The following is a 55,808-nucleotide window of genomic DNA, read 5'->3' on the forward strand; positions in this document are numbered from 1 at the left end:
GGCGCGAGTGCCGACTGGATTGAGCTGGTATTGCGTGTAGAAGGTGGCGACTTCGAGCCCACGAATATAGGGCATGCCGAGCATGTCGGAGATCGCCTCGATCGCCGCCTTGGTCACCCAGCCTTCCTGCTCCTGCGCCAGCATGAGCAAGGGGATGATCGCGGACTGCTCGCGCCCTTTGGGATATTTCTTGATCCACTGCTTCGCCGCTGCCGCATTCGCCCGGTTGAAGGCGAAGGAGGCTGGCTGGAGGCTGGCTTCTGCGAGACGGCGGACTGACATTTAGCGATCGACCTCACCAAAGACGTATAGGTTCGTCATCTTGCCGCGGCCTCCTTACAAAGTTTCGCCGTACCGTCGAAACATTGGAAAGTCGGCGAATTTGTCATGACAGGCGGGCAAACGCCGGATTTACCAGCCAAGCGAGCAACAAGCCGCGCGAACCCTGTTTTGCCGGAAGCGGCTGCCGATACCTCCGCCTTAGAGAAACTCGCGCCATCCGGCGCTGCGACGCTACACTCGCATGTATCTCTCTTGAAATAGAAAGCATCGACATCGGCGGATTCCGCTGTCGCACTTTCTTGCATGCCAAGCGTGACGTAGCTCAGCTTGAAGTGCTGCTTCACAAGATCGGAAGCATCGATAGACGCTCCGCACTCGATTGCATATGCAGGGTGCATTGCGACAGCAATGACGATTAACGTGAGGCTCAGAATGCGATTCACCGATCGACCTCACCAAACACGATGTCGAGGGAGCCGAGAACGGCGGTGACGTCGGCCAACATGTGGCCGCGGCACAAAAAGTCCATCGCTTGCAGATGCGCAAAGCCGGGGGCGCGCAGCTTGCAGCGGTAGGGCTTGTTGGTGCCGTCGGAGACGAGATAGACACCGAACTCGCCCTTCGGCGCCTCGACCGCGGCATAGACCTCGCCGGCCGGAACGCGGTAGCCTTCGGTGTAGAGCTTGAAGTGATGGATCAGCGCTTCCATCGAGCGCTTCATCGCCGCGCGCTTCGGCGGCACCACCTTGCCGTCGAGGTTAGACACCGGCCCGCTGCCCTCCTTACCGAGCAACAGGTCGACGCACTGGCGCATGATTTTCGCCGACTGCCGCATCTCTTCCATACGCACCAGATAACGGTCGAAGCAGTCGCCGTTCTTGCCGATCGGAATGTCGAAGTCCAGCTCGGCATAGCATTCGTAGGGCTGCGATTTGCGCAGATCCCACGGCGCACCCGAGCCGCGCACCATGACGCCGGAAAAGCCCCAGGCCCAAGCGTCGGCCAGGGAGACGGTAGCGATGTCGACATTGCGCTGCTTGAAGATGCGGTTGCCGGTCAAAAGCGCGTCGAGGTCGTCGACCGACTTCAGGAACGGGTCGATCCACTTGCCGATGTCCTCGATCAGCTTCTGCGGCAGGTCCTGGTGGACGCCGCCCGGCCGGAAATAGGCCGCGTGCATGCGCGAGCCCGAGGCGCGCTCATAGAACACCATCAGCTTTTCGCGCTCGACAAAACCCCAGAGCGGCGGCGTCAGCGCGCCGACATCCATCGCCTGCGTCGTCACATTGAGGATGTGCGACATAATGCGGCCGATCTCGGAGTAGAGAACTCGAATAAGCTGCCCGCGCTTCGGCACCTCGATACCGAGCAGCCGCTCGGCGGCGAGCGCAAAGGCATGCTCCTGGTTCATCGGCGCGCAATAGTCGAGCCGGTCGAGATAGGGCACGGCCTGCAGATAAGTCTTGTGCTCGATCAGCTTTTCCGTGCCGCGATGCAAAAGCCCGATATGCGGATCGACGCGATCGACGACTTCTCCGTCAAGCTCCAGCACAAGGCGCAAAACGCCATGCGCAGCAGGGTGTTGCGGGCCGAAATTGATATTGAAGTTGCGAACGGAGGTTTCAGCCATTTACTGCTTTGCCTTCTCATCTCCCGGAAGCACGTAATCCGTACCTTCCCACGGAGACAGAAAATCGAAATTGCGGAATTCCTGCTTGAGCTCGACCGGCTCGTAGATGACGCGCTTGGCTTCGTCGTCGTAGCGCACCTCGACGAAGCCGGTCAGCGGAAAGTCCTTGCGCAGCGGATGGCCCTCGAAGCCGTAGTCGGTCAGGATCCGGCGCAGATCGGGATGGCCCGAAAACAGCACGCCATAGAGGTCGTAGGTCTCGCGCTCGAACCAGTCCGCGCCGGGATATATGCCGGTGATCGACGGCACCAGCGTCTCTTCGTCGGCCTGGACCTTGATGCGGATGCGGATATTCTGCCTCGGCGACAGCAGGTGATAGACCACGTCGAAGCGCTTTGCCCGCGACGGATAATCTGCGCCGCAAACGTCGATGATCGAAATGAACTGGCATTTCGGGTCGTCGCGCAGGAAGGTCACCACCTCGATCAGGTCGCGCGGCTCGACCGAGATAGTGAGTTCGCCATAGGCGAGCACCGCTTCGCCGATCCGGCCGGTCAGCTTCTCGCCAAGATAGGTCGAGAGGTCATTCAACGCCTGGGTCATGCCGCTCACCGTTCGATCGTGCCGGTGCGGCGGATCTTCTTCTGCAGCAGAAGGATGCCGTAGAGCAGCGCTTCAGCGCTCGGTGGGCAGCCGGGCACGTAGATGTCGACCGGCACGATGCGGTCGCAGCCGCGCACCACCGAATAGGAATAATGATAATAGCCGCCGCCATTGGCACAGGAGCCCATCGAGATGACGTAGCGCGGCTCCGGCATCTGGTCGTAGACCTTGCGCAGCGCCGGCGCCATCTTGTTGGTCAGCGTGCCGGCGACGATCATGATGTCGGACTGGCGCGGAGACGCGCGCGGCGCGACACCGAAACGCTCGCTGTCGTAGCGTGGCATCGAGGTGTGGATCATCTCGACGGCGCAGCAGGCGAGGCCAAAGGTCATGAACATCAACGAGCCGCTGCGCGCCCAGGTGATCAGCGCCTCGGTCGAAGTGACGAGAAAACCCTTGTCGGCGAGTTCGTTGTTGATCTCCAGGAAGAACGGATCATCCTCCCCCACCGGTCTGCCGGTGTTGGGGTCGATGAGGCCCTTGGGCTTCGGCGCGACGAGCGTGCCGGAACTGTCGTTCAATCCCATTCCAGCGCTCCTTTTTTCCATTCATAGGCAAAGCCGATGGTCAGCACCGCCAAAAACACCATCATCGACCAGAAACCGAGCATGCCGATCTGACTGAACGACACTGCCCAAGGAAACAGGAAGGCCACCTCCAGATCGAAGATGATGAACAGGATCGACACCAGGTAGAAGCGGATGTCGAACTTCATGCGGGCGTCGTCGAACGAGTTGAAGCCGCACTCATAGGCGGAAAGCTTTTCCGGATCGGGGTTGCGGTAAGCCACCAGGAACGGTGCGGCGAGCAGCGCCAGGCCGACGACCAGCGCCACGCCGATGAACAGGACGATGGGCAGGTACGAACCTAAAAGTGCGTTCATGCTGCAGTTTTCCGTTGGCGGCCAATCCACTCTGATTACAGCACCGGACCCACTTGCGGAAGCGTGACAGATTAACCACTGAACCGTTTTAAGGGGGCTCTATGCTGCAACGCGGCGAGGGTTAGCGCAGCGCTTTCGGCGAAGCAAGTCAAACCTTGTTCAAATCGCGGTGCTGGACGGCATATCCGGGAAAACTGGTCCGATCCGCTCCTGTTTGATTTCCTTCACTTTTCACTCCACTTTTCTCTCCTGACATAGATGCCGCCAAAACCTTGCTAGCATGGGGCGGAATCGCAGGTCATTTTCTCTGTCTAACATCGTCCGGATACCGCCTTCATGAAGGAAAAAATCTCGCTTGCCCTGGCCCGTCGCATTGCGCTTGCGGCACAGGGATTCAATGACCCGCGCCCCAGCGGCACGCCTGACCGCCGGCATCTGGCCCGGGTGCTTGCCCGTACCGGCCTGCTGCAGATCGATTCCGTCAGCGCCGTGGTTCGCGCCCATTATATGCCGCTCTATTCGCGGCTTGGCCCCTACAAGCTGGCGCTGCTCGACGACGCCGCGGTGACACGCAAGCGCATGGTCTTCGAATATTGGGCGCATGAAGCCTCGTTCCTACCCGTCGAGACCTATCCGCTGATGCGCTGGCGCATGCAGCGGGCCGAGCGCGGCGAGGAAATGTACAGCGGACTGGCAAAATGGGGCCGCGAGCACGCCGCCTACATTGAGGACATCTATCGCGAGGTCGCTGAACGAGGCCCGATCGCGGCGTCGGCTTTCGAAGGCCAGAAGGGCTCGGGCGGCTGGTGGGGCTGGAGCCATGCCAAGCATGCCTTCGAATGGCTGTTCTGGGCGGGCCGCATCACCACGGCGCACCGGCGTGGTTTCGAGCGGTTCTACGATCTGCCGGAGCGCGTGCTGCCGCCAACGGTACTCGCTTTGCCAGTTCCGTCCCCCGCGGACGCCCACCGCGAACTGCTGCGCATCTCCGCCCGCGCCCATGGCGTCGCCACGGCGGGCGATCTGCGCGACTATTTCCGCCTCTCGCCCGCCGACATCAAGGGCCGCATCGAGGAACTGGTCGAGGCTGGCGACCTGTTGCCGGTGAGCGTCGAAGGCTGGAGCAAAACAGCCTATCTCCACAAGGACGCCCGTTTGCCGCGCAGGATCGAGGCGCGCGCCTTGCTTGCGCCGTTCGATCCCGTCGTCTTCGAGCGGTCGCGCACCGAGCGGTTGTTCGACTTCCACTACCGCATCGAGATCTACACGCCGGCCGAAAAGCGCCAGTATGGCTATTATGTGCTGCCGTTCCTGCTCGGCGACAGCATCGTCGGGCGCGTCGACCTCAGGGCCGACCGCCCGGCCGGCGTATTGCGCGTCCATGCCGCCTATTCGGAGCCCGGCGCCCCGCCGCAAACTGCCGCCGCCCTTTTCGAGGAATTGAAGCAGATGCAGGGTTGGCTCGGGCTCGAGCGCATCGAGGTGACGGCTGCCGGCGACCTCGGCCAGCCGCTCGCAGATATCGCCGCGTCATAGACGTGCGTTGACACGACTGCCTCCACAAGCCTAAATCCGTTCCAGACGGTCCCCTGCCCGCAACGGCAAGGGCCAAGAGGGAATGCGGTGCGAAATCTCGATTTCAAATCCGCGGCTGTCCCCGCAACTGTAAGCGACGAGCCAAGGCCGAAAACCACTGGGATATTCCCGGGAAGGCGGCACCCAGGCGATGACCCGCGAGCCAGGAGACCTGCCGTCTAGGACATAAGAATCCGATCGCCTGGCGGGTTTTCCGGGCAAGGAGCCTGATTTGGAACGCGACAGCAGTTTTCCGGCTGAGACAGCGGATTTATTGTCCGGCCATGGTGATTCCCCGGCCGGCGTCACCGTCATCGTCTGCTCGTCCTGCCGTGACGAGACCGGTTCGGACGCTCATCCCCGCGCCGGCGAACTGCTCGCCGAGGACACGCGCCGCGCCGCTTCCAGCGAAAACATTAAAATCCGCACCGTCGAATGCCTCGGCAATTGCAAGCGCCGGCTCAGCGCCGCGATGCTGCGCGACGGCTGCTGGAGCTATGTCTTCGGCGACCTGACCACGACCAGCGGCACCGATCTGGTGACGGGGGCAAAGCTGTTCGCTACTTCGACGGACGGCCTCATTCCGTGGCGCGGCCGTCCCGATTGCCTGAAGCGCGGCTTGGTTGCCCGCATCCCTCCCCTCGACCTTTTGAAGGACTTGATATGACTTCCCCAGATTCGGCCGCCAACGTTTCGCGCGTCCCCTGCACCGTCGTCACCGGCTTTCTCGGCGCCGGCAAGACGACGCTGATCCGCCATTTGCTCGAAAACGCCAAAGGCAAGCGCCTGGCCATCATCGTCAACGAGTTCGGCGATATCGGCATCGACGGCGAGATCCTGAAGGGCTGCGGCATCGACACTTGCCCCGAGGAAAACATCGTCGAGCTGGCCAATGGCTGCATCTGCTGCACTGTCGCCGACGACTTTGTCCCCGCGCTCGACCAGATCCTGTCGCTGACGCCGAAGGTCGACCACATCCTGATCGAGACGTCCGGGCTGGCCCTGCCCAAGCCGCTGGTCCAGGCCTTCCAGTGGCCGTCGGTGAAAAGCCGCGTCACGGTCGATGGCGTCATCGCCGTCGTCGACGGGCCGGCGCTGGCTGATGGCCGCGTTGCCAACGACATGGACGCCCTGCAGGCGCAGCGCGCGCAGGACGAGACGCTCGACCATGACGATCCTGTCGAGGAGGTGTTCGAAGACCAGCTCGCTTGTGCCGACCTGATCATCCTGTCGAAGAGCGACCTGCTGGACGCAGCCGGCGCGGCGCGCGCCAATGCCGTCATCGGCAAGCATGTTGCGCGGGCGGTGAGGATCGTGCCGACCTCGCAAGGCAAGGTCGATCCGTCGGTGCTGCTCGGCCTTGGTCTCACCGTCGAGGACGACATCGAGAACCGCAAGACCCATCACGACGACGAGCTCGACCACGAACATGACGACTTTGACTCGTTCGTCATCGACATTGCGTCGGTGTCCGACCCGGACGAGCTGGCACAACGCGTCGCCACGGCGGCGGAGGAAGAAAACGTATTGCGCGTCAAGGGTTTCGTCGACGTCGGCGGCAAGCCGATGCGGCTCTTGCTGCAGGCCGTCGGTCCGCGCGTCAACCACTATTACGACCGCGCCTGGACCGCTGAAGACGATCGCCGCTCGCGCCTCGTCGTCATCGGCCTGAAAGGGCTGAACCGCCCGGCGATCGAGCGTATCCTCGCCGGCTGATCCCAGGTACGAGCCGCGATGCACATCCTCACCACCACATCCGCCTCGCTCGACGATCTCGCCGAGCCTGTCGATCTCAGGCAAACGCCTGCGGATGTCGTGGCGCTGTCCTTCACCGACAGCGACCTCGCCGGGCTGGCGGCGGCGTGGAAGGCAGATGCGGACCGCCTGCCGTCGATGCGGCTCGCCGCCTTGCGCGACCTGCGCCACCCGATGTCCGTCGACCTCTGGATCGACAGCGTCGCCCGCCACGCCAAGGTCGTCCTGGTCCGCATCCTCGGCGGTTACGACTGGTGGCGCTACGGCTGCGACCAGCTTGCCGTTGTCGCGCGAAATCGCGGTATTAAGCTGGCGCTCCTACCGGGCGAGAGCCACGACGAGGATTTGCGGCTGATCGAAGGCTCGACGCTGCCGCGCCAGGAACTTGATGGTCTGCTCGACTATTTCCGCGAAGGTGGCCCGGCGAATATGACGGCGCTGGTGCAGAGGTTGGCAAGTCTCGCCGGATCGGGTGCGGCGGTCGCTGAACCTGTCAGCGTGCCAAAGGCGGGATTTTACGAGCCGGGACGCGGCGTTATAGAAAGAATGGACTTATCAAGCGTCGGCATTCCTTCGCGCCCCCCTCTGTCCTGCCGGACATCTCCCCCACAAGGGGGGAGATCGGCTGTCACTGACCGTCTCGCGACTTCTGCAACATCGAACATTGACGAAGGCGACGATGACCAGGCGATCTCCCCCCTTGTGGGGGAGATGTCCGGCAGGACAGAGGGGGGCGCGAAGGAACGCAGCCTAAACCTACCGTCCGCCGAACCCGCCCCCATCATCCCCATCCTGTTCTACCGCTCGATGCTGCTCGCCGCCGATGTCGCGCCCATCGACGCGCTTTTCGAAGCGCTGGGCGTACGCGGCATGGTTCCCGTGCCTATTTTCGTCTCCAGCCTCAAGGACCCGGCATCGCTCGCCTTTGTCGAAACCGCGTTTGCCGCGCTGAACCCTGCCGCCATCATCACCGCCACAGCTTTCGCCTCGGGCGCCGAACCCGGCGTCGAGACGCTGTTCGACCGCGCCGGAGTGCCGGTGTTCCAGATCGTCGTCGCGACCACCCGCCGCGACATCTGGCAGAACAACCAGCGCGGCCTGGCGCCCGCCGACCTTGCCATGCATGTCGTCCTGCCCGAGCTCGACGGCCGCATCCTGGCCGGCGCCATTTCCTTCAAGAGCGAAAGCGAGATCGATCCGGCATTGGCCTTCCGCGCCTTCGCCAACCGGCCAGAGCCTGACCGCGTGGCGCAGGTCGCGAACCGTATCGAGGCCTTCGTGCGTCTGCAGCGGACGCCGCGTGCGGAGCGCAAGCTCGCCATCCTGATCCCCGACTATCCGAGCGCGCCCGGCCGCACCGGCTATGCCGTCGGTCTCGACGTGCCGTCCAGCGTGCTGGCGATGCTGCACGACCTGAGCGAACAGGGCTACGCCGTTGAAGGGATTCCGCAAACGCCGCGTCAGTTGCTGGAGGTGCTGGAGCCAGCCGACCAGGGACTGGCTTTGCAGGATTATCTGACCTTCTCGAAGGAATTGCCGCCGGCGGCCATCGCTGCGGTGGAGGCCGCATGGGGGAATACGGATGATGAGACAGGTTCGCGCGAGGCACCCCCCTCTGTGCTGCCGGACATCTCCCCTTCAAGGGGGGAGTTTGCGCTGTTGTCTCTGCTTTCGCCAACTACCAAGGGCGTTAAGGGAGAGCCGGCAGCCGAACTGCCAATCTCCCCCCTTGAAGGGGAGATGTCCGGCAGGGCAGAGGGGGGTGTCCAAGCGCCCACCACCGCAAAATTCCCCTTCCGCGCCGCCACCTTCGGCAATATCACCGTAGCCCTCGCCCCTGATCGCGGGCGCTCAGCCGACCGCCGCGCCGACTATCACGACCCGACACTGCCGCCGCGCCATGCACTGATCGCCTTTGGCTTGTGGCTGCGTAAGTCGCTCGGCATCCATGCAATTATCCATGTCGGCGCCCACGGCACGCTGGAGTGGCTGCCCGGCAAGACCGTGGCGCTCAGCGAAAACTGCTTTCCCGAAATCGTCACCGGCCCCCTGCCCGTCATTTATCCTTTCATCGTCTCCAACCCCGGCGAGGCAGCACAAGCCAAGCGACGCATTGCCGCCGTCACGCTTGGCCATCTGCCGCCGCCGCTGACCGGCGCCGGGCTGGACGAAGAGCAGCATAAACTCGAGCGACTGGTCGACGAATATGCCCAGGCCGACGGGCTCGACCGCCGCCGCCGCGACCGCCTGGCGAAGCTGATCGTCGAGACTGCGGAAAAGACCGGCCTCGCCTCAGAGGCCGGCGTCGCCAGGACCGACGCAGCCGACGAAGCCTTGCGCCGCATCGACGCCTGGCTCTGCGATCTCAAGGATTTCGCCATCAAGGACGGCCTGCATATCTACGGTCGCTCGCCTGAGGGCGAAACCGATCCTTTGCGCGAGCAGAGTGCGGCAGCCGAGAAAGTAGCACTCATCGCGGCCCTCGACGGCCGCCATGTCGCCGCCGGTCCGGCCGGTGCACCGGCGCGTGGCCGGCGCGATGTGCTGCCCACCGGCCGCAATTTGTTTACCGCCGACCCACGCACCATGCCAACGCCGACCGCCTATGATCTGGGCAAGGTGGCAGCGGAAGAAGTCGTCCGCAGCTACATGCAATCGCATGGCGACTGGCCGCGCTCGCTGGTCATCGACCTCTGGGGCTCGGCCTCGCTGCGCACCGGCGGTGAGGAGATCGCGCAAGGCCTGGCGCTGATGGGCTGCCGGCCGCAATGGGATTCCGCCACCGGCCGCATCACCGGCATCGAGGTGCTGCCGCCGGCAACGCTCGGCCGCCCGCGCGTCGACGTCACCTGGCGCATATCCGGCCTGTTCCGCGACATGTTCCCAACCCAGATCGCGCTGATCGATGCCGCCGCCAACGCCGTCGCGACCCGCGACGAGGACGATTCGGAAAACCCGCTGGCGGCGAGAACCCGTGCAGACGGCAAGATCAGCCCGCGCATATTCGGCACCTCGCCCGGCACTTACGGCGCCGGCATCGAGGACTTGCTATCAAGCGGCGACTGGGCCGCGCGCGAAGAGATCGGCCGCGCCTATCTCGCCGCCACCTCGCATGCCTATGGCGGCGCCGAGGGCGAAGGCATTTCGGCGCCCGGCGCTTTTGAGGGCCGCATCGCTGAGGCCGACCTTCTGGTTCATACCGGCGACGATCCCGGCCGCGACATCCTCGAAGGCTCGGCCGACGTCGCCTTTATCGGCGGCTTTTCGGCAGCGCTTGCCGCGCTCGGCAAAAACGCTGACGTGATCGTGCTCGACACCACGGATCCGCAAAAGCCCAAGCCACGCTCGGTTGGTGACGCCGTATCCCGCGTCGTACGGGCACGCGCCGTCAATCCGCGCTTCATTGCCGGCCAGATGCGCCACGGGCCGCGCGGCGCCTCGGAATTCGCCGAGACGGTCGACCGGCTTGTCGGCTTTGCCGAGACCACTCATGCCATATCTGGCGCGCTGATCGAGGCCGTGCACGACGCCTATCTCGGCGACCCCGTTGTCCGCGCCTTCATCCTGCGCGAGAACCCGTCGGCGGCGAAGGTCATGGCCGAACGTTTCATGTCGGCACGACGGCGCGGTCTGTGGCATCCGCTGCGCAATTCGATCGATGACGATCTCGCCGCACTGATTGCCGAAGCCCAGGCGCTTGGGGTGGCGGCATGAACGCTTTCTCCCGACGCGGCGCCTGCCCTGCTTTGTCGGCACCGATGCAAACCGGCGACGGGCTGCTGGTGCGGCTCAATCCGGTCGCTGGAGGACTGTTGCCGAAGTCGTTGATCGGACTCTGCGAATCCGCCCTGCGCCACGGCAACGGCATTATGGAAGTGACCGCCCGCGGCAGCTTGCAGATACGCGGCCTGACGCCCGAAAGCGCCCGGCTGCTGGCGATGGAGGTTGATGCGCTGGGTATTGCCGTTCGCACCGGCGTGCCGGTCGAGACTGGTCCGCTGGCCGGGCTCGACCCGCAGGAAATCGCCGATCCGCGCCCGCTAGCGGAGCGGATTCGGGCGGCAATCGAGGACGCCGGCGTCACGCAGCGTCTTGGCCCGAAGGTCTCGGTGATTGTCGACGGTGGCGGACAGCTGACCTTGGATGCAGTGACGGCCGATGCCAGGCTGGCTGCGGTGCGGACCGATGCGGGGACGCAATGGCAGGTGGCTATCGCCGGCGGCGGTCAGACTGCGACGCTACTCGTCATGGCCGAGGAAGATGCGGCCTGCGACATCGCCGTTGCGATCCTAAGGATGGTTGCCGAAAAGGGGCGCGATGCCCATGCGCGGGATTTGACAGAAAGACAGCTGATATCTCTGGCAAATTGGCGATCCTTGGCGCCCCCCTCTGTCCTGCCGGACATCTCCCCCACTTGGGGGGAGATTGCGCCCTCATCTCAGCTTTCGCCAATCGATAAGCATGCTAAGAGTGAGCCACCGGCGAAGCTGCCGATCTCCCCCCAAGTGGGGGAGATGTCCGGCAGGACAGAGGGGGGCGCGAAGGATCGCCGGCCCATCGGAGTTTTCGACTTGGCTGCAGCCGGAACCGCCCTCGGCATCGGCCTACCCTTCGGCAGCATGCCGGCGAACCAGATCATCGCTCTCGCGCAGAGCGCGCTGGCCCTTGGCGCCACCGAAATCCGCCTGGCGCCGGGCCGCGCGCTGGTTTTCCTCGGCCTCGCGCCAGCGGCCTGCCCGCCGCTCCACCAAGCCGCCGCAACCCTCGGCTTCGTCACCGACGCCGCCGACCCGCGCACCAGGATCGCCGCTTGCCCGGGTGCTCCCGCCTGTGCCTCCGGCCGCATCGCGACGCGCGAAATCGCCGAGACCATCGCCGTGGAAAACCGCGACATCTTCGATTCTTCCTTGACGCTGCACATCTCCGGCTGCGCCAAGGGCTGCGCCCATCCCGGTCCGGCGGCGCTGACATTGGTCGGTAGCGAAAACGGAGCCGGACTTGTCGTGGACGGGACGGCTAAGATGTTTCCTGCCGGATACAGGCCGGGCGATGACGCCTCGCGCGGCATCGGCGGCATTGCAGCGGCAATCCGCAGAAAACGACTTCGAGGCCAGACTGCCGCCGCCTGCCTTGCAAGGCTTGGCACGGCCGGCGTCGTCAAAGCTTACCGACAGGAATGAGCATGCCCGCCCAGAACCCCATCACCTACGACTATATTCATGATGGCACAGCGATCTATGAGCGCTCCTTCGCCATCATCCGCGCCGAGGCCGACCTGTCGCGCTTTTCCGAAGCCGAGGCCGACGTCGCTATCCGCATGATCCATGCATGCGGCCAGGTCGAGGCTGCGCGGCATTTCGTTTTCTCACGCGATTTCGTCGCCGCTGCGCGCACAGCGTTGAGCGCCGGCGCGCCGATCTTCTGCGACGCACAGATGGTCTCGCATGGCGTCACGCGCGCCCGGCTGCCGGCCGGCAACGAAGTGATCTGCACGCTGCGCGATCCGCGGACCGCCGACATCGCGAGAAAAATCGGCAACACCCGCTCGGCCGCGGCGATCGACCTGTGGGGCGAGCGCATGGCCGGTTCGGTCGTCGCCATCGGCAATGCGCCGACCGCCCTCTTTTATCTGCTGGAAAAGCTGCGCGACGGCGCGCCGAAGCCGGCGGCGATCATCGGCATGCCGGTCGGGTTTGTCGGCGCCGCCGAATCGAAGGATGCGCTGGCCGAAAATTCCTATGGCGTGCCCTTCGCCATCGTGCGCGGCCGGCTGGGCGGCAGCGCCATGACCGCCGCCGCGCTCAACGCTTTGGCGAGGCCGGGCCTATGAATGCGATCGCAAAAGGTCGGCTGGTCGGCGTTGGCACCGGTCCTGGCGACCCAGAACTTTTGACGCTGAAGGCAGTGCGCGCGCTGGCTGAGGCCGATGTCGTTGCGCATTTCGCCAAGCGCGGCAACAACAGCAACGCGCGCGCCATTGTCGGAGCCCATTTTCGCGCTGATTTGATAGAGTTGCCGCTGCTCTATCCGGTGACCACCGAGATCGCCAAGGACCACGGCGACTACCGCTCGCAGATCACCGATTTCTACGAGCAGTCGGCCGAAAAGGTTGCCGAGCACCTCAGCGCCGGCAGGATGGTTGCGGTGCTCTCGGAAGGCGACCCGCTTTTCTACGGCTCCTACATGCATCTGCATGTCAGGCTGGCGCATCGCTTTCCGACCGAAGTCATTCCCGGCGTCACCGCCATGTCCGGCTGCTGGTCGGCGACCGGCCTACCGATCGTCCAGGGCGACGACGTGCTGACTGTGTTGCCGGGCACGATGAGCGAATTCGAGCTGACGCGCCGCCTCGCCGACACCGATGCCGCCGTAATCATGAAGGTCGGCCGCAACTTGCCCAAGATCAGGCGGGCGCTGGAGGCAACCGACAAGCTGCCGCGGGCCATCTATGTCGAGCGCGGCACCATGCCGGGCGGCGTCTCGATGCGGCTTGCCGACAAAAAGGACGACCAGGCGCCTTATTTCGCCATCGTGCTGGTCGCCGGCTGGTCGGGGCGGCCAAGCGCATTGGGAGCCGAAGCATGAGCGGCCGCCTGACCGTCATCGGCCTGGGGCCTGGCAACGCCGACCAGGTGACGCCGGAAGCGAACCGGGCCGTCGCCGAGGCGAAATTCTTCTACGGCTACAAGCCTTATCTTGACCGGCTTGATCTGCGTCCCGACCAGATTCGCGTCGCTTCCGACAATCGCGAGGAGCTAGCGCGCTCCAGGGACGCGCTGCTGAAGGCTGCGGAAGGCCACAATGTCGCGGTCGTATCGGGCGGCGATCCCGGCGTCTTCGCCATGGCGGCGGCCGTCTGCGAGGCGATCGAGGCGGGGCCGGTCGAGTGGCGCGCGGTCGACATCGCCATCGTGCCTGGCATCACCGCCATGCTCGCCGTCGCCGCCCGCATCGGCGCGCCGCTCGGCCATGATTTCTGCGCCATCTCGCTGTCAGACAATCTGAAGCCGTGGGATTTGATCGAGCTGCGCCTGCTGGCCGCGGCGGGCGCCGGCTTCGTCATCGCGCTCTACAATCCGATCAGCAAGGCGCGCCCCTGGCAACTCGGCCGCGCCTTCGAATGCCTTGCCGCGATCCTGCCGGGCACCACGCCGGTGATCTTCGGTCGCGCCGCCGGCCGTCCCGACGAGCGCATCGAAGTTTTCTTGCTGGCGGAAGCCGATGCGCAAAATGCCGACATGGCCACCTGCATCATCATCGGTTCACCGGAAACCCGGATCATCAAGCGCGGTGAAAAACCAGCGCTGGTCTACACGCCGCGGTCGGCAGCGGGCCCAAGAACATGACCGACCAGAAAATGATCGACCATCGCGGCAAGAGATTCGACCGTCTCAGCCGACGTGACGTCCGGCAACGCCGGCCTGCGGATCATGACCACCTCGATGCCGAGCGCCCGCGCTGCGGCGATCTTGCCGTAGGTCGCTTCGCCGCCGCTGTTTTTGGAAACGACGACATCGATGCGGTGCTCTTGAAGCAGCGAGTGTTCGTCCGGCTCCTGGAACGGCCCGCGCGCCAAGAGATAGGTCGCGTCGGGCACAGTAAGTCTTGGTTCGACCGGATCGACGCTACGGATGAGATAGTGGTGCTGGGGTGCAGCCTCGAAGGCAGTGATCTCCTGCCGTCCGAGCGCCAGGAACACGCGGCGCTGCGCCGATCCCAGCGCCGTCACCGAGCTGGTAACACCGTCGACCAGCGTCCACTGGTCACCTTCGGCAGGCTCCCAGCCTGGGCGCTTGAGCGCAACGATCGGCACGCCGGATCGGCGCGCTGCTTCCGCCGCATTGGCGGAGATCTGCGCCGCATAGGGATGCGTGGCGTCGATCAGCAGGTCGACGTCCGTCTCGTGGAGATACAACGCCAGCCCGTCGACGCCACCAAAGCCGCCAACCCGCACCGGCACGCCTTGCGCGGCCGGGTTTTCAGTGCGGCCGGCCAGCGACAGCGTAATCGCGAGATCGGAGCGCACCGAGAGTATTCCGGCCACCTGCCGGGCTTCGGTGGTTCCGCCGAGGATCAGAATGCGGTGGGTCATCATGCCTGCTGAAGGTCCGCGCGCCGCCGTGCTCACTCCAAAATGGCTCACGATCATCGGCATCGGCGAGGACGGTGTAGCGGGTCTCGGCGACGAGGCCAAGCAGTTGATCGCGGGTGCCGAATTCGTTTTCGGCGGCAAGCGCCACCTGGCCCTCGTCGCATCGCTCGCCAAAGGTGAAGCGCGCGCCTGGCCGACGCCTTTCGATGCCGAAATGCGCGACGTGCTGGCGCTCTCCGGCAGACGCGTCTGCGTGCTGGCCTCCGGCGATCCCTTCTACCACGGTGTCGGCGTCACCCTCGCCCGCAAGGTCGCGGCGGAGGATATGCGGGTGATCCCCGCGCCCTCGGCCTTCTCGCTGGCCGCCTCACGCTTGGGCTGGGCGCTACAGGACGTCGAGACCATTTCGCTGCATGGCCGCCCGCTCGACCTGATCCGGCCGTTGCTGCATCCTTGCACCCGCATTCTGGCGCTGACCTCGGATAGCGATGCACCGGAAGCGATTGCCCGTCTCATGACCGAACTCGGCTTCGGCGCCTCGCGGTTGACGGTTCTGGAGGCGCTGGGTGGGCAGAACGAAAGGCTGCGCTCGGCGAACGCCGGCGCTTTCGACCTCGAAAAGATCAACCCACTCAACGTGCTCGCAATCGAAGTTGATTCGACCCCGCAAGCACGCGTCCTGCCGCTGACATCGGGCCTTGCCGATCATTTGTTCGAGCACGACGGCCAGATCACCAAGCGCGAAGTGCGCGCCGTCACCCTGTCCGCTCTCGCGCCAAGGCGCGGCGAACTGCTGTGGGACATTGGCGCCGGCTCCGGCTCCGTCGGCGTCGAATGGATGCTCGCGCATCCCTCCATGCGCGCCATCGCCGTCGAAGCCGATCCGGCCCGCGCCGCGCGCATCCGACACAACGCCGCGGCCTGCGGCGTTCCCGGTCTCGCCGTCGTTGAAGGTTCGGCACCGCAAGCTCTTGCCGGACTGGAAACGCCGGCGGCGATCTTCATCGGCGGCGGCAGCGATGCCGGCGTGCTGGAAAGAGCCATCGATGCCTTACCCGCCGGCGGCCGCCTCGTCGCCAACGCGGTGACGCTGGAGATGGAGGCACTGCTGCTTTCCCGTCACGCTGCGCTCGGCGGCGAGCTCACCCGCATCGCCATATCCCGTGCTTCGCCGGTCGGTTCGATGCAGGCTTGGCGGCCGGCTATGCCGGTCACCCAATGGAGCTGGGTGAAGCCATGATGGTCGCGGGCATCGGCAGCCGCAAAGGCGTCAGCGCACGCGACGTGCTTGCTGCGGTAGAAACCGCGCTGGAGGCGCACGGGCTTGCCCTGCCCGCGCTTTCGGCGCTCGCGACCGCGTCTCTCAAGCAGGATGAAGCGGCAATCTTCGCCGCCGGACGCGAACTCCGCCTTCCGGTAATCGTTGTCGAGCAGGACGAACTCAAAGCTGCATCTACAACCAGCCACTCCAACCTATCACAGGAGCACGCCGGCACGCCGTCGGTTTCCGAAGCCTCCGCGCTTGCCGCCGCCGGCAAAGGCGCAAAACTGCTCGGACCACGCACCGTGCTCGGTGCTGTCACCTGCGCCATCGCCATCAGCGGAGATGCGGTATGACCGTCCATTTCATCGGCGCCGGCCCGGGTGCCGCCGATCTGATCACCTTGCGCGGGAGCCGTCTGCTCGGCAGTTGTCCCGTCTGCCTCTATGCCGGATCGATCGTCGCGCCGGAGCTGTTGCAGCACTGCGCGCCCGGAACGATGTTGATCGACACCGCGCCGATGTCACTCGACGAGATCGAGGCCGAATATCTGGCAGCCCACGCGGCCGGCCATGATGTCACCCGCCTCCATTCAGGCGACCTTTCCGTGTGGAGCGCCGTTGCCGAGCAGATCCGCCGGCTGGAAAAGCACGGCATCCCTTACACGCTGACGCCGGGCGTGCCGTCTTTTGCCGCCGCGGCCGCCGCGCTGCGCCGCGAGCTGACCATTCCGGAAGTCGCGCAAAGCCTGGTGCTGACCCGCATCTCCGGCCGCGCCTCGAAAATGCCGCCCGGAGAAACACTGGCCGGCTTCGGCCGCACCGGCGCCACGCTCGCCATCCACCTCGCCATCCACGCTGTCGACCGCGTCGTCGCCGAGCTGACGCCCTACTACGGCGCCGACTGCCCAGTCGCGGTCGTCTTCCGCGCCTCCTGGCCGGACGAGCGGGTGTTGACCGGCACGCTGGCGACCATTGAGGCGCAGCTAGGCGCGGATCCGATGGAACGCACGGCGATCATCTTCGTCGGCCGCTCGCTGGCGGCGGAAGATTTTAGTGAAAGTTCACTTTACGACGCCCACTACCAGCGGCGTTTTCGCGGACGAGACGGATCGTGAGCGGCAGCAATAGAAACACTACTGTCGAGCAGGCGCTCACCCGGCTGAACTTCAAGCCGCGCCAGCTGGAGCCCGGACATGTCTGGCTGGCCGGCGCCGGCCCTGGCGATCCCGGCTGCCTGACGCTGGAAGTGCTGGCCGCCCTCGGACAGTGCGACGCGCTGGTTTATGACGCGCTGGTCTCGCCCGAAGTCGTCGCCGTCGCCGAGGGCGCGGAACTGTTCTATGCCGGCAAGCGCGGTGGCAAACCATCGATGAAGCAGGACGACATCACCGCTCTGCTGGTCCGGCTGGCGCGCGAGGGCCGGCGCGTCGTCAGGCTGAAGGGCGGCGACCCCTATATTTTCGGGCGTGGCGGCGAAGAGGCGCTGGCGCTGGCCGGGGAAACCATCCCGTTCCACATCCTGCCTGGCCTGACGTCCGGCCTCAGCGCGCTGGCCGCCACCGGCATTCCCGGCACCATGCGCGGCATCAACAAGGCGCTGATCCTGGCGACCGGTCACGCCGCCGGCACCGATGACGATCTCGACTGGGCGGCCATCGCCCGTACCGGCCAGCCGGTGGTCATCTATATGGGCATGGCCAATCTGCCGCTGATCGCCGCCTCGCTGCTTGAGGGCGGGCTGGCGCCTTCGACGCCCGCCGCGGTAATTGTCGCTGCGACGACACCGCAGGAACGGATCGTCGTCGCCACGCTCGCCACCATTGCGGAAGAGGCAGCGGCCGCCGGTCTGACCTCGCCGGCGCTGATCGTCGTCGGCGGTATTGTCGCTATGCGCGCGGCACTGGCGGGTGAGCCATGACCCGCGCCATCATCATCGGCGCGCCGCGCTCGGGCTCGGGCAAGACCAGCGTCACCATCGGCATTCTGCGCGCGCTCGCCCGGCGCGGCCTGAAAGTGCGCGGCGCCAAGTCCGGCCCGGACTATATCGATCCCGGCTTCCATACCGCAGCCACCGGCTTGTCCGGCGTCAATCTCGACAGCTGGGCAATGCCGCCCGCCCTGCTCAACGCGCTGGCTGGTGAAGCGAACGAGGATGCCGATTTTATCTTCCTCGAAAGCGCCATGGGCCTGTTCGACGGGATTCCGGCTGCTCCAGGACGGTCCGGCTCGGCTGCCGACCTTGCCCGGCTCTACGGCCTGCCGGTGCTGCTGGTGCTCGATGTCTCCGGCCAATCGACCACGGCAGCGGCCGTCGCCAAGGGTTTTGCCACCTATGACCCGGATGTACGCATGGCCGGGATCGTGCTCAACCGGCTGGGCAGCGAGCGCCACCGCCGGCTTTGTGGCGATGCCATCGAAGCACTTGGCCTGCCTGTCGTCGGCGCTATCCTGCGCGATCCCTCGCTCAACCTGCCCGAGCGCCATCTCGGCCTCGTCCAGGCCGGCGAATATGAGAATCTGATGGCGCATCTCGACCGGCTGGCGGACATGGTCGAGCGCTCGCTCGACCTCGACGCGATTATGGCGCTGGCGGCGCCATTCACGCCCGCGCCGGGCAATTTCGGCAACGCGCTGCCGCCCCCCGGCCAGCGCATCGCACTCGCCGAGGACGCCGCCTTTACCTTCCTCTATCCGCACGTTGCTGCGCATTGGCGCAAGGCCGGCGCCGAGATCGTCCCGTTCTCGCCGCTCGCCGATGAAGCGCCTGGCGACAATTGCGATGTCTGTTGGCTGCCCGGCGGCTATCCCGAGCTTCATGCCGGCCGCCTCGCGGCCGCGGCGAATTTCAGGTCCTGCATGGCGCGTTTCGCCGCCACGCGGTCAGTGCATGGCGAGTGCGGCGGCTTCATGGTGCTCGGCGAGGCGCTCGAGGACGCATCGGGCGAGACGCATCTGATGCTTGGCCTGCTCGGCCATTCGACCAGCTTCGCCAAGCGCAAGATGAACCTCGGCTACCGAGAGGCACGGCTGCGGTCCGGGTGTCCGCTCGGCAGCCAAGGCACGCTGATCCGCGGCCACGAATTCCACTACGCGCAGATGATCGCGACTGGCAATGACGAGCCGCTGGCCGACCTCGCCGACGGTCAAGGCAATCCGCTCGGCGCCTCCGGCTACCGGCGCGGCAATGTCAGCGGCACCTTCTTCCATGCCATTGCGAGGGGCGAGAGCATGATCCCGAAAAGTGGTAGCCGGTTTTCGGAATAGATCATGCTCAAACTCCAGATCCCCTCGCAACGGCAGCTCCTCGAAGACATCGCGTTTTGCCTCGTCTTCTTCACCCGGCTGCCGCTGCCCGGAACCGACTTCCGTGGCCGCAGCCTTGCCGCTGCGATCTGGGCTGCACCCGTGGCCGGTCTCGCCGTCGCTCTGGCCGGTGCGCTGGTCTACGCCGTCGGAACGAGGCTCGGCCTTGCCGAAGCTCCTGCTGGAGCGTTGACCCTTGCGGCGATTTTGCTCGCCACCGGCTGCCTGCATGAAGACGGGCTTTCGGATGTCGCCGACGGTTTTGGCGGCGGCAAGACACGCGACAGAAAGCTGGAGATCATGCGCGACAGCCGCATCGGTGCCTACGGCGCTTGTGCGCTTGCTGTCTCGCTGCTGATCCGCTGGAGTGTGCTCTCGGAACTTGCCGGCCCGGCTCATGTCTTCTGGGCCCTCATTACCGCGCATGCCGCTTCGCGCGGTCTGCTCGGCGCCTTCATGCACCTGCTGCCGCCGGCCCGCAGCGACGGCCTTTCGGCCGAAGCAGGCACCGTCTCGGCTGAAACAGCTGGCATCGGTGCCGTACTCGGTGCGGTCGCGCTGCTGGCGCTTGGGTTCGGCGCTGCCGTTTTCGCGATCATCCTGCTCGGTCTGTTATTCGCCGCCTTCCGCGCGCTTTGCCTCAATCAGATCGGCGGCCAGACCGGCGACACCGTCGGCGCCCTTCAGCAGCTCGGCGAGATCGTAATCCTGCTCGTCGCTTCCGTTTCCCTTTCCTGACTCTGTTTCGGAGATTTTGTCCCCATGCCTTTCAAATCGCTCGATGAACTGCGCGCCGCCTGCCTCGACCTGCCCAACGGCAGCGACGCCGCCGCCAATGCCGTCGCCCGCCGCCAGGACACGCTGACCAAGCCGCAAGGCAGCCTCGGCCGGCTGGAGACAATAGCCGCCTGGCTGGCGCGCTGGCAGGGCCGCGACCTGCCAAAGCTCGACCGCGTCAAGGTCTTCGTCTTTGCCGGCAACCACGGCGTCACCGCGCAAGGCGTGTCGGCCTTCCCCTCGGAGGTCACCGTGCAGATGGTGGCGAATTTCGCCGGCGGCGGCGCCGCCATCAACCAGCTTGCCCGCATCGCCGGCGCCGAACTCGACGTCATCCCGCTCGACCTCGACCGTCCGACCGGCGATTTCACGCAAGACGCGGCGATGGACGACGAGGCCTTCATCGCCGCCGTCTCGGCAGGCTATGACGCGATCAGCAGGGAACTCGACCTTGTCTGTTTCGGCGAAATGGGTATCGGCAACACCACGCCGGCGGCGGCTATCTCGACCGCGCTGTTCGGCGGTGGCGCGGAGCGATGGACAGGGCGCGGCACCGGCGTCGACGACGCCGGCCTCGTGCGCAAGATCGTCGCCATCGAGGCCGGCCTCAAGCGCCACGCCACGGCGCTGGCCGATCCGCTGAAGATAGCGGCAGCCCTCGGCGGCCGCGAGCTTGCGGCGATCTTGGGCGCAACGCTGGCAGCGCGCCATCTCGGCGTGCCGGTATTGCTCGACGGCTTCGTCTGCACCGCCGCAGCAGCACCCTTGGCCGGGCTCCATCCCGCCGGCCTTGCCCACACCATGGCCGCTCACGTATCGGCCGAATCCGGCCACCGCCGCCTGCTCGAAGCGCTCGGTCTGCCACCCTTGCTCGACCTCGGCATGCGGCTCGGCGAAGGCTCCGGCGCCTGCCTGGCCGTCAATGTTGTTCGTTCAGCGCTCGAATGCCACGCCCGCATGGCGAGTTTTACGGAGGCCGGTGTGTCGGAGAAATAGAGGCCGGACTTTACCGCACCAATGGACCGAGTCGATAAAGACTCTCTCACACAGGTGGTATCTTTCGTTCCCAGCAGCCGTCGCCTTGATGGTCGAGCAGTACAAATTTCAGGTCGATGGCGACAACGTGCTTGCGCGGTCAGAATTTGGGCTTTTCGCGGTGAACCGCGAAGCACGTCGCGAAGCGTGATGGCGTATTCAGCGCGATGCTAAAAGCCTTGAAAGAACTAGAACAAAGAGGGATCAAAAAAGACCCTGTGAAACCCTGGCGCAGCAGGCGGGACCCGAAAGCGTGGCGTATTAAGGGAGTCATCTTAACAAAGGATTCGTTCCAGATGACATCTCTCCAGATTGCCTACATCATGATCGCGCTGTCGTACCTAGCCGCCGTTTTGGCACTCGGGACGATGTATTGACTGCCTAGTGAATGCAGCCCAAATAGTATCTACCAAACCGCGCGAGTGCAGCTTCTCTAAGTTCGTCGCTGCATATCGAGGAAATGTGCAAGCCATAATTCGCGACATCGAAAGTCGCCATAACCGTCTGATCGTCGGACCTGTGTTGGTCCGCAGAAAACGGTCCGCAGAAGAACGAATAGCGAAGGCCGACCCAGAGTTCGAAGCCAAGGTTCATTTCTGTATCAGGGTCGTACCCAGATGCCTCTCCCGCAAAGACCGTCTTCCGGAAGAGACCCAACTCTTCCTTCAGCATCGTTGCCATATAATGAGAGGCAAAATCCGCTATCTGAATGCCCGCGCACAGCTTCGAATCTTGATCCGTGCAAACATCGCATTGCCGAATGAAATCGGCGTGTATTTTTCGACCAACAGTGATTTCCTGATCAAAAAAGACTCGATGACTTTGACTGGTCAGATTGTTCATTTTGATGAACTTCTCGAGCCCGTTCATGGCAACGCTGCCCAGATTCCGTCTTTCGCTGGCCGGCGCAATTACGATACCCAAACGCGCATTACGTCGAAGAATCGAACCTAGCCTGTCCCGGAGTTCGACTTGCTTGGGATCGTTGATCTTGGTTGAACTGCTTTTGTATTCGTCAACCTCAGGCTCGAGGCCAACCTTTGTGATGGCTTCAAAAACCAGCGGACCTAAATCAATCTCGGAATACACAAATGCGCCGAGTATGAATTTGAGATCGGCTAGAATTTTCCGATCATCGTGAATGCTCTCATCGAAATAGAAGTAGCCCATCGGCCATAGGCTACCTCCCAGGACTTGGTATTGCTAGCCGTTTACAGTGGGCGGCGCGCAGGGCTCAAGTGCTGTAGCCGGTGGTAACGGTCGAGGCAGTTAGAGACTTAGTAGAGCGCTCGCTTGCGCTATGTCGCCTACCATCCGGTATGTCCCATACCAGATCATGGTGGTCACAAGTACAGATTGGATGAACAAAACGATCCTCCACTGTTTGCTTTCAAACATGTGCATCTCACGGCCCGTCCAAAGAAAGATTACCGTGAAGACTTTGGCCGTTAGCTCAATCCAGACTCCAAACGCAAGTGCAGCGCAAAACCAGAGAATCCCGCGCAATCCCATTGGGGCCTTCATCGAAATATGAAAAAAGTACAGCATCGCAAATTGTGCAAACGCGAGCCGCGTTATCATCGCAACAAAATCCGATAGACGCTTTGCGCGATCAAACGCTCCATTGAAGTTTCGCTCGTAGTCCGCCTTATCGTACTCGGTAACCGACCCGACAATTGTTCCCGACAAACACCGCTTCAACCACTCTCGCATTTGACGCTCCCAAGGCACCGACTCACATATTATCAGACGCTGTTAATTCGGTCCGCGAGTAGCATTGCGCACACAGGGAAAAGCAGCGCCCCCGATACGGGCACGGCATGTATGGTTTTAGGGCCGCAGCGGGTGACTTTGGCCGCTAGCTACGGCGGCGCTTCTCCTTGGCATCATGGATATCCTGGTCTTCCTCCAAGAGGAAGTATCACCGGCGTGGCGGCTTCGCCTCACCGACGCCATATCGACACTGCTGCACGTGGCACTCGAACGGCTGCAGAAGGTGAGACAGTCTGGGCGGACTGGCGCCCGCCGCTTGAACGCCCCACGTGAGGCGTGAGGTGCGCCAAATCCGCGCCTCACGTTCCCGGCTCGTTCTAGGGTCTTTCCACCAAATCCTGGAGATTTTTGGTGGGTGCGCACAGGATTGAACTGTGGACCCGCTGATTAAGAGTCAGCTGCTCTACCAACTGAGCTACGCACCCACTCGGCCGGTAAAACCGGCGTTGGCGGGCATATAGCCGCCGACATCCGCCATGTCCAGCCCCGTGGGATTCATTTCCCGACAAATCGCCGAAGTGCCGAGGTCGTCACACAAAAAGCCTGCCTTCCGCCACCTTGACCGCGTGGCCACCGATGCGGGCGGCCGCCAGTTTGCCGCCTTCGACATTCAGTTCGAGGCGGATACGCGACGGCCGGCCCATCTCGAGCCCCTGCTCGATCCACAGTTGCGAAACGCCGTCCGTCGGCCGGTCGAAGTGCATGATCGCGCCGGCGAAGGCGGCCGCCGCCGAGCCGGTCGCCGGATCCTCGTAGGACGGATTGCCGGGCACGATCATGCGGACATGGAAGGCGCTGTCGTGGTGCACCGTCTCGCGGCAATAGACATAGGGGCTGGCGAAGGCCCAATCGCTCTTGCGTGGTGCGAGCTCCGACCAGGCCTGGTTGTCCAGCCTGATCCGGGCGGCCGCCTCCAGATTGGCGACGGGGATGGCCACGTAGGGCACGCCCGCCGACCAGAACGAAACGCGGTGGTTCTCGAAGCCGATCTCATGCGGTCCGAGGCCAAGGGCTGCGCCGATCGCCTCGGGATCGGCCGACAATTCCAGTTGCTCCGGCAGTTTTGCCAGGTCGAACTCGGCGAAGGTCGAACCATCATGGGTGCTCACCGCGCAGCGCACCGGGCCGATATTCTCCTCGAGCACGAAGATGCCAGCGGCCTCTCCCGCCATTTCGGCGAGCGCTATCGCCGAGCCGACAGTTGGGTGGCCGGCGAACGGCATTTCATAGTCAGGCGTGAAGATTCGGATGCGAGCCCGGTGCTTCGGGTTGTCGGGCGGCAGCACGAAGACGGTTTCGGACAGGTTGAACTCGCGCGCCACCGCCTGCATCGCCGCAACGTCGAGCCCGTCGCAGTCGAGCACCACGGCCAGCGGATTGCCGGCCAGCCGGGTGGTGGTGAATACGTCGTAAAGCAAGTAATTCCGCTTCTGCATTTCAGTAAGTCCTCTGCCTCATTCCCAACATGAGCGAAATTTAATTTGAATTTTGAACCATTAGGCCTGATTTGTGCACTGATGGGACATCACTGAACATAGGGGTCCGGCGTGGACCAGATTGTCAATCTGCCAAAGACGGAATCCGCTTTCGCCATCGAGACGGCGCTCGGGCTTGACCACCAGGGCCTGAAGACAAAACGCCGTCGCGGTTGGCTTTACGCAGTGTTCGCACTGCTTGCCGTCGTCACGGCTTTTGCCGGCTATCAGTGGTACGCGGGCTCGCCCGCCAAGATCGAGTATACCACGACACTGGCTGCCATGGCCGATCTTACCGTCGCGGTTTCGGCTACTGGCACGCTGCAGCCCCTCACCCAGGTCGATATTTCCAGCGAACTCTCCGGCGTCGTCCGCTCGGTCTCGGTCAACGAGAACCAGCTGGTGAAGAAGGGCGATGTGCTGGCCGCGCTCGATACTGCCAAGCTGGAGGTCCAGATCGAGCGCGCCCAGGCCTCCGCCAAGGCGGCGGCGGCGAGCGTCGAGGACGCCACCGTGACCCTGGCCGAAAACGAAAAGGGCCTGGTGCGCGCGGCGCAATTGACCAAGCGCGGCATGGCGACGGACCAGTCGCTTGAAGCGGCAACCGCCACGCGCGACCGCTCGAAGGCGGCGCTCGATATCGCCAGAGCCAACCTCGCCATGGCCAATGCCGATCTCAAGGCGCAGCAGACGGATCTTGCCAAGAGCACCATCTACGCTCCCATCGACGGCATCATATTGACGCGCTCGGTCGATCCCGGCCAGACGGTCGCCTCGTCGCTGCAGGCTCCGGTGCTGTTCGTCATCGCAGCGGATCTGAAGAACATGGAGCTGAAGGCCGCAGTCGACGAGGCTGATATCGGCGCCGTCAAACCCGGCCAGCATGCGCGCTTCACCGTCGATGCCTTCCCTGAACGGCCATTCGACGCCGAAATCCGCGACATTTCCTATGCCTCGGTCACTACCGACGGCGTCGTCACTTACGATGCAAGGCTGGATGTCGACAACAGCGAGCTTCTGTTGCGGCCCGGCATGACCGCCACCGTCTCGGTCGTCACCAAGCAGGCCAAAAACGTGCTAACCGTGCCGTCCATCGCCTTCCGCTACCGGCCGGCGCAGACGGCGGAGCGCGGTTGGAGCCTCACCGACCTGTTCACTGGCCGCATGGGACGCCCCGGAGGCAACCGCCAGCGCCAGGCGGCGACGAAGCCCACCGACGGCTCGCGCACGCTCTACGTGCTGGAGAATGGGCGGCCGCATCCGGTCAACGTCAAGGTCGGCTCGACAGATGGCGAACTGACCGAGATCGTTTCCGGCCTCGAGGAAGGCGCGCAAGTCATTACCGCCTCGCAGCAGAGGAGCTGATCGTGGCATCCGGCGCGACCCTCATCGGCTTCGACAAGGTCTGCAAAAGCTATGGCCAGGGCGAAGCCCGGGTGCATGCGCTGGCCGGCGTCGACCTCGCCATCAGGCGCGGCGAATTCGTCGCCATCATGGGCCCGTCCGGCTCGGGCAAATCGACGGCCATGAACATCATTGGCTGCCTCGACACGCCGACGGCCGGGACCTACAGCTTCGAAGGCATCGACGCCGGCCGTCTCGACCGCAACCGCCGTGCTCAGCTGCGCAATCTTTATGTCGGCTTCGTTTTCCAGGGCTATAATCTGTTGCCGCGCACCACGGCGGCCGAGAATGTCGAACTGCCGCTGATCTATCGCGGCGTCGGTGCCCGCGAGCGCCGCGGCCTGGCCATGCAGGCACTTGCCGAGGTCGGCCTTATCGGCCGCGAGCATCATACGCCGGCCGAGCTGTCCGGCGGCCAGCAGCAGCGCGTGGCGATCGCGCGCGCCATCGTCACCAGGCCGACGCTGCTCGTCGCCGACGAACCGACCGGCAATCTCGACACCGCCCGCACGCACGAGATCATGGAGCTCCTGACGCAGTTGAATACCGAGCTCGGTCTGACCATCGCGATGGTCACGCACGAAGCCGATGTTGCCGGCTATGCGCAGCGCACGATCCGTTTCCTCGATGGCCATGTCGCCTCGGACACAGCCAATCTCGAGATGGCCTAGCCATGATCTGGGACACCGTTCGCCTCTCGCTCCGCTCCATCCGCCGCAACGTGCTGCGCTCGTTCCTGACACTGCTCGGCATCGTCATCGGCGTCGCCGCCGTTATCGCCATGCTGACCATCGGCTCGGGCACCACCGAGAAGGTCAAGTCCGACATTTCCAAGCTCGGCAGCAACCTGCTCGTCATTCGTTCCGGCCGGCCGGCCGGACCCGGCGGCCCGGGAGGGCTCGACCAGGTGGTCCGGCCTCTTGCCGACAAGGACTTCGCCGCGCTTGTCGCGCACCTGGACGGCGCGCGCGCCATCTCGCCGGCGTCGCAAAAGCAGGTGCGCGTCATTTTCGGCACCGAAAGCCTGACCTCGGGCGTCACCGGCACCGACAGCGCCTATCTCGATGCCCGCGACTGGAAGCTGGTCTCGGGCCGCCCCTTCAGCGATTCGGAAACCCGCTCCGGCACCGGCGTCTGCCTCGTCGGCGAGACGGTGCGCCAGCAGTTCTTCGGCGCCGGCGATCCCGAAGGCGAGATCATCCGCGTCAACCGCACCTCCTGCAAGATCATCGGCCTGCTCGAACCGAAGGGCTATACCGGCTTCGGCCAGGACCAGGACAATGTCGTGCTGATGCCGCTTGCCGCCTATCAGCGTCGCATTGCCGGTAATCGCGACATCGACTCGATCTATGTCGCCGCCGACGACCGTACGCTGACCACGGTGCTGCAGCAGCGCGTCGAGGACATCTTGCGCGACACACGCCGCATCACGCCCGACCGTGACGATGATTTCTCGATCCGCGACATGACCCAGATCGCCGATGCCATGGCCAGCGCGACCACCACCATGACTGGCATGCTCGGCGCCGTCGCCGGCGTCAGCCTGCTCGTCGGCGGCATCGGCATCATGAACATCATGCTGGTGTCGGTAACCGAGCGCACGCGCGAGATCGGCATCAGGCTCGCCATCGGCGCCCACGAAAAGCATATCCTCATCCAGTTCCTGGTCGAGGCAACCGTGCTGTCGCTGCTTGGCGGCATCATCGGCATCCTGATCGGCCCGGCGCTTGCCGGTCTTGCCTCGCTGACGCTGACGATCCCGTTTGCTCCAAGCCCGGCGGTCATCCTGCTTGCGGTCGGCTTCTCCGCGCTGATCGGAATGGTGTTCGGCTTCTTCCCGGCGCTGCGCGGCGCACGGCTCAACCCCATCGACGCGCTGAGACATGAGTAGGCGTTGCAGCAAGTGTCGCCTCCAGACGCTGCCGATTTTTTATGCAACCTGCCCTTGTCGCAGCACATTCTGCAATGATAACAATGCTGTTGGGGACTAAGGGGGAACAATGGATGAGCAAGAAAGCGCGACTGGCTCTGGCGATTGTGATCGTCGAAGCCGCCTTGGCAGGGCTTTGGTGGAATTTGATCCTTTATGGGATGGAGAATCCCGATCGCGTCACCGCTGACTTCCAGCAGGTAATTGGGCAGACGATGGGAACGGCGATGGGGGCGCTCCTGGGTCTCGGCGTGCTGTTGTATTTTGTCGCCGCCCGCAACGACCGCAAGGCTATTGAAGGCAGGCTACGACGTTAGAGTCGGAAGCCTTGCTCGCTCGCAAAGTGCCATTCGATCAGCGGTCTCATATGCGGCATCAGCCCGTCCGGCCGATCGGCGGCATTGCGGATGATGACGGGGCCTTCGATTTCAGGCTCTGACTCGGCGGCGACGAAAGCGCTGATCCGCTGTGCCAGGTCGTCGGCGGAGGCCGTCTCGCGGTAGCGGCGAAAGATCACCGTGCCGCTTGCCGTCGACAGGGCGTAATGGTGCCTGCCGCGTGCCGCGCCTGATAGGTCGAGGCCGGTCTCTTCCCGCACCTCGCGGATCATGTTGAAGTCGACGTCGACAAGGCCGTCGTGGAAATCGGTTGGCTCGAACGAACCGGCGGCGAAGTAGACGCGCCCGGCATTGACCGTATGCGGCGCCATGCGGATCGCCACCAACGCGTTGTCGCCGGCGACCAGCATGGCGTGCGCGTAGGCATGTTCGGCGCCAGGCACCTGCCTATTGCTGCGCCAAAGCATGAAGGTCGAATAACGCACCGCATGGCAGCGGCCGACGAGGCGATTGTCGCGATAGCTGAGAGCGGAAAGCAGCACCACGGTGCCGTCAAAAAGCGCCGGCTTGGCTGCGGTCTCACGCCGCCAGTTTGCGGCGATCGCCTCGGCATTATCGCGCTCGAACGGATGTGGGCCGGGATCGAGCCTGACGTCGATGGCATCGACCGGCAGGATGACGTTGCGCGGCAGGTCGAAACTCACGCGTGTCTCACGCCATGTCGAGGGCAATTGCTACCGGGCAATGGTCGGATGCCTTAGGCCGGTCCCACCCGGCGCGTGGAAAGCGCTCGACCTCCTGGCCCGCCGGAAATATGGTCCGCCAGGGCTGGCCGTTGCGGATGATATCGGGAACGGCGGTGGCGTTCTGCCTGGCTAGCGCCCTCGACAAAAGGATGTAGTCGAGCTGGCAGAGATGCCGCTCTTCCGGTCCGCGCGTGTGATAGAAAGTCCAGCGATCCATTTCCGGCCGCCGCTCGACCGCGTTTTCGCAAAAACCGCCGGCAGTGAGCACGTCGATGCAGGACCGGGTCTCGTCGATGACCTCGAAGCGATAGCCGTCGACGGCATCGCCGGTAATCTTCACGCGCTGCCGGTAGTCGTTCATGTCGCCGCAGATTGCCCAGCGTTTGTCGGCGGCATGGTCCTTGCCGAAGCGCTCCTCAATGATCCGCCGCACCGCTTGCGCCTCGGCGATGCGCAGCGGCATTGTTGCTTCACGGCCGTCGAGGCCGTTGCGGGGAGAGCCCATCGACTTGAAATGCACGAGATAGAGTGTCAACGGCGCGCCAGCCACCGTCAGATCGATTTCCAGGCAGTCGCGCCGGAAGATGCGTTCATTGGCCTGATGTCCAAGCGCTGCCAATTCCGCCGTGTGCAGCCCGAATTGCTCGAACGTGACATAGGCGTAGCTGGTCATACGCACGAATTCGATCGGCTGGCCCTGCGCGGTCTCGTTGCGCATCATCACGGCGACGTCAATGCCGCGCGAATCATTGCCGGCGGTGGTGTATTTCTGCCGGTAGCCTTGCCCCACCATCTTGAACAGATAGCCATATTCGAAGGCCCTCAGCGCCTCGATATTGTCGACCTCCTGCATGCAGATGATGTCGGCGCGGGTGGCCGCGATCGCCAGTGCCGTCAACTGCCGCGTGTCGTCAGACTGCGCGATCGCCCGCGCCTGCTCGAGCATCTTGTATTCGGCCTCGCTCTGGATGTCGAAAAGCGCCAGCGTGCGATCTTCGTTGAGCTGATTGCGGTATCCGGAATAATCAAACCTGTTCATCAGGTTTTCGACGTTGAATGTGGCAAGGCGCAGCGACATGGCTTTGACCTTTGCCCGCAAGCGCGCTCGAAAACAAGGGCGTAGAACCCAGGCGGCCCCGATTGACCGCGCGCTCGTCATGGTTGATGGAACCTTTTTTGTTCATCCTCCGTTCAGATGGAAAGTTCCATGAATGGGCTCTTCCCTGGGTATTCTGGGCGTGGGGCCTGAATCTTAGGAGAGTGCGATGAAACCGCTCTTTTTATCTTCCGTCAGATCCGGGCTGATGGCCCTCGGTCTGATAGCCGGCCTCTCGGCCCCCTCGCTTGCCGGGCCGATGCCCAAACCCCTGCTGCCGGTGGCGGGCAATGCCGCCGACATCGTGCAAATTCGTGAAGATTGGGCAGGCGGCAACGACAGGCAGATCTGGCGTTGGCGCCATCGCGGCTTTCGGCAATGGCACGGCGACAATGATTGGAGATGGCGGTCCAACAATTTCCGCGGCCGTCATTTTTCGAGACACTGGGACAATGGCGGCTGGGACGACAGCTGGCGTAGGCGCCATCATCGCCGCCATTACCGTGGCGGCTACTATGATGATGGTGGTGCGGGCGCCGCGATTCTTGGCTTGGGCCTGGGGCTCGGCCTTGGCAGCCTGTACAACAACTACAACTACTACGACGCGCCGCCACCGCGGCGCTATTACCGGACACAGCGGCTGTCCAGCGCGCATGTCCAATGGTGTTACAATCGCTACCGGTCGTACCGCGCCTGGGACAACACGTTCCAGCCCTACAACGGCCCGCGCCAGCGATGCTATTCGCCCTATAGCTGAGCAGGCCGACAACAAGCATCATTCGGCGCCGTGCTTCGCGGCGCCTTTTTCTTCCAGCCAGGAATCGCGAAAATCGCCCAGTCTCACTGGTGATAACGCTATTTTTATCAGGCAGGTCTAATAATCCTCCCGATCAGAACGCCCGAGACGCGAAGATGGCTGGATTGCGTGCAATGGCCGAGGACGAACAGAGGGACAAACGCCGGCAGCGCGTCTTGAAGGGCGCGACGATCCTGACCGGCATGACCAATTCCGAGGTCACATGCACGCTGCGCAACATGCATGCCGGCGGCGCCGAATTGAAGGTCTCGATCGACGCGCGCGTGCCCGATGAGTTCCTGCTCTATGTTCCGACCGAAGGCATTGCCTACGAGGCCGTGGTCCGCTGGCGCCGCGAGGATCGCATCGGCGTGATGTTCACCGGCACCCAGCCAAAGCCAAGTTGGCATTACGGCTGATATCTCCCGGCGCTATCCGGGCGGCAGGACTTGCAGTGTCTGCTCGTCAAACAAAGGCTCATCCTGGCCGACGCGAACGAATAGAAGCTTTCGCCGTTCGGGTGATTGCACCTCGAAATACTGAATGCCGTCCGGGGCTTCACCCCATTCGCCGCACGGCGGTTCGCCGACCTCGTCAGGGTCGGCAACGGCTTTCAATTCACTGAGATAAACGGCATCGGGACTGAAGACATATCGCAGGATGCCCGTGGGCGTGACCCCTTCGGCGTAAGGCATGAGCACGCAACGTGTGCTGACAGCCTTCTCGGTCTTCTGCGAGTATATGCGCTGTAATGCAGCGTCAGCGGCCTCGCCCGGCAGCATATCGAAGACTTCGACGACGGGATCGGCCGGCCCGCCATCGCTGTATTTGATGGCAAGAGCATTGCCGCCAAGCTCGAAATGGATCTGGCGGAATCCGAAATCGCAGCGCTGTACCCAGGCAGCCAGCCCGACATCTCTGTCCGCCAGCCGTTCCCAGGTGCATTTGTCGACAGGCGGACGCGACGGCTTGCTTTGGTCGGCACGCGCCCCGATGGCCATGGCCAGAAGGACCGGCAGGGCGCAGATGCAGGCCGGCAGTCTCTTGCTATTCATCGCTGCAACCCGTCAAGGTAAAGGCATCCCAGGCTGAACCATCGGGGTTGGCTTTGGCGAAATCGGGCCATTCGGTAAAAATCGCGCCAAAGTCAGGCAGCAGCAACCCTGTTGGTGCCGGCGAGGCTTCGAGGGAGCTCAACTGCTCGGCACCGCCTGCGTTGAACGCATAGACCTGCCCATCCCACACTCTGCACAGCCCGGTGCCGTCCTCGAGACCCGCCTCACGATCGTCGTCGTTGCAGGTGTGCCGAATCGTCCCCACAGGAAACGAGTACTTGCCATTGGTCCAGGTGATGTCCGATGGCAGGCGAATGGGGGTATTGGGCACGATCAGCGAAAAGACCTCTGTCGTCAGCGCGGCCGGTTCGCGGTCGATGGGCCGGAACTGTATCGTCGCTCCCGAACGCGGCTCGCGATAGGTCGCGTGGCTGAGCGAACATTCTGTCGCGTTCGCTGCTTGCAACAGGCTCAGCATGCTCAGAAAAATAGCTGCTGCTTTGCGGATGATCATTTGAGTCCCTGGAGCAGCAGCATTGTGAAGTTTAAGCATCGATGCTTTAGCATGGCCCGAGGCCCGGTCGAAAGAAAGAAATCGATGATGCGAAATCTCTTGATGCTCATTTCGATCTTAACATTTTCGTGCGGCAGCGCCTTTGCCACGGAACCCTATGTGGGCACATGGTCCGGGCACAGATCGAACTGTACCGCCGTTGCGGATGTTCAACGCCAGACTGTTTACGCGTTGTACCGCGACGCCCTGTCGGTCCCTGCTCTCGGCTGCGAACACGCAATGTTTCTCGAGACGCCCACGGGCTGGGTGGCGCGGGCCAGCCAATGCTACGGATCTGACCCGTCGGTCGAAGAGCCGTTCTCTCGGGTCATCCATATTGTTGTCGACGGGGCGACGGTGAGATTGACATGGCCTGGCTTCGACAGCGGAGTTCTTGTCAGATGCTGACGACAGGTGCCTTCTTCCGCTGGATCTAGGACGGCAGCTTCAAATGACGCCTACCAGAAGCGCGGCTCCACCGAGGAAGCCAGCGGCGCAGACCCACAGGAGCCAAAGCCCACGCACGCTGCATTCGAGAACGGCTGCAGCCGGATTGGCGGGATCGTAGTGGACCTCGACCTTGTCGCCCTCGAGGTAGCGCTGCGATTGACCGCTGACGAGGCTCGGGAGCGACGCCGTCACGTTTGCGCCGAAAGCGATGCGATCGGCGGCGTAGCGCTGGCCGGCAACGCTATAGCTGTAGACGATGCGGGATTTGAAAACTGTGTGCCAAGGCCGATAGCCGCCTCCGGACCTGTCGCGGGTCTCGAATTTCTGCAGGCCCGAGGCGTCGATGCGTCCTGCCGTGATGGGCCATTTGGCCGCCTGTTCCGCAAGTGACTTCTGGGCAAAGCCCATGCGCAGGACAAACAATCCCATGAAAAGCAGCAGGGCCGCGGCGCCGAGGTTCTGCGGCTTGGGCAAAAACGGCCGGATCGCTTCCAGGACGCCGCCAACGGAGAAGACCAATACCAGCGCGCCAACCACCAACCCGGCCGAAAGCTGGACCATGAATTTGAAGGAACCGTCGGGCATGGTGCGTTCGATCACGGCCTTGGCTGGATCGGCCGGATTGTAGAAGACGGTTACGCCGGCCCCGTTTGGAAATTTCGCAAGGGTTTCCGCCACCGCAAAGTTTCCAAGGTTCTCCTGCACGCTGTAGTGCGAACTGCGAAACTTCTTGCCGTTCACCTTGTATTCGAAGGTGATCGCCGGGAAGTTGCGCATCTCGGTCGACCCTCTGCTGTCCGAACCGGATCCCGAACTGGTCACCTCGCGAGCCTCGACCCGCGACGAGATGATCTTTCCCGGCGTCGGAGACCAGCGGCTGACCGCCCTCACCTCCCACCACTTCAGCAAGGTGACGAGGGACAGCATGCCGGCAACCGCACAGGCAAACCCGATCAACAGAAATTTGAGTTCCAACGCTCACCCCTTGGCCATTTTGTGCCATGCCCTGCACACGCATACCACGACAGCGGGAATAGCGCGCCTGCTGAGAAATCAACGCAAAAAGGCCGGCGGATCGCTCCGCCGGCTTTCTTGATCGACAATGAAATTGCGATCAGTTCTTGGCCTTGTCGACCAGCTTGTTCTTGGAAATTCCCACGCGCCCGCAGGGCGAAGCCCGAGGACGCGTAACGAAACGAACGTGGATTTCCTTCAGTTCTTGGCCTTGTCGACCAGCTTGTTCTTGGAAATCCACGGCATCATCGCGCGCAGCTTGGCGCCGACTTCCTCGATCTGGTGGCTGTCGTTGTTGCGGCGGATGCCCTTGAAGCGCGACATGCCGGCGCGGTATTCCTGCATCCATTCCGAGGTGAACTTGCCAGTCTGGATGTCCTTGAGCACGCGCTTCATCTCGGCCTTGGTCTCGGCGGTGATGATGCGCGGACCCGAGACGTATTCGCCCCATTCGGCGGTGTTCGAGATCGAATAGTTCATGTTGGCGATGCCGCCTTCATAGATCAGGTCGACGATAAGCTTGACCTCGTGCAGGCACTCGAAATAGGCCATTTCCGGCGCATAGCCCGCTTCCACCAGTGTCTCGAAACCGGCGCGGATCAACTCGACCAGACCGCCGCACAACACCACCTGCTCGCCGAACAGGTCGGTCTCGCACTCCTCGCGGAAATTGGTCTCGATGATGCCCGAACGCCCACCGCCGACGCCGCAGGCGTAGGAGAGCGCCAAATCGAGCGCATTGCCCGAAGCGTCCTGGTTGACCGCGACCAGGCACGGCACGCCGCCGCCCTTCTGGTATTCGCCGCGCACCGTGTGGCCCGGGCCCTTTGGCGCGATCATGACGACGTCGACCGAGGCTTTTGGCTCGATCAGGCCAAAATGCACGTTGAGGCCGTGGGCGAAGGCGATCGCCGCGCCGTCGCGGATGTTCGGCGCGATCTCTGATCTGTAGATGTCGGCCTGCAGCTCGTCGGGCGTCGCCATCATCATCAGGTCGGCCCATTTGGCGGCATCGGCCACACTCATCACCTTGAGCCCGTCGGCCTCGACCTTCTTCGCGGTCGCCGAGCCGGCCTTGAGGCCAATGGCGATATCCTTGACGCCGGAATCCTTGAGGTTGAGCGCATGCGCCCTGCCCTGGCTGCCATAGCCGATGATGGCAACCTTCTTGCCTTTGATCAGGTTGAGATCGGCGTCGCGATCGTAATAGACACGCATTTTTCTTCCTTCCCGTTTTGAATTCAGAGGCCCTGCGGCCCGGTTTTTGCCCCGTAAAGAGCGAGAAACTGCTGCGTCGCCCGGACGGCATCGCCGCCGATCGCCGCATCAGTCAATTCCAGCCGGTCGCCGAGCAGCAGGCGGATCTGCACGTCGCGGGCGACCAGCCCGAAAAAGGTGCGGAAAGCCATCTCAGCGTCGGAAAACTCGAGGAAACCAGCTTCCTTGCCTGCCTCCAGCACCGGCTTCAGCCGCCTGGCCAGCGCGAAGCGGCCGTTCTCCAGCACGATGGCGCCGAGATCGTCCTTCCCCGAACTAGCATGGCCGACCGCCACCCGGTTCAGCGCGATCGAGGTGTCGCTCGAAATTACCCTGAGCCAGTCCGAAGCGAAGCGTTCGAGGCTCGCCGTCAGCGAGGCAAGATCGAGTCCCTTGCGGTCGACCGGCACTACCCGCACCTTGGACGCCTGCCATTGCACCGTTGCCGTCAACAGCCCGTCGCGATCGCCGAACCATTTGTAGAGCGTCTCCTTCGAGCAGCTCGCCCGCCGCGCCACGGCGGTCATGGTCAACTGATCGCCCTCTTCGACCAGCAGGCGAAGGGCGGCGTCGAGCACGGCCTTCTGCCGCTCCGTCAGCGTCTCGCTGGTGTCGATGTCGGTCACAGCGTGCAACACAGTCTTTCCTCAGGAGGCGAACTCACCCGCAGTTCAGATACGAACTCGACAGCGTACCGTACGTTACGGTTCGGCTTTATGGCGTATTGCCCGACCCGGCGCAAGCCTTTATTTCTGTAGCTTGCTCCATGCGGGGCATTACGGGAGACACGGATCATGCTCGCCGGATTGCTTGCCTTGACCGTTGCCGCTGTGTTTGCAGGCGCGGCTATCTACGTCAGCGTCGCCGAACAGCCGGCGCGGCTTCGCCTCGATGACAAAGCATTGCTGCAGGAATGGCAGCCTTCCTACAAGCGCGGCGCCGCCATGCAGGCCTCGATCGCCGTCATCGCCTGTATTCTGGGCCTCGTCGCGTGGTGGCAGACCGGCAATCTCGCTTATCTGGCCGGCGCCGTGCTGATCATCCTGCCTTGGCCATGGACGCTGCTGGTGATGATGCCGGCAAATCGGCTGCTGGAGGTGATGGACGCTAACACCGTCAATCCTGAGGCTCGGACAATGATCGTCAAATGGGGCAATCTGCATCTGGTCCGCGTCGGGCTTGGGGTTCTGGCGACATTGGCATTCCTTTGGGGCAGTGCCTGACCTCGCAGATCCGCGCCATCTTCGGCACGAAGGCGTGTCACGCCAGGGCGGGCGGATCTCGCAGGCGCCCAAGCAGAGCCGACAGCGTGTCCAGATCATCGTTGGAAAGCTGGGAGCCGACCAACTCCGATATCGAGCGGCCGTAGACGACCCACATGCGGCGGCGCGTCTCGCGCCCCTTGCCGGTGATGCGGATGGTTTGCCCGCGGCCGTCATCGGCAACTGGAAGCTTCTCGACCTGCCCGTCGGCTTCGAGCCGCGCCAGCAGGCGGGAGATATTGTATTGCGCAAACAGGGTGCGCTCGGTGAGTTGGAACGGCCGCAATCCGCCCTCGCCCGCCTCGGCAAGCTCATGCAGCACGTCGTACCAGGCAAGCGGCGGCAGGCCACTGTCCTTCAGCGCGTCCTCGGCACTTTCCAATAACTGGCGCGAAACCCGCATCAGGTGGGCCCAGGCTTTGATTGCTGGAGGTGAAGGAATCCCGGTCATGATTACATCGTAGGCGATAGATGCAATTGCATCAAGCTTGACGATCGATGCAAATGCATCTATATAGATGCAATCGCATCAATCATGAAAGGCAATTCCGATGAAGCATGAAATCTGCAGGATCGCCGACATTCCGGAAACAGGCAGCCTGATCGCTCCGTTTTTCGGCCGCGAGGTCCATGTCTACCGCAGCGGCGAGCGTATCCGCGCCGCCGCCAACGTCTGCCTGCACTTCGGTGGCCCGCTCGACTGCAAGGACGGCAAGCTCGTCTGCCAATGGCACGGCGCCTCGTTCGACATGGCGAACGGTGATCGCCTCGAAGGCCCAGCGCCGAAGGGCTCCCGCCTGATGTTCCTCTCCACCCGCGTCGAGAACGGCGCCTTGAACTATGTCTGGGGAGAGTGAGATGACCGACAAGCTCATCCTCGTCAGCCACCATCTTTGTCCCTATGTGCAGCGCGCGGCGATTTCGCTTCGCGAAAAGGGCGTGCCGTTCGAGCGCATCGCCGTCGATCTCGCCAACAAGCCTGCCTGGTTCAAGGCGATATCGCCGCTCGGCAAGGTGCCGCTGCTTCGCGTTGAGCATGACGGCCAGGAAACGGTGATCTTCGAATCGCTCGTCATCCTCGAATTCCTCGAGGAAACCCAGCCCAATCCGCTGCATCCCACCGATCCCTATGCCCGTGCCCGACATCGCGCCTGGATCGAGTTTGGCTCGGCAATCCTCAATGCCATCGGCCGCTTCTATTCAGCGCCTACGGAAGCCGCGTTGCTCGCCGAAAGCGAGGCGCTATCGGCGATGTTCGATCGCCTGGAAGTGGAACTGGCGAATGGCGCGGTTGGGCCGTGGTTCGCCGGTGAGCGCTTTTCACTGGTCGACGCGGTCTACGGGCCGATTTTCCGCTATTTCGACGTCTTCGACCGGATCGGCGATTTCGGCATCCTGGACGGAAAGCCGCATGTCCAGGTGTGGCGCGAGGCGTTGCGCAAACGCCCATCCGTGAAGGACGCGGTCGCTCCCGATTATCCGCAACGCCTCCATACATTCCTACAGGCGAAGGGCTCGCACCTTTCGGAAATCATCCGCCGAAACGATCCGGCCACCGGGCTTCCGCAAGCCCGATCGGCTTGAATGGATTGATCACAGTGCCTGTAATCATCGAGGCAAGGATATTCGTTTCCGGCGGAATGCTTGCCACTGGCCACCAGCCTGTCGCGGACGCAAGCCTCCAGCGCAGTATCGATACGTCCGTTCCGATGAGCGCGTAACTGATCGCCGCGCCGGCAATCGCGATGTCCAGAGAATTGCCCATTTGCCCGACCCGACCCAGGCCGGACAATCCTTCAGCGCTGTCGCTAAATCAAGCCGCCGTCTCGGCCTTGAGGCTCAGCCTTCGGCAGCATCGAAAACCTTCCGCGCCTCGCGTACAGCGCCGTGATTGAGCTCGGCCCATTGGATCAGCTGATGCAAGGGTCCAAACATCGAGCGCCCGAGATCGGTGAGGCTGTATTCAACGCTCGGCGGTTTGGTCGGAAAAACCTCGCGATGCACATAGCCGTCGCGCTGCAGATCGTGCAGCGTCTGGGTGAGCATGCGCTGTGAAATATCGGGCACGAGGCGCCGCAACTCGCCGAAGCGGTACGGCTTCTCGGCCAAGGCCTCCATCAGCAGCGAACTCCATTTGTTGCTTATGCCCTGGATCACATCGCGAACCGGGCAATCCGCAAGGTTTCCGCCACCGCTGCCTGCTTTGTAGATCTCGAGCTTCGATCTCAGATTGACGATCTTGCCGTCCATGGCTGGTTCCCTGGCTGTGCCTAACTCCCGCAAAACTGCCTTCTTTACGAGGATGGGTCAATTCCTATTTTAGTGCTGGTCTCTTTTTGAGACTAACATTGCACCCGCCGCTCCGGCGCAACGTCAGGACCTTTCATGACCGACACCCTTCTCGTCACCGGCGCCTCCGGCCAGCTTGGCCGCGGCGTCATCAATCATCTGCTTGACACGCTCAAGGTCTCCCCTCAGCGCATCATCGCCGCCACCCGCAATCCGGAAAATCTGGCCGATCTGGCAGCGCGCGGCGTCACCATCAGGGCGGCCGACTTCGACGACACCGCATCGCTGGCCAATGCGTTTACGGGCGCCGACAGGGTTCTGATCATTTCGACGAACGAGCTTGCCCTTCCGGGCAAGCGCCTGAAGCAACATGAGACCGCGGTCGCCGCAGCAAAAGGCGCGGGCGTTTCGCACCTGCTCTACACATCGATGCCCAATCCCGAGCCCGGATCGCCGGTGCTGTTTGCGCCCGATCACCACGGCACCGAGCAGGCGATCAAGGCGAGTGGTATCCCCTACACCATCTTCCGCAATGGCTGGTACCAGGAGAACCTGTTCATGGCGTTGCCGCACGCCATCGCCTCGGGGCAGTGGTACACATCCGCTGGAGACGGCCGCATTGCCCATGGCGCGCGCGACGACATGGCCGCGGCAATCGCCGCCGGCCTCGCTTCGAGCGCAACCGAAAGCACGACATACACGCTGACCGGCCCCAAGGCCCACACGATGGCCGAAATTGCAGCCCTCGTCACCGAGATCACCGGCAAGCCGATCGAAGTTGTCCAGCTTTCGGATGAAGCGCTGACCGAGGGATTGAAGGCAGCCGGCGTTCCCGAGGCTTTCGCTCCCGTCATCGTTTCCTTCGACACCAACACGCGCTCCGGCCGCATCAGCATGGTAACGGACGCGGTCGAGACGCTGTCCGGCAGGAAGCCGCAGCCGCTGAAGCAATTTCTTGAAGCAAACAAGGCGGCTCTGGTGAGCTGAGCCTCACAATGGCCGTGCCCTCAAAGGGCACGGCCATTTGTTCAGATAGCCACCTGCGTCCCGATCTCGACGACACGTCCGGTCGGGATCTGGAAATATTCCGTCGCGTCGGCCGCCGTGCGCGCCAGCCCGATGAACAGTTTGTCCTGCCAGACCGGCATCCCGGAATTGGGCGAGGCCTTAAGCGAGCGCCGCGACAGGAAGAAGGAGGTCGTCATGATGTCGAACTTCCAGCCCTGCTTGCGGCAGATCGCCAACGCGCGCGGAATGTTGGGCTGCTCCATGTAGCCGAAGGTCAGCGTCACCCGCATGAACAACTCGTTGACGGTCTCCATCTTGACGCGCTCGCTGTCGGGCACGACAGGCTGCGGTGCCGTCACCACCGAAAGGATGACGTTCTGCTCGTGCAGCACCTTGTAGTGCTTCAGGCTGTGCATCAGCGCCGTCGGCGCGCTCAGCGGATCGCTGGTCAGGAACACCGCGGTGCCCGATACCAGATGCGGTTTCTTCTTCAGCAGATTGCCGGCAAGGAAATCGAGCGGGATCTCGTTCCGGCGCGTCTTTTCGAACAAATAGCGGCTGCCGCGGATCCAGGTCCACATCGCCAGCACAATGGTGAAGGCCACCGCCAGCGAAGCCCAGCCACCTTCGAAGACTTTGACGATGTTCGAGGCAAAGAAGCCGACGTCGATGAACGCGAACACCACTGTCAGGGAGATGGCCAGCCAGAGCTGCCATTTCCAGATGCGGCTCATGATCACGTAGAGCAGCACCGTCGTCACCAGCATGTTGCCGGTCACTGAAATGCCGTAGGCCGAGGCAAGCTTGCTGGATTCGCCAAAGCCGACCACCAGCAGCATCACCACCAGCGCCAGCAGCATGTTGACGCGCGGCATGTAGATTTGGCCGGACTGTCTTTCCGACGTATGCAGGATTTCCAGGCGCGGCAGCATGTTGAGCTGCACCGCCTGCCTAGTCAGCGAGAAAGCGCCGGAGATCACCGCCTGGCTGGCGATGACGGTCGCAGCGGTGGCGAGGACGACCATCGGAATAAGCGTCCAGCCTTCGTTCATCTCGAAGAAGGGATGACCGACCACTCCGTTTTTCGCCAGCACGAATGCGCCCTGCCCGGCATAGTTCAGCAACAGGCAAGGGAACACGATTGCCAGCCAGGCGAGAACGATCGGCTTGCGGCCAAAATGGCCGAGGTCGGCATAGAGCGCTTCGGCGCCGGTGACAGCGAGGAAGATGGCGCCGATCGTCACGAAGGCGACGTCGGGTGAATTGATCAGGAACGCGACGATGTAATGCGGGCTGACTGCCAGCAGGATCTCCGGGTCGGCGATGATGTGGTTGAGACCGGAAAGACCAATGGCCAGGAACCAGACCGCCGTGATCGGGCCGAAGATCAGGGCGACGCCGCCGGTTCCAAACCGCTGTGCCGAAAACAGGATCGCCAGGATGACCAGCGTCAGCGGCACCACATAGGGCTGGAAGGTCGGCGTGACGACGTTCATGCCTTCGACCGCCGACAGCACCGAGATCGCCGGCGTGATGACGGCGTCACCGAAAAACAGCGAGGCGCCGACGATGCCGATGCCGAGGATCACCGCCGAGCGCGTCGGAAAACTGTTGCGCGCCAGCGCCATCAGCGACAGCACACCGCCCTCGCCGCGATTGTCGGCCCTGAGCACAAACATGATGTATTTGATCGTGACGATGATCGTCAGCGACCAGATGATCAGCGAGAGCACACCGAGGATGTCGCCACGGTTGGCGACTTCGCCCCCCGACGATGCCACCAATGCCTCGCGGAACGCATAGATCGGGCTGGTGCCGATATCGCCGTAAACCACGCCGAGTGCGCCCAGCATCAGCACCTTGGTGCTGTGCTGCTCGACCTCAGAATGGCTCGATTGTTCGACAGGTTCTGCCTCGTTACCAGCATTGGTAAGGGCCATGGACGACACTCCGATAAGCGCGCGGTGCTCTACGCTTGCTGCACTGCAATATCAAGTGCCGTCACGTAATGTCTGCGTGTCGGTATTGCGAGTCTTCCCGGCCTGGCAGGCTCGATCCACCTCGGCAGACTGCCTGGAACGCTGCAACAGGCACGTTCTAAATAGCAACCTGCGTCCCGATCTCGACGACACGTCCGGTTGGGATCTGGAAATACTCCGTCGCATCGGCTGCCGAGCGCGCCAGCCCGATGAACAGCTTGTCTTGCCAGACCGGCATGCCGGAATTGGGCGATGCCTTGAGCGAACGCCGCGACAGGAAGAAGGATGTTGTCATGATGTCGAACTTCCAGCCCTGCTTGCGGCAGATCGCCAACGCGCGCGGAATGTTGGGCTGCTCCATGTAGCCGAAGGTCAGCGTCACCCGCATGAACAACTCGTTGACGGTCTCCATCTTGACGCGCTCGCTGTCGGGCACGACAGGCTGCGGTGCCGTCACCACCGAAAGGATGACGTTCTGCTCGTGCAGCACCTTGTAGTGCTTCAGGCTGTGCATCAGCGCCGTCGGCGCGCTCAGCGGATCGCTGGTCAGGAACACCGCGGTGCCCGATACCAGATGCGGTTTCTTCTTCAGCAGATTGCCGGCAAGGAAATCGAGCGGGATCTCGTTCCGGCGCGTCTTGTCGAACAAATAGCGGGTGCCGCGGATCCAGGTGGACATGATCAACCCCATGCCGCAAGCGACCGTGATCGACACCCACCCGCCTTCGAGGATCTTGACGACGTTAGCCAGGAAAAATCCGGTATCGATCGTGCCAAACAGCAGTGTGAGCGCGGCTGCCAGTGCAAGCTGCCATTTCCACCGGAACCGCATCACCACAAACAACAGGATGGTTGTCATCAGCATTTCGCCAGTCACCGAAATGCCATAAGCGGAAGCCAGCGAACTCGAACTGCCAAAGCCGACCACCAGCAGCATCACGCCGAGCGCCACCACCAGATTGACCCGCGGCATGTAGATCTGGCCGGATTGCATCTCGGAAGTATGCTGCACCTCGATGCGCGGCAGCAGATTGAGCTGCACCGCCTGACGGGTCAGCGAGAAAGCTCCGGAGATCACCGCCTGGCTGGCGATCACCGTCGCTGCCGTCGCAAGGCCAACCATGGGCATCAGGGCCCAATCGGGCAGCATCTGAAAGAATGGATTGGTGGGTTTGCCACCGTTGGCCAGAACGAACGCGCCTTGTCCGAAATAGTTGAGGAGCAGACAAGGGAACACGACGGAGAACCATGCCAGCACGATCGGCCTGCGCCCGAAATGACCGAGATCGACATAGAGGGCCTCAGCGCCGGTGACGGCCAGGAACACCGCCCCGACCGTGACGAAGGCGCCGGTGGGCGTATTGGCCAGATAAGCGACGGCGTAATAGGGATTGATCGCCAGCAGGACCGACGGGTCGTCCAGCAGATGGTAGACCCCGGCGGCGCCGATGGCCAGGAACCACACTGCCGTCACCGGTCCGAACACGGCCGCCACCCGGCCGGTGCCAAAGCGTTGCACGGCAAAAAGCATTGCCAGGATGATCAGCGTGATTGGAACCACGTAAGTTTCCAGCGTCGGGGTCACCACTTCCAAGCCTTCGACCGCCGAAAGCACGGAGATGGCCGGCGTTATGATCGCATCGCCGAAAAAGAGCGCGGCGCCGCAGAGCCCGATCCCCAGGATGAGCTTGGCTCCATTGGGATAAGCGCTGCGCGCAAGCGACATCAGGGACAACGTACCCCCCTCGCCCTTGTTGTCGGCTCTGAGCACAAAGGCGACGTATTTTATCGTGACGATGATCGTCAGAGCCCAGACGATAAGCGACAGCACGCCGAGGACGTCGTTGCGGGCGACCGGTCCCGACGATGCGTGCAGCGCTTCGCGAAACGCGTAAATTGGACTGGTGCCGATATCGCCGTAGACCACGCCCAGCGCGCCCAGCATCAGCACCTTGGTACTGTGCTGCTCGACTGTGGAGTGGCTGGATTGCTCGATGGGTTCTGCCTCGCTACCAGCGTTGGCAAGGGCCATGGACGACACTCCCATAGACGTGCGGTGCTCTATGCTGCGGGGATGGAAAGGACGCGCTGCCATGCCGGGAACGCACGGCCTATCGGCTCGCCTCTCTCTACCAGCCACAAGCCTTCAGAAACCGCCTGACCGTTGCGGCCATGCCATACTCCAACGCATCGGCTGTCAACCCATGTCCGATCGACACTTCGGCCAATGCCGGGATGCGCCTGGCCAGTGCCGGCAAATTGCTCACCACAAGGTCGTGCCCGGCATTGACCTGGAGCCCTGCAGCAAGTGCGGCATCCGCCGTCTTTCCCAATTTCTCCAATTCCTTCGCCGCTTTTGCCGAATCGGAATGATAGCTGCCATATGGACCCGTGTAGAGTTCGATCCGGTCGGCGCCGGTGTCGCGAGCGGCTTTCACGCCATCGGGATCCGGATCGGAAAAGAGCGATACGCGAAAGCCTCCCTTCTTCAGGCGCTTGACGACCGGTGTCAGGAACGCAGCCCCGGCGGCGAAGTTCCAGCCATGGTCGGAAGTCGCCTGCGCCGGGTCGTCTGGCACCAGCGTCACCTGTTCCGGCTGATGCTTTTCCACAAGCGCCAGGAACTCCTCGGTCGGATAGCCCTCGATGTTGAATTCTGCATTCGGGAACTCGTCGTCGATCAGGGCTCTGATCTCAGACAGATCGGAATGCCTGGTGTGCCGCTCGTCGGGTCGCGGGTGCACCGTCAGCCCGTGCGCGCCTGCGGCAAGGGCGATGCGTCCGAGCCCTGTCACGCTTGGCCACGGCAGGTCACGCCGGTTGCGCAGCATAGCGATGGCATTGAGGTTGACGGAGAGCTTTGCAGGCATTTGCATGGTTCCAGGCTGATCTCGGCGCGCATCTATACCGTCTTTAGGGGAACAGACAGAGGGTTTCAGGTGTTCCAAGGGGAACGAAGAAAATCGAGCGCGAGGAGTTTCTGTTGAATTTTCTCGATGCCGTGCCGGCGGTCCGTCGCATCGATACCGATCGCGAAGACCTCTTCGCCATCGATGTCGTCGGCCATGTCGCAGCGGCTGATGCCGAAAACCTGTTCGGATTGCTGGAGGCAGCCTACGCGCTGCACCCGAAAATCGACGTGCTGGTGCGCCTGATCGACCATGAGGGTGTCGACTGGACCGACGTATCGGACGAGACGATCGAACAGGGCATAGCTCACGCGGTGGAGCATATCGGCCGCTGCGCGGCGGTCGGTGAGCCGAACTGGATAGCGGAGGCAAGAGCCTTCTTGCCAGCCTCTTTGCCTATCGAACTCCGGCATTTCGAGGCTAAGGACGAAACCGCCGCCTGGGAATGGCTGGGCGCCAGACCGATCGCCCTGCGCTGATACGGCCGCCCTATCGGACGATCGTCAGCCGTTCGGCCGCGCGCGTGATGGCGGTGTAAAGCCAACGCTGCCGGGTTTCCTTGAATGCCCAGCTTTCGTCGAAAAGCACGATCTCGTTCCACTGCGACCCCTGCGCCTTGTGCACGGTCAGCGCATAGCCGTAGTCGAAATCGTCGAAGCGCTTCTTCTGCTGCCAGGGAATGTCGGCGTCCGGATCTTCGAATGCCGCCTTGAGCAGTTTGATCTTGGCGACGCCGCGATCCGGATCGTCTTCCTCCGGCGAGACCAGCAGATTGATGCCGGGCTTGACCGTCTCGCGCGACGAGGTCATCACCTTCCACAGCGAGCCGTTGAGCAGCCCCTTGGCTGGATCGTTGCGCAGGCAGACCAGCTTGTCGCCGGCTTGCGGATAATCGGCGTTGAACCCCTTCAGCTCGCGCAGCCGCTGATTATAGCGACGGCGCGTGCGGTTGGTGCCGACCAGCACCTGGTCCGCCTTCAGCACCAATTCCTGGGTGACGTCTTCCTTGCCGATCACTTGCGCCGCGCCATAGTCGCCGCGCATGAACTCGCGGCCCTCGCGCACATCGAGCGCCAGCCTGATGATCGGGTTGTCGCGCGCCTGGCGGTGGATTTCGGTGAGCAGAATGTCCGGTTCGTGGTCGGTGAAGAAGCCGCCGCCGGAGATCGGCGGCAACTGGCCGGGATCGCCGAGCACCAGGATCGGCGTGCCGAAGCTCATCAGATCGCGGCCAAGCTGCTCGTCGACCATCGAGCATTCGTCGATGACGACGAGCTTGGCCCGCGAGATCGGGCTCTGCCGGTTGAGCGAAAAGGTCGGCGACATCGAGGTTTTGCCGGTCACCTCGTCCGCTACCGATTCCTCGCCTTTCGGCCGGTAGATCAGCGAATGGATGGTGCGGGCATTGACCGCGCCCTTGGAACGCAGCACCTGCGCCGCCTTGCCGGTAAAGGCGGCGAACTGCACCTGGCCGTCGACATGCTCGGCGAAATAGCGCGCCAGCGTCGTCTTGCCGGTGCCGGCATAGCCGAACAGCCGGAACAGCTGCGGCTTGCCGGCTTTCAGCCAGCCGGCCACCGCCTTCAGCGCCTCGTCCTGTTGAGGAGAAAATTCCATCAGCGCGACAGACCGGATTCGCGAGGGAAAGACAAGGTGACTGCCGTCACCATCAACTTCATCGCCTGCAATTACGCTGCTGCGACAGGGCCAGGCTATCAGCGACGAAGAGGAACGTAAAGAGAACAACGCCGGGCGACGACAGCTTACCCAGCCCGCTGTGGATCGTTCTCCAGCAGGATCGGCTTGCCATGCGGCGTAGCATGCGCGGCCCGTTCCCAGGCAGCAGCAAGGCTGTCGACGTCGCTCCTACCGGCAACGCCTTTGGCCGAAAGCAGCTTTTCTAGCGCGGCCAGCCAGTGCTCGTAATAGTCATGACCGTCGCGCGCGGCGCCCGGCCGCTTCACCTCGGCCGACAAGGCGTCCGCCCATTCGCTCCACGAAAACAGCCCGTTGTCGTGTAGCGCCACCGTCATGGCGAAGGCCTCTGCTTGCCACGGCTGGGCGAAGACTGGCGCCTCGACACCGGCGGGCAGCGCGGTGGCGGCTGAGCCCGTCTCACGCCGGTTCAAGGTAGCTCTCCCAGGCATCGATGGACACGACAAGTTTCGGGTCGGCGCCCTCGCCCCAGATTTCGCTGCCGGTGAAGGCCACCGTATAGACCCATTGCGGGTTTTCGCCCTGGCCGTGCGCATTGGTGTCGGGAAAAACGAAGCCGTCACGCATGGCCTCGATGACGCCTCGCTTGCCACGCGCGTAACGCGGCAGCCTGGTGTGGCCGGTCGGATGAAAGTTCTTGGTTCGCACGAGGTCGCCTGCCTTGAATCGCGGCGGGACGGCGACCGGCCGGTCGCAAGGCCCGCCCTTGGCCAGCACCGCCGAAACGTCTTGCGCCTTCAGGACCCGCTTGGGTGTCGCTACCGGGTCGACCGCATCGCCCCTGGCCAGATCGCGGTCGCTGACGAAACCATGGCGTTTGAGTAACACCTCCAGCGCCTTGATCCAGATTTCGTAATAACTCGACGCATAGTAGTCGGCCGGGTGCAGCGATTCCCGCGCGTGCCGGCTCTCGTCGATGTTCCAGGCGCCCATGGCGCCGGCACACAACGTCACGCCCAGCGCCCGCCTTTCCCAATCGGCATGGAAATAGGGTTCGTCCTGTTCAGGCGCGACCGGCCCGAAACCCATCTGGCCGCCGAGATCCTGCGGCCCGTTCATGCCGGTTCCCGCGCCAGCGCCGTGCCGATCATGGCATCGCGCGTCACCAGATCGGCGAGCCGCGCCTCATCCCAGCCCTCTGTGTCCCTGGGCCGCATCGGCACCACCAGATAGCGCAGCTCGGCGGTCGAATCCCACACCCGGATTGTTGTCGTTGCCGGCAAGGTCAGCCCGAATTCGTCGAGCACGCCGCGCGGATCGATCACCGCGCGCGAACGGTAGGGCGGCGCCTTGTACCAGACCGGCGGCAGGCCGAGCACCGACCATGGATAGCAGGAGCATAGCGTGCAGACGACGAGGTTGTGCGTGTCGGCCGTGTTGAACACCGCCTGCATGTGCTCGCCTTGCCGGCCGGTGTGGCCGAGCGATTCGATGGCCGCCGTCGCATCACGCTTCAGCCATGCGGCAAACCCGGGATCAACCCAGGCCTTCGCCACCACCTTTGCGCCGTTGCGCGGCCCGACCTTGGTTTCGTAGGTATCGACGATGACGTCGATCGCCGCTGGATCGATCAGCCCCTTGCGGGTGAGAATCGTCTCCAGTGCGCGCACACGCGCCGCAAAAGCATCAAGCTCGTTGTCGTGGTCGTGATTGTGCAGCATGGCATCAAATTACGATCGCGGACCTCCGGCCGCAAGCACCACGGCTTGGGCCAGTGCTATTCGGCTGCCGCCTTCTGCGGCACCGGTTCTTCCCCGTCGTCGAACAGTGACGGCTGGTCGACCGCCTCGACCGGGCTCGGCTCGCCCCGGTGCCCCGCCCATACGCTGACGAGCCAGCCGGAAAAATGCTCCATGTAGACGTAGATGACGGGCGTGACGAACAGCGTCAGTGCCTGCGAGGCGACAAGGCCGCCGACCACCGCCACGCCGAGAGGCTGGCGCAATTCCGCGCTGGCGCCGGTGCCGAGCGCGATCGGGATGGTACCCATCAGCGCGGCAAGCGTGGTCATCATGATCGGCCGGAAGCGCATAAGGCAGGCCTTGTGGATGGATTCGACAGGCGACATTCCCTCGCGCCTGAGCTCGAGCGCCACGTCGATCATCATGATGCCGTTCTTCTTGACGATGCCGATCAGCATCAGGATGCCGATCACCGCGATCACCGACAAATCCATCCCCGCCAGCCGCAGCGCCACCAGCGCGCCGAGCACCGCCGACGGAAGCCCGGTCAGGATGGTAAGCGGATGGATAAAGCTCTCATAGAGCATGCCGAGCACGATATAGATGGTCAGGATCGCGCCGCCGATCAGCAGCCCCTGGTTGGAAAGCGAATCCTGGAACGTCTTCGCCGTGCCCGAGAAGGCGGTCGAGATCGTCGGCGGCATGCCGATCTTGTCCTTCAGCGCATTGATGTGGCTCACGCTGTCGCCGAGGGCCACGCCTTGCGGCAGATTGTAGGAAATGGTCACTGCCGGAAGCTGGCCGAGCTGATTGACGGTCAAAGCGCCGGCGGTCCGATCGACACGGGCGAACGCACCGAGCGGCACCAGGCTGCCGCTGACCGTCCTTACCTTGATCGCCAGCATCCGTTCGGGCGACCACTCGATCTTCGGGTCGAGCTCCATGACCACTTTATAGCTGTCGGCCGAACCGAAGATGGTCGACACCTGCTGGGTGCCGAAACCGCCATAGAGGCTGGAGCGCAACGTGTCGGTATCGACGCCAAGCGTCGCTGCCTTGTCGCGGTCGATCACCAGCGTCGCCTGCAACGCGTTGTTCTGCAGGTCATTGGTGACATCGGTGAAGGCGCCATGATCGGCAGCCATCGCGTCCGTCAACTTTTGCGCCCAGACATTCGTCAGGCCGGTATCGAGGCCCTGCACGGCAAGCTGGTAGGCACTCGCCGAAGCGCGCGCGCCGAGCCGCAGGTTCTGCACCGGTTGCATGTAGGTTTCGATGCCGGACACATTGGCAAGCTGGCGCCGCAGATCCGCAAGCACCTTGTCGATATTGGGGCGCTGGTCCTTGTCTTTCAGCTGTACAAACAGCTGGCCTTGGTTGAGCGCATTGTTTCCACTGCCCGCCGACCAGCCGACATGCGCGACATAGGGCGAATGGGAGAAGACATCAGCCACTTGCCCCTGCAACTTGACCATGGCGTCGAAGGAGATGTCCTGGCGCGCGATGGTCGTCACCGAGACCTGGCCGATATCCTCCTGCGGGAAGAAGCCCTTCGGCGAGATCTGGATCAGCCACACCGACAGCCCGGCGGTTACCAGGAAGACAAGGAAAACCAGGAAATTGTGGCGCAGGCAGAATGTCAGCAGCCGGTCATAGCCCCGCATGAAGACGTTTTGCCTATGGTCCGCGCCGTGCGCTGCTTTCTGCTCGGCTTTCGATAACGACAACAGCCGCGAGCACAGCATCGGCGTCAGCGTCAGCGAGACGAACATCGACGCCAGGATGGCGACCGTCACCACCACCGCGAACTCGTTGAAGATGCGCCCGATCACGCCGCCCATCAAAAGCACGGGAATGAACACGGCGACCAGCGAGATCGAGATCGAGATGATGGTGAAGCCGATTTCGCGGGCGCCCTTGAGCGACGCCTCCATTGCCGAGAGCCCATCCTCCTCCATATGCCGGAAGATATTTTCCAGCATGACAATGGCGTCGTCGACGACAAGGCCGACCGCCAGCGTCAGTCCCATCAGCGAGATGTTGTCGATGGAAAAGCCGAACAGGTACATCACGCCCAGAGTGGCGATGAGCGAAATCGGCACCGCCACGGCCGGGATCACCGTCGCCGTCACCCGGCGCAGGAACAGGAAGATCACCATCACCACCAGCGCGATAGTGAGCAGGAGCGTGAACTGCACGTCGTCGACCGCCTCGCGGATCGATGTCGAGCGATCGTTGAGCAACTGGATGCTCGCAGCTGCCGGCATCTGACCCTCGAAGGAAGGCAGCATCGCCTTGACGCGGTCGACGACATCGACGGTATTGGCATCCGGCTGACGCTGCACCGCCATGATGATGGCGCGGGTGCCGTCATACCAGCTTGCCGTCGTCGTGGTCTCGACCGAATCGATGACGCGGGTCACCTCGCCGAGCCGCACCGGATGGCCGTTCTTGGTGGCGATGATGATGTTGGAGAATCCCGCCGCGTTGGTCAGCTGCGTGTTCGCCGTGATGGTCAGCTGCTGTTTGTTGTTCTTGAGCACACCGAGCGGCGTGTTGCTGTTGGCCGAGGCAATGGCCGTCTGCAGCTGGTCGATCGAGATGCCGCGTGCGGCGAGCGCCGTCGGATCGATCTGGACGCGGACGGCATATTTCTGTTGGCCGTAGATCGAAACCTGCGCAACGCCGTCGATCGTCGACAGCGACGGCGAAATCACATTCTCGGCAAAGGCATCGAGATCGGTCAGCGGAATGGTGTCGCTGACCAGCGACATCAGCAGGATCGGCGCGTCAGCTGGATTGACCTTGCGATAGCTCGGCGGGCTGGTCATCTCCGGCGGCAATTGTCGTTGCGTGCGTGCGATCGCCGCCTGCACATCGGCGGCGGCTGCATCGATGTCGCGGTTGAGCACGAACTGAATGGCGATCGAGGTCGTGCCGAGCGAATTGGTCGTCGAGATCGAATCGATGCCGGCGATAGTGGCAAACTGCTTGATCAGCGGCGTTGCCACCGAGGTCGCCATGGTTTCCGGCGAGGCCCCAGGCAGCGAGGCCGAGACGTTGACAACCGGAAATTCCGCGCTTGGCAGCGCCGCGACCGGCAGGAATTTGTAAGCAAATAGCCCGCCCAGAACCAAGGCGAACGACATGAGCAGCGTGGCGACGGGCCTGCGGATGCAGAATTCGGAAATCATGGCTGTGTTCCGCCCGTCCTGTCGGCCTCCGCGACCTTCGGAGTCGCCTGGTCGCCGGTACCGGTCGAGGCCTTGCCTTCGCGCACCGCCGCGCCGTTTTTCAGCTTGGTCTGGCCTTCGACGACGACACGCTCGCCGCTTTCCAATCCTTGGCTGATCGCGGTGTTGGCGCCTTCTGTCAGCGCGACCTGCACGGGCCGCATTTCAACGGTGTTGTCCGGCTTGATCACATAGACGAACGGCCCCTTCTGGCTGGGCTGGACGGCGACCGTCGGAACGGACGTCATTTGCGGCATGATGCCGGCATCGAGTACGACATTTACATATTGGCCCGGCCACAGCGAAAGATCGGCGTTGGGCACGCTGGCCCGCGTTGCGATCGTGCCGGATGCCGTGTCCACGCTGGAATCGACGAAATCCAGCGTTCCCTTGCCGATCGGCTTCGGGTCGCCGTCCTTGGTCAGCGTCACCGCGCCTTGCTGCGGCGCCGCCAGCGCCTTGTGCAGTAAGGCAAGATCGCTTTCCGGAAGATTGAAGTTCACCTGCAGCGGGTCGACCTGCGTGATCGTCACCAGCGGCGTCGACGTGCTGCTGCCGTTGCTGGTGGTGACGAGGTCGCCGACCGCGACGCTGACCGCGCCAAGCCTGCCGGAAATCGGCGCTTTGATCGTGGCAAAGCCAAGCTGGACCTCGTCCGCATCGATCGTCGCCTTATCGGCGTCGACAGTGGCCGCGGCGGATTTCTGCGCCGCGACGGCCTGATCATAGGTCTGCTGTGTTCCGGCCTGCCTGGCGACGAGATTTTTGGCGCGCTGAAGATCGGCCGTGGCGCTGGCAAGCAGCGCCTGGTCTTTTGCGAGCGTCGCCTGATCGCGTGCCAGTTGGGCCTTCAATGAGCGATCGTCCAGCGAGAACAGGAGGTCGCCGGTCTTCACCATCTGTCCGTCCTTGACCGCGATTGCGACGATCTGGCTCGAGACCCGTGCGTTGATGCTGACCACGGCGGGAGAGGACACAAAGCCGATGGCATAGCGCCGGACCGGGAAATCGGCCGTCGAGGCGGTGGCGGCAACCACCGAAGTCGAACGCGCGGCATTTGCCGCTGCAGCGGGCTTGTCCGCCGCCGCCGTCGTCTGCTTCGCCGACAGCATCTGCTGAAGACCGCTCATTGCGGTGGGCGAAAGATAAAGCCACGCCGCCGCGGCAACGCAGGCTGCAGCAATCACCGCAAATACGATCTTTCCGCGCATCGACAAAAGGCCTCTCGATCCGACACGCCGCTATCCGGTGGCCGCAGTCTAGCTCAACTCGCAGCCTCTTGCCGCGCTTTTGCCAGATAATAGAGGATGCCGAAGGCGAAAAAGGGCCAAAACCCGTCATTACGAAGATTTAATGTGCAGTGCACAATAAAACGGCAGCTAACGCAGCATCGGCCACAGCGTCGCCCCAAGCATCACGCCCATGGCGATGTTGAACCATTTGAGCCGCACCGCATCAGCCAGAAAACCGCGCAGCGCCATGCCGAAACCGGCCCAAGTCGAAATGCTCGGCAGCATGACGACGGCGAAAGCGGCCGCGATCAGCACCACAGACACAAACGGGCGTTCCGGATTGGTATAGACGGCCATGGCCGTAATCGCCATCACCCAGGCCTTAGGATTGACCCACTGGAAAGCCGCAGCCTCGATGAAGCGCATCGGCTGGCCCTTCGCCTCGCCTTCGCCGCCGAGCGAGCGCGACATGGCGATCTTCCAGGCCAGATAAAGCAGGTAGAGGCCGCCGGCGATCTTCAACCCGGTATGCAGCACCGGAAAGGCCGTCAACACGGCCCCAAGCCCGAAGCCTACGGCAAGCAACAGCACGAGGAAGCCGAAGCCGATGCCGAGCATGTGTGGCACGGTCTTGACCAAGCCGAAATTCACACCCGAGGCCAAAAGCATGAAATTGTTCGGACCCGGCGTGATCGAGGTCACGAAGGCATAGACCAGCAAGGCGAAGAATGCGTCGAATGTCATGCCGTTCCCCTATTCAATGCGATCGGTGGCAAAGCGACGAGATAGAGCCAAGCTGGATGACTACATCCCTTGCGGGCCGCGGTTCATCGCCGCCACTCCGGTACGGCAGATTTCGACCAGGCCGAGCGGCTTCATGATGGCGATGAACTGATCAAGCTTGGAGCCCTTGCCGGTAATCTCGAAGATGAAATGCTCGGTGTTGGCATCGATGACGCTGGCGCGGAATGCATCGGCGAGCCTGAGCGCCTCGACGCGGGCTTCGCCGGTGCCGGCGACCTTGACGAGCGCGAGTTCCCGCTCCAATGGCCGCTCCTGTCCGAATTCCTGCGACCGCACGGTGAGATCGACGACGCGGTGCACCGGTACGATGCGCTCAAGCTGGTGCTTGATCTGCTCCAGCACGTGCGGCGTGCCGCGCGTCACGATGGTGATGCGCGACAGGTGCTTTTCGTGCTCGGTTTCCGAGACCGTCAGGCTCTCGATGTTGTAGCCACGTCCGGAGAACAGGCCGATGACCCGGGCAAGCACGCCCGGCTCGTTGTCGACCAGGACCGAAAGCGTGTGGTTCTCTGGTTTTTCCGTCTCCTTGGCGATGAAATAGGCGGAGCCGGTCGGTTGCAACTGTGCGTTCATGACATGAATCTCGATTTCAAACTTTTGTGCTAATCTGCTGTTTCCGCACAGCTTCCTTGAACCAGGCTACACCAGTTCCCTGCCCTTGGCGTCGATCGCGTTGGCGACAGCTTCGTCGGTCGCCTCATCAGGCAACAGCATCTCGTTATGCGCCTTGCCGGACGGGATCATCGGGAAGCAGTTGGCGAGCGTCGCCACGCGGCAATCGAACAGGACGGGCTTCTTGACCGCGATCATCTCCTTGATGGCGTCATCGAGCTCGTCCGGCTTGTCGCAGCGAATACCGTGGCCGCCATAGGCTTCGGCGAGCTTGACGAAATCCGGCATCGCCTCGGTATAGGAATGCGACAGCCGGTTGCCGTGCAGCAGCTGCTGCCATTGCCGCACCATGCCCATGTACTGGTTGTTGAGGATGAAGATCTTGATCGGCGCCTCGTGCTGTACCGCCGCGCTCATCTCCTGCATCGTCATCTGCACCGAAGCGTCGCCGGCGATATCGATGACCAGCGCATCCGGGTGCGCGATCTGCACGCCGAGCGCGGCCGGCAGGCCGTAGCCCATCGTGCCCAGCCCGCCGGAGGTCATCCAGCGGTTCGGCTTCTCGAAATGATAGTGCTGCGCCGCCCACATCTGGTGCTGGCCGACCTCGGTGGTGATGTAGGTGTCGAGGTCTTTGGTCAGCGCATAAAGCCGCTGGACGGCATATTGCGGCATGATCACCTCATGGTTCATCTTGTAGGCGAGTGAATCGCGCGCGCGCCATTTGGCGATCTGCTCCCACCACGGGTGAAGCGCCTTCTTGTCGGCCTTGGCGGTTGCCCGCCACAGTCGCACAAGATCCTCCAGCACACGGCCGACATCGCCGATGATCGGCACGTCGGTATGGACGTTCTTGTTGATCGAAGACGGGTCGATGTCGATGTGGATCTTCTTCGAATTCGGCGAAAACGCTGTCAGCCGCCCGGTGATGCGGTCGTCGAAGCGCGCGCCGATGCAGAGCATGACGTCGCAATCGTGCATCGCCATGTTCGCTTCGTAGGTGCCGTGCATGCCGAGCATGCCCATCCAGTTCTTGCCCGACGCCGGATAGGCGCCAAGGCCCATCAGCGTCGAGGTGATCGGGAAGCCGGTCAGGTCGACCAGCTCGCGCAGCAGATGGCTCGCCTCCGGGCCGGAATTGATGACGCCGCCGCCCGAATAGATGATCGGCTTCCTGGCGCCGGCCATCAGCTCGACGGCCGCCTTGATCTTCTCCAGGTCGCCCTGGACCTTCGGCTGGTAGCTGGTGCGCGGCGCCGTCTGCGGCGGAACATAGATGCCCTTGGCGAACTGAACGTCCTTCGGGATGTCGACGACGACCGGGCCGGGGCGCCCTGTCGTTGCCACATGGAAGGCCTCGTGGATCGTTGCCGCGAGCTGGTTGACGTCCTTCACCAGCCAGTTGTGCTTGGTGCAGGGCCGCGTGATGCCGACCGTGTCGCACTCCTGGAACGCATCCGAGCCGATCAGCGACGTCGGTACCTGGCCGGTCAGGCAGACCAGCGGGATCGAATCCATCAGCGCATCCTGCAATGGCGTCACCGCATTTGTCGCGCCCGGCCCGGAGGTCACCAGCATGACGCCGGCCTTGCCGGTCGAGCGCGCATAGCCTTCCGCCGCGTGGCCAGCGCCCTGCTCGTGGCGAACGAGGATGTGCTCGACCTCGTCCTGCTGGAAGATTTCATCGTAGATTGGCAGAACCGCGCCGCCCGGATAGCCGAAAACATGCTTGACGCCATTGTCCTTCAGCGCCTGCACCACCATTTCGGCGCCAGTCATCTCGGTTCTTGGCGTTTCGCGCCGCTCATTCTGTCCACTGCTCATCGGTCTGGTCCCGTACTGTTCGCCATCGGGCGATTGCTGGTCGTTTAGTCGTGTTTCGGGCAATAAAAAAGGCCCCCGAGGGAGCCTGTGTCTTGCGCATGGGAGGTCACCGC

General features: G+C 63.1%; 56 protein-coding genes, 1 tRNA gene and 1 riboswitch (1 of these 58 only partly in view). Of the genes, 26 read left to right on the forward strand and 31 right to left on the reverse strand.

Annotation, left to right across the window (positions count from 1 at the left end):
• The 6 genes in view from nuoE to NKG95_RS03125 are tightly spaced (at most 35 nt apart) and all read right to left on the reverse strand, a layout consistent with a single transcriptional unit that may run on beyond the window.
• Positions 1-282, reverse strand: partial view of an NADH-quinone oxidoreductase subunit NuoE gene (gene nuoE, locus NKG95_RS03100; RefSeq protein WP_353039939.1) — the beginning only. Its footprint begins 789 nt before the window's first position; 282 of the gene's 1,071 nt are visible here — the first part of the coding sequence; it begins with the start codon at positions 280-282; its stop codon lies beyond the left edge, outside the window.
• A gap of 35 nt (positions 283-317) precedes the next feature.
• Complete coding sequence (locus tag NKG95_RS03105; RefSeq protein WP_023720746.1) at positions 318-725, reverse strand: hypothetical protein; 408 nt, start codon at positions 723-725, stop codon at positions 318-320.
• Positions 722-1,912, reverse strand: a complete 1,191-nt coding sequence (locus tag NKG95_RS03110) for an NADH-quinone oxidoreductase subunit D (protein WP_023720747.1) — start codon at positions 1,910-1,912, stop codon at positions 722-724. The genes NKG95_RS03105 and NKG95_RS03110 overlap by 4 nt, the downstream gene beginning before the upstream one ends.
• On the reverse strand, positions 1,913-2,515 hold the full coding sequence (locus NKG95_RS03115; RefSeq protein WP_023720748.1) for an NADH-quinone oxidoreductase subunit C: 603 nt from the start codon (positions 2,513-2,515) through the stop codon (positions 1,913-1,915). It abuts the gene before it with no gap.
• 5 nt (positions 2,516-2,520) lie between these two features.
• Complete coding sequence (locus tag NKG95_RS03120; protein ID WP_023720749.1) at positions 2,521-3,102, reverse strand: NuoB/complex I 20 kDa subunit family protein; 582 nt, start codon at positions 3,100-3,102, stop codon at positions 2,521-2,523.
• Positions 3,093-3,458, reverse strand: coding sequence for an NADH-quinone oxidoreductase subunit A (locus tag NKG95_RS03125; RefSeq protein WP_023720750.1), 366 nt, complete (start codon positions 3,456-3,458; stop codon positions 3,093-3,095). The genes NKG95_RS03120 and NKG95_RS03125 overlap by 10 nt, the downstream gene beginning before the upstream one ends.
• Positions 3,459-3,794: 336 nt before the next feature.
• On the opposite strand from NKG95_RS03125, the gene NKG95_RS03130 reads away from it, so the two are divergent.
• The 8 genes from NKG95_RS03130 (at position 3,795) to NKG95_RS03165 (ending at position 14,134) form a co-directional block, all read left to right on the forward strand.
• Positions 3,795-4,994, forward strand: coding sequence for a winged helix-turn-helix domain-containing protein (locus tag NKG95_RS03130; RefSeq protein ID WP_353039940.1), 1,200 nt, complete (start codon positions 3,795-3,797; stop codon positions 4,992-4,994).
• Between the two features lie 29 nt (positions 4,995-5,023).
• Positions 5,024-5,227, forward strand: a riboswitch (cobalamin riboswitch).
• A gap of 38 nt (positions 5,228-5,265) precedes the next feature.
• A complete protein-coding gene (locus tag NKG95_RS03135; RefSeq protein ID WP_353018481.1) occupies positions 5,266-5,700 on the forward strand; it encodes a DUF1636 family protein in 435 nt (144 codons plus the stop codon).
• A complete protein-coding gene (gene cobW, locus NKG95_RS03140) occupies positions 5,697-6,749 on the forward strand; it encodes a cobalamin biosynthesis protein CobW (RefSeq protein ID WP_353039941.1) in 1,053 nt (350 codons plus the stop codon). The genes NKG95_RS03135 and cobW overlap by 4 nt, the downstream gene beginning before the upstream one ends.
• Positions 6,750-6,767: 18 nt before the next feature.
• Entirely contained in the window at positions 6,768-10,502 is a 3,735-nt protein-coding gene (locus NKG95_RS03145) for a cobaltochelatase subunit CobN (RefSeq protein ID WP_353039942.1), read from the forward strand.
• On the forward strand, positions 10,499-11,968 hold the full coding sequence (cobG, locus tag NKG95_RS03150; RefSeq protein WP_353039943.1) for a precorrin-3B synthase: 1,470 nt from the start codon (positions 10,499-10,501) through the stop codon (positions 11,966-11,968). The genes NKG95_RS03145 and cobG overlap by 4 nt, the downstream gene beginning before the upstream one ends.
• A complete protein-coding gene (locus NKG95_RS03155; RefSeq protein WP_353003317.1) occupies positions 11,965-12,618 on the forward strand; it encodes a precorrin-8X methylmutase in 654 nt (217 codons plus the stop codon). The genes cobG and NKG95_RS03155 overlap by 4 nt, the downstream gene beginning before the upstream one ends.
• Positions 12,615-13,373: a precorrin-2 C(20)-methyltransferase gene (locus tag NKG95_RS03160; RefSeq protein ID WP_353039944.1), complete on the forward strand. Its 759-nt coding sequence runs from the start codon at positions 12,615-12,617 to the stop codon at positions 13,371-13,373. The genes NKG95_RS03155 and NKG95_RS03160 overlap by 4 nt, the downstream gene beginning before the upstream one ends.
• Positions 13,370-14,134 carry a precorrin-3B C(17)-methyltransferase gene (locus tag NKG95_RS03165; protein ID WP_023720758.1) on the forward strand — a complete coding sequence of 255 codons (765 nt, stop codon included), beginning with the start codon at positions 13,370-13,372 and terminating at the stop codon, positions 14,132-14,134. The genes NKG95_RS03160 and NKG95_RS03165 overlap by 4 nt, the downstream gene beginning before the upstream one ends.
• On the opposite strand, the gene NKG95_RS03170 is transcribed toward NKG95_RS03165, so the two are convergent.
• Positions 14,098-14,880, reverse strand: a complete 783-nt coding sequence (locus NKG95_RS03170) for a cobalt-precorrin-6A reductase (RefSeq protein ID WP_023720759.1) — start codon at positions 14,878-14,880, stop codon at positions 14,098-14,100. The genes NKG95_RS03165 and NKG95_RS03170 overlap by 37 nt on opposite strands.
• 1 nt (position 14,881) lies before the next feature.
• On the opposite strand from NKG95_RS03170, the gene cbiE reads away from it, so the two are divergent.
• From cbiE to cobT, 7 genes are read left to right on the forward strand one after another with little or no spacing between them, the layout of a single operon-like run.
• Positions 14,882-16,120, forward strand: coding sequence for a precorrin-6y C5,15-methyltransferase (decarboxylating) subunit CbiE (gene cbiE, locus NKG95_RS03175; protein ID WP_353039945.1), 1,239 nt, complete (start codon positions 14,882-14,884; stop codon positions 16,118-16,120).
• Positions 16,117-16,497 carry a cobalamin biosynthesis protein gene (locus NKG95_RS03180; protein ID WP_023720761.1) on the forward strand — a complete coding sequence of 127 codons (381 nt, stop codon included), beginning with the start codon at positions 16,117-16,119 and terminating at the stop codon, positions 16,495-16,497. The genes cbiE and NKG95_RS03180 overlap by 4 nt, the downstream gene beginning before the upstream one ends.
• The gene (gene cobM / locus NKG95_RS03185) at positions 16,494-17,258 is read left to right on the forward strand and encodes a precorrin-4 C(11)-methyltransferase (protein ID WP_352496381.1); all 765 of its coding nucleotides are present in this window, start codon (positions 16,494-16,496) and stop codon (positions 17,256-17,258) included. Before NKG95_RS03180 ends, cobM begins: the two co-directional genes overlap by 4 nt.
• Positions 17,255-18,061 (forward strand): uroporphyrinogen-III C-methyltransferase, encoded by an 807-nt coding sequence (gene cobA, locus NKG95_RS03190; RefSeq protein ID WP_353039946.1) that lies wholly within the window; start codon positions 17,255-17,257, stop codon positions 18,059-18,061. The genes cobM and cobA overlap by 4 nt, the downstream gene beginning before the upstream one ends.
• Positions 18,058-19,407 (forward strand): cobyrinic acid a,c-diamide synthase CobB, encoded by a 1,350-nt coding sequence (locus NKG95_RS03195; protein ID WP_353039947.1) that lies wholly within the window; start codon positions 18,058-18,060, stop codon positions 19,405-19,407. The genes cobA and NKG95_RS03195 overlap by 4 nt, the downstream gene beginning before the upstream one ends.
• A 3-nt stretch (positions 19,408-19,410) precedes the next feature.
• Positions 19,411-20,184 carry an adenosylcobinamide-GDP ribazoletransferase gene (gene cobS, locus NKG95_RS03200; RefSeq protein ID WP_353039948.1) on the forward strand — a complete coding sequence of 258 codons (774 nt, stop codon included), beginning with the start codon at positions 19,411-19,413 and terminating at the stop codon, positions 20,182-20,184.
• A gap of 24 nt (positions 20,185-20,208) precedes the next feature.
• The gene (cobT, locus tag NKG95_RS03205) at positions 20,209-21,219 is read left to right on the forward strand and encodes a nicotinate-nucleotide--dimethylbenzimidazole phosphoribosyltransferase (protein ID WP_353039949.1); all 1,011 of its coding nucleotides are present in this window, start codon (positions 20,209-20,211) and stop codon (positions 21,217-21,219) included.
• A gap of 420 nt (positions 21,220-21,639) precedes the next feature.
• On the opposite strand, the gene NKG95_RS03210 is transcribed toward cobT, so the two are convergent.
• The 3 genes from NKG95_RS03210 to NKG95_RS03220 all read right to left on the reverse strand — a co-directional run bounded on the left by NKG95_RS03210 (position 21,640) and on the right by NKG95_RS03220 (position 24,467).
• On the reverse strand, positions 21,640-22,428 hold the full coding sequence (locus NKG95_RS03210) for a DUF3800 domain-containing protein (protein ID WP_353039950.1): 789 nt from the start codon (positions 22,426-22,428) through the stop codon (positions 21,640-21,642).
• A 952-nt stretch (positions 22,429-23,380) separates the two neighbouring features.
• Positions 23,381-23,456 (reverse strand) — tRNA-Lys (locus NKG95_RS03215).
• A 105-nt stretch (positions 23,457-23,561) separates the two neighbouring features.
• Positions 23,562-24,467 carry a PhzF family phenazine biosynthesis protein gene (locus NKG95_RS03220; RefSeq protein ID WP_353039951.1) on the reverse strand — a complete coding sequence of 302 codons (906 nt, stop codon included), beginning with the start codon at positions 24,465-24,467 and terminating at the stop codon, positions 23,562-23,564.
• A 111-nt stretch (positions 24,468-24,578) separates the two neighbouring features.
• Here NKG95_RS03220 and NKG95_RS03225 point away from each other — a divergent pair, with 111 nt between their 5' ends.
• From NKG95_RS03225 to NKG95_RS03240, 4 genes are all read left to right on the forward strand, one after another.
• Positions 24,579-25,871 carry an efflux RND transporter periplasmic adaptor subunit gene (locus NKG95_RS03225; protein ID WP_353039952.1) on the forward strand — a complete coding sequence of 431 codons (1,293 nt, stop codon included), beginning with the start codon at positions 24,579-24,581 and terminating at the stop codon, positions 25,869-25,871.
• Between the two features lie 2 nt (positions 25,872-25,873).
• Positions 25,874-26,581, forward strand: a complete 708-nt coding sequence (locus tag NKG95_RS03230) for an ABC transporter ATP-binding protein (RefSeq protein WP_353003337.1) — start codon at positions 25,874-25,876, stop codon at positions 26,579-26,581.
• A gap of 2 nt (positions 26,582-26,583) precedes the next feature.
• Positions 26,584-27,801, forward strand: a complete 1,218-nt coding sequence (locus NKG95_RS03235; RefSeq protein ID WP_353039953.1) for an ABC transporter permease — start codon at positions 26,584-26,586, stop codon at positions 27,799-27,801.
• 113 nt (positions 27,802-27,914) lie between these two features.
• On the forward strand, positions 27,915-28,157 hold the full coding sequence (locus NKG95_RS03240; protein ID WP_023720771.1) for a hypothetical protein: 243 nt from the start codon (positions 27,915-27,917) through the stop codon (positions 28,155-28,157).
• On the opposite strand, the gene NKG95_RS03245 is transcribed toward NKG95_RS03240, so the two are convergent.
• A complete protein-coding gene (locus NKG95_RS03245; protein ID WP_353039954.1) occupies positions 28,154-28,882 on the reverse strand; it encodes a hypothetical protein in 729 nt (242 codons plus the stop codon). The two genes, NKG95_RS03240 and NKG95_RS03245, sit on opposite strands and share 4 nt — an antisense overlap.
• A 7-nt stretch (positions 28,883-28,889) precedes the next feature.
• Complete coding sequence (locus NKG95_RS03250) at positions 28,890-30,002, reverse strand: endonuclease/exonuclease/phosphatase family protein (RefSeq protein WP_023720773.1); 1,113 nt, start codon at positions 30,000-30,002, stop codon at positions 28,890-28,892.
• A gap of 187 nt (positions 30,003-30,189) precedes the next feature.
• Here NKG95_RS03250 and NKG95_RS03255 point away from each other — a divergent pair, with 187 nt between their 5' ends.
• Together NKG95_RS03255 and NKG95_RS03260 are read left to right on the forward strand one after the other, a co-directional pair.
• On the forward strand, positions 30,190-30,777 hold the full coding sequence (locus tag NKG95_RS03255; protein ID WP_353039955.1) for a BA14K family protein: 588 nt from the start codon (positions 30,190-30,192) through the stop codon (positions 30,775-30,777).
• 173 nt (positions 30,778-30,950) lie between these two features.
• The gene (locus tag NKG95_RS03260) at positions 30,951-31,235 is read left to right on the forward strand and encodes a PilZ domain-containing protein (protein ID WP_353003724.1); all 285 of its coding nucleotides are present in this window, start codon (positions 30,951-30,953) and stop codon (positions 31,233-31,235) included.
• Between the two features lie 12 nt (positions 31,236-31,247).
• Here NKG95_RS03260 and NKG95_RS03265 read toward each other — a convergent pair whose 3' ends face one another.
• From NKG95_RS03265 to NKG95_RS03285, 5 genes are all read right to left on the reverse strand, one after another.
• On the reverse strand, positions 31,248-31,871 hold the full coding sequence (locus NKG95_RS03265; RefSeq protein WP_353039956.1) for a hypothetical protein: 624 nt from the start codon (positions 31,869-31,871) through the stop codon (positions 31,248-31,250).
• A complete protein-coding gene (locus tag NKG95_RS03270) occupies positions 31,864-32,385 on the reverse strand; it encodes a hypothetical protein (protein ID WP_352590038.1) in 522 nt (173 codons plus the stop codon). Before NKG95_RS03270 ends, NKG95_RS03265 begins: the two co-directional genes overlap by 8 nt.
• Before the next feature lie 486 nt (positions 32,386-32,871).
• Positions 32,872-33,849 carry a DUF3592 domain-containing protein gene (locus tag NKG95_RS03275; RefSeq protein WP_353039957.1) on the reverse strand — a complete coding sequence of 326 codons (978 nt, stop codon included), beginning with the start codon at positions 33,847-33,849 and terminating at the stop codon, positions 32,872-32,874.
• Between the two features lie 237 nt (positions 33,850-34,086).
• Positions 34,087-35,106 carry a ketol-acid reductoisomerase gene (ilvC, locus tag NKG95_RS03280; RefSeq protein ID WP_352483016.1) on the reverse strand — a complete coding sequence of 340 codons (1,020 nt, stop codon included), beginning with the start codon at positions 35,104-35,106 and terminating at the stop codon, positions 34,087-34,089.
• Positions 35,107-35,129: 23 nt separating this feature from the next.
• Positions 35,130-35,783 (reverse strand): TetR/AcrR family transcriptional regulator, encoded by a 654-nt coding sequence (locus tag NKG95_RS03285; RefSeq protein ID WP_023720781.1) that lies wholly within the window; start codon positions 35,781-35,783, stop codon positions 35,130-35,132.
• Positions 35,784-35,939: 156 nt separating this feature from the next.
• On the opposite strand from NKG95_RS03285, the gene NKG95_RS03290 reads away from it, so the two are divergent.
• A complete protein-coding gene (locus NKG95_RS03290) occupies positions 35,940-36,368 on the forward strand; it encodes an anthrone oxygenase family protein (protein ID WP_023720782.1) in 429 nt (142 codons plus the stop codon).
• A gap of 37 nt (positions 36,369-36,405) precedes the next feature.
• Here the strand turns inward: NKG95_RS03290 and NKG95_RS03295 are convergent, their stop codons facing one another.
• Positions 36,406-36,858, reverse strand: a complete 453-nt coding sequence (locus NKG95_RS03295; protein WP_353039958.1) for a MarR family winged helix-turn-helix transcriptional regulator — start codon at positions 36,856-36,858, stop codon at positions 36,406-36,408.
• Positions 36,859-36,958: 100 nt separating this feature from the next.
• Between NKG95_RS03295 and NKG95_RS03300 the strand changes: the two genes are divergently transcribed.
• Together NKG95_RS03300 and NKG95_RS03305 are read left to right on the forward strand one after the other, a co-directional pair.
• Positions 36,959-37,264: a Rieske (2Fe-2S) protein gene (locus NKG95_RS03300; RefSeq protein WP_352495187.1), complete on the forward strand. Its 306-nt coding sequence runs from the start codon at positions 36,959-36,961 to the stop codon at positions 37,262-37,264.
• Between the two features lies 1 nt (position 37,265).
• Complete coding sequence (locus tag NKG95_RS03305) at positions 37,266-37,991, forward strand: glutathione S-transferase family protein (protein ID WP_352590032.1); 726 nt, start codon at positions 37,266-37,268, stop codon at positions 37,989-37,991.
• 255 nt (positions 37,992-38,246) lie between these two features.
• On the opposite strand, the gene NKG95_RS03310 is transcribed toward NKG95_RS03305, so the two are convergent.
• Complete coding sequence (locus NKG95_RS03310; RefSeq protein WP_023720786.1) at positions 38,247-38,657, reverse strand: winged helix-turn-helix transcriptional regulator; 411 nt, start codon at positions 38,655-38,657, stop codon at positions 38,247-38,249.
• Positions 38,658-38,792: 135 nt separating this feature from the next.
• Here NKG95_RS03310 and NKG95_RS03315 point away from each other — a divergent pair, with 135 nt between their 5' ends.
• A complete protein-coding gene (locus NKG95_RS03315; protein WP_353018454.1) occupies positions 38,793-39,683 on the forward strand; it encodes an SDR family oxidoreductase in 891 nt (296 codons plus the stop codon).
• Positions 39,684-39,724: 41 nt separating this feature from the next.
• Here the strand turns inward: NKG95_RS03315 and NKG95_RS03320 are convergent, their stop codons facing one another.
• The 3 genes from NKG95_RS03320 to NKG95_RS03330 all read right to left on the reverse strand — a co-directional run bounded on the left by NKG95_RS03320 (position 39,725) and on the right by NKG95_RS03330 (position 44,553).
• Positions 39,725-41,644: a potassium transporter Kup gene (locus NKG95_RS03320; RefSeq protein ID WP_353039959.1), complete on the reverse strand. Its 1,920-nt coding sequence runs from the start codon at positions 41,642-41,644 to the stop codon at positions 39,725-39,727.
• 157 nt (positions 41,645-41,801) lie between these two features.
• The gene (locus NKG95_RS03325) at positions 41,802-43,715 is read right to left on the reverse strand and encodes a potassium transporter Kup (RefSeq protein WP_353018452.1); all 1,914 of its coding nucleotides are present in this window, start codon (positions 43,713-43,715) and stop codon (positions 41,802-41,804) included.
• Positions 43,716-43,812: 97 nt separating this feature from the next.
• Positions 43,813-44,553 carry a pyridoxine 5'-phosphate synthase gene (locus NKG95_RS03330; RefSeq protein ID WP_353039960.1) on the reverse strand — a complete coding sequence of 247 codons (741 nt, stop codon included), beginning with the start codon at positions 44,551-44,553 and terminating at the stop codon, positions 43,813-43,815.
• A gap of 113 nt (positions 44,554-44,666) precedes the next feature.
• On the opposite strand from NKG95_RS03330, the gene NKG95_RS03335 reads away from it, so the two are divergent.
• On the forward strand, positions 44,667-45,071 hold the full coding sequence (locus tag NKG95_RS03335; protein ID WP_353039961.1) for a SpoIIAA family protein: 405 nt from the start codon (positions 44,667-44,669) through the stop codon (positions 45,069-45,071).
• Between the two features lie 10 nt (positions 45,072-45,081).
• On the opposite strand, the gene NKG95_RS03340 is transcribed toward NKG95_RS03335, so the two are convergent.
• The 9 genes from NKG95_RS03340 to NKG95_RS03380 form a co-directional block, all read right to left on the reverse strand.
• Positions 45,082-46,209, reverse strand: a complete 1,128-nt coding sequence (locus NKG95_RS03340; protein ID WP_023720791.1) for an ATP-dependent DNA helicase — start codon at positions 46,207-46,209, stop codon at positions 45,082-45,084.
• A 146-nt stretch (positions 46,210-46,355) separates the two neighbouring features.
• A complete protein-coding gene (locus NKG95_RS03345) occupies positions 46,356-46,721 on the reverse strand; it encodes a nitrile hydratase accessory protein (RefSeq protein ID WP_352844454.1) in 366 nt (121 codons plus the stop codon).
• A complete protein-coding gene (gene nthB, locus NKG95_RS03350; RefSeq protein ID WP_353039962.1) occupies positions 46,708-47,367 on the reverse strand; it encodes a nitrile hydratase subunit beta in 660 nt (219 codons plus the stop codon). Before nthB ends, NKG95_RS03345 begins: the two co-directional genes overlap by 14 nt.
• The gene (gene nthA, locus NKG95_RS03355; protein ID WP_353039963.1) at positions 47,364-47,969 is read right to left on the reverse strand and encodes a nitrile hydratase subunit alpha; all 606 of its coding nucleotides are present in this window, start codon (positions 47,967-47,969) and stop codon (positions 47,364-47,366) included. Before nthA ends, nthB begins: the two co-directional genes overlap by 4 nt.
• Positions 47,970-48,025: 56 nt before the next feature.
• Positions 48,026-51,184: an efflux RND transporter permease subunit gene (locus NKG95_RS03360; protein WP_353039964.1), complete on the reverse strand. Its 3,159-nt coding sequence runs from the start codon at positions 51,182-51,184 to the stop codon at positions 48,026-48,028.
• Positions 51,181-52,434 carry an efflux RND transporter periplasmic adaptor subunit gene (locus tag NKG95_RS03365; RefSeq protein ID WP_353039965.1) on the reverse strand — a complete coding sequence of 418 codons (1,254 nt, stop codon included), beginning with the start codon at positions 52,432-52,434 and terminating at the stop codon, positions 51,181-51,183. The genes NKG95_RS03360 and NKG95_RS03365 overlap by 4 nt, the downstream gene beginning before the upstream one ends.
• Before the next feature lie 168 nt (positions 52,435-52,602).
• The gene (locus NKG95_RS03370; protein ID WP_353039966.1) at positions 52,603-53,199 is read right to left on the reverse strand and encodes a LysE family translocator; all 597 of its coding nucleotides are present in this window, start codon (positions 53,197-53,199) and stop codon (positions 52,603-52,605) included.
• 60 nt (positions 53,200-53,259) lie between these two features.
• Entirely contained in the window at positions 53,260-53,832 is a 573-nt protein-coding gene (ilvN, locus tag NKG95_RS03375) for an acetolactate synthase small subunit (protein ID WP_023676680.1), read from the reverse strand.
• 66 nt (positions 53,833-53,898) lie between these two features.
• Positions 53,899-55,695, reverse strand: a complete 1,797-nt coding sequence (locus tag NKG95_RS03380) for an acetolactate synthase 3 large subunit (RefSeq protein WP_352844460.1) — start codon at positions 55,693-55,695, stop codon at positions 53,899-53,901.
• Between the last annotated feature and the right edge of the window lie 113 nt (positions 55,696-55,808).

Source organism: Mesorhizobium sp. M1423 (assembly GCF_040317575.1).
Lineage (GTDB): Bacteria > Pseudomonadota > Alphaproteobacteria > Rhizobiales > Rhizobiaceae > Mesorhizobium.

Coding starts and splice junctions, on each gene's coding strand:
- NKG95_RS03110 (WP_023720747.1), bottom strand. CDS start 1,912: ATGGCTGAAACCTCCGTTCGCAACTTCAATATCAATTTCGGCCCGCAA.
- NKG95_RS03115 (WP_023720748.1), bottom strand. CDS start 2,515: ATGACCCAGGCGTTGAATGACCTCTCGACCTATCTTGGCGAGAAGCTG.
- NKG95_RS03120 (WP_023720749.1), bottom strand. CDS start 3,102: ATGGGATTGAACGACAGTTCCGGCACGCTCGTCGCGCCGAAGCCCAAG.
- NKG95_RS03125 (WP_023720750.1), bottom strand. CDS start 3,458: ATGAACGCACTTTTAGGTTCGTACCTGCCCATCGTCCTGTTCATCGGC.
- NKG95_RS03130 (WP_353039940.1), top strand. CDS start 3,795: ATGAAGGAAAAAATCTCGCTTGCCCTGGCCCGTCGCATTGCGCTTGCG.
- cobW (WP_353039941.1), top strand. CDS start 5,697: ATGACTTCCCCAGATTCGGCCGCCAACGTTTCGCGCGTCCCCTGCACC.
- NKG95_RS03145 (WP_353039942.1), top strand. CDS start 6,768: ATGCACATCCTCACCACCACATCCGCCTCGCTCGACGATCTCGCCGAG.
- cobG (WP_353039943.1), top strand. CDS start 10,499: ATGAACGCTTTCTCCCGACGCGGCGCCTGCCCTGCTTTGTCGGCACCG.
- NKG95_RS03155 (WP_353003317.1), top strand. CDS start 11,965: ATGAGCATGCCCGCCCAGAACCCCATCACCTACGACTATATTCATGAT.
- NKG95_RS03160 (WP_353039944.1), top strand. CDS start 12,615: ATGAATGCGATCGCAAAAGGTCGGCTGGTCGGCGTTGGCACCGGTCCT.
- NKG95_RS03165 (WP_023720758.1), top strand. CDS start 13,370: ATGAGCGGCCGCCTGACCGTCATCGGCCTGGGGCCTGGCAACGCCGAC.
- NKG95_RS03170 (WP_023720759.1), bottom strand. CDS start 14,880: ATGACCCACCGCATTCTGATCCTCGGCGGAACCACCGAAGCCCGGCAG.
- cbiE (WP_353039945.1), top strand. CDS start 14,882: ATGCCTGCTGAAGGTCCGCGCGCCGCCGTGCTCACTCCAAAATGGCTC.
- NKG95_RS03180 (WP_023720761.1), top strand. CDS start 16,117: ATGATGGTCGCGGGCATCGGCAGCCGCAAAGGCGTCAGCGCACGCGAC.
- cobM (WP_352496381.1), top strand. CDS start 16,494: ATGACCGTCCATTTCATCGGCGCCGGCCCGGGTGCCGCCGATCTGATC.
- NKG95_RS03195 (WP_353039947.1), top strand. CDS start 18,058: ATGACCCGCGCCATCATCATCGGCGCGCCGCGCTCGGGCTCGGGCAAG.
- cobS (WP_353039948.1), top strand. CDS start 19,411: ATGCTCAAACTCCAGATCCCCTCGCAACGGCAGCTCCTCGAAGACATC.
- cobT (WP_353039949.1), top strand. CDS start 20,209: ATGCCTTTCAAATCGCTCGATGAACTGCGCGCCGCCTGCCTCGACCTG.
- NKG95_RS03210 (WP_353039950.1), bottom strand. CDS start 22,428: ATGGGCTACTTCTATTTCGATGAGAGCATTCACGATGATCGGAAAATT.
- NKG95_RS03220 (WP_353039951.1), bottom strand. CDS start 24,467: ATGCAGAAGCGGAATTACTTGCTTTACGACGTATTCACCACCACCCGG.
- NKG95_RS03235 (WP_353039953.1), top strand. CDS start 26,584: ATGATCTGGGACACCGTTCGCCTCTCGCTCCGCTCCATCCGCCGCAAC.
- NKG95_RS03240 (WP_023720771.1), top strand. CDS start 27,915: ATGAGCAAGAAAGCGCGACTGGCTCTGGCGATTGTGATCGTCGAAGCC.
- NKG95_RS03250 (WP_023720773.1), bottom strand. CDS start 30,002: ATGTCGCTGCGCCTTGCCACATTCAACGTCGAAAACCTGATGAACAGG.
- NKG95_RS03255 (WP_353039955.1), top strand. CDS start 30,190: ATGAAACCGCTCTTTTTATCTTCCGTCAGATCCGGGCTGATGGCCCTC.
- NKG95_RS03260 (WP_353003724.1), top strand. CDS start 30,951: ATGGCCGAGGACGAACAGAGGGACAAACGCCGGCAGCGCGTCTTGAAG.
- NKG95_RS03265 (WP_353039956.1), bottom strand. CDS start 31,871: ATGAATAGCAAGAGACTGCCGGCCTGCATCTGCGCCCTGCCGGTCCTT.
- NKG95_RS03270 (WP_352590038.1), bottom strand. CDS start 32,385: ATGATCATCCGCAAAGCAGCAGCTATTTTTCTGAGCATGCTGAGCCTG.
- ilvC (WP_352483016.1), bottom strand. CDS start 35,106: ATGCGTGTCTATTACGATCGCGACGCCGATCTCAACCTGATCAAAGGC.
- NKG95_RS03290 (WP_023720782.1), top strand. CDS start 35,940: ATGCTCGCCGGATTGCTTGCCTTGACCGTTGCCGCTGTGTTTGCAGGC.
- NKG95_RS03295 (WP_353039958.1), bottom strand. CDS start 36,858: ATGACCGGGATTCCTTCACCTCCAGCAATCAAAGCCTGGGCCCACCTG.
- NKG95_RS03300 (WP_352495187.1), top strand. CDS start 36,959: ATGAAGCATGAAATCTGCAGGATCGCCGACATTCCGGAAACAGGCAGC.
- NKG95_RS03305 (WP_352590032.1), top strand. CDS start 37,266: ATGACCGACAAGCTCATCCTCGTCAGCCACCATCTTTGTCCCTATGTG.
- NKG95_RS03310 (WP_023720786.1), bottom strand. CDS start 38,657: ATGGACGGCAAGATCGTCAATCTGAGATCGAAGCTCGAGATCTACAAA.
- NKG95_RS03315 (WP_353018454.1), top strand. CDS start 38,793: ATGACCGACACCCTTCTCGTCACCGGCGCCTCCGGCCAGCTTGGCCGC.
- NKG95_RS03320 (WP_353039959.1), bottom strand. CDS start 41,644: ATGGCCCTTACCAATGCTGGTAACGAGGCAGAACCTGTCGAACAATCG.
- NKG95_RS03325 (WP_353018452.1), bottom strand. CDS start 43,715: ATGGCCCTTGCCAACGCTGGTAGCGAGGCAGAACCCATCGAGCAATCC.
- NKG95_RS03330 (WP_353039960.1), bottom strand. CDS start 44,553: ATGCCTGCAAAGCTCTCCGTCAACCTCAATGCCATCGCTATGCTGCGC.
- NKG95_RS03340 (WP_023720791.1), bottom strand. CDS start 46,209: ATGGAATTTTCTCCTCAACAGGACGAGGCGCTGAAGGCGGTGGCCGGC.
- nthB (WP_353039962.1), bottom strand. CDS start 47,367: ATGAACGGGCCGCAGGATCTCGGCGGCCAGATGGGTTTCGGGCCGGTC.
- nthA (WP_353039963.1), bottom strand. CDS start 47,969: ATGCTGCACAATCACGACCACGACAACGAGCTTGATGCTTTTGCGGCG.
- NKG95_RS03360 (WP_353039964.1), bottom strand. CDS start 51,184: ATGATTTCCGAATTCTGCATCCGCAGGCCCGTCGCCACGCTGCTCATG.
- NKG95_RS03365 (WP_353039965.1), bottom strand. CDS start 52,434: ATGCGCGGAAAGATCGTATTTGCGGTGATTGCTGCAGCCTGCGTTGCC.
- NKG95_RS03370 (WP_353039966.1), bottom strand. CDS start 53,199: ATGACATTCGACGCATTCTTCGCCTTGCTGGTCTATGCCTTCGTGACC.
- ilvN (WP_023676680.1), bottom strand. CDS start 53,832: ATGAACGCACAGTTGCAACCGACCGGCTCCGCCTATTTCATCGCCAAG.
- NKG95_RS03380 (WP_352844460.1), bottom strand. CDS start 55,695: ATGAGCAGTGGACAGAATGAGCGGCGCGAAACGCCAAGAACCGAGATG.